The sequence below is a fragment of the Caenibius sp. WL genome (assembly GCF_019803445.1).
Lineage (GTDB): Bacteria > Pseudomonadota > Alphaproteobacteria > Sphingomonadales > Sphingomonadaceae > Caenibius.
Genome location: NZ_CP081844.1, coordinates 1,684,299 through 1,739,456 on the forward strand (window position 1 = coordinate 1,684,299; position 55,158 = coordinate 1,739,456).

Sequence of the window (55,158 nt, forward strand, 5' to 3'; positions counted from 1 at the left end):
GGCGGGCGAGCTGCTGTTGATCGGCATGGGTGCGGGCGAACAGTTTCATAGTCGGCGTTTAGGAAAACCGAGGGACTGCCTGCAAGCCGTTCCTGATGGAAGCGGGGATTTGTGCGGTGGGCAAGGAAAACCCCCGCCCGAGGGAATAGGCGGGGGTTCCTTGCCCGAATACCGACCACTCTACTCGGTACGGGCTTACCAGAAGAAATCGTTTATCACATCTACGACTTCACCGGTGTAAATATTTACCAGCAGGACATCGTCATAATAACGGACCCAGCGATAGGGGCCATCGGCCATGGGCAGACGATACTGCCACGGATCGTTGATCCAGTAGCGGTTCGAATAGAACAGCGAGTCGAGGAAGAACCCGATGCTCAACCGGCGGTACGACCAGCTGTTGTAAGGCGAATAGTACCGGCCGACGCGATAGACATGCCGGTGGGAGTCGCGATAGCTGCGCCAGTTGTAGCGGCTGTTGTCGCGCCAGCGGCGATCCCACTGGCGGCTGTCATGGCGGCCGACGCGATCGCGGTTCCAGTTGCTGTTGCGGTCCCGATTCCAGTTGTTGTTCCGGTCACGGTTCCAGTCACGGTCCCGGTCGCGGCTCCAATTGGTGTTGCGGTCACGGTTCCAGTTACGGTCCCGATCCCGATCCCGGTTCCAATTGTTGTTGCGGTCGCGGTTGACGTCGCTGTTGCGATCCCGGTTCCAATTGTTGTTGCGGTCGCGATTCCACGTGTTGTCGCGATCACGATTCACATTGTTGTCGCGGTCGCGCGCGTTGTTGATCGCCCGGTCGCGGTAGATGCTGGGCCGCTCGTTGCGCCGTTGCTCGATGGTGCGATTGTTGGTCGATTGCCGCCAATCATTGCGGCGTTCCATCCGATCGGCGGTTGCGTTAGGGACTTGCGCGTTACGGCGTTCGTTCCAGTTCTGCGTGCGCTGGGGCATGGTGGGGCGCTGTTCCATCTGACGGGCGCGGAAATCGCTCTGGCGCTGGGCCTGAGGCGCGCGTTCCATCGACCGGTTCATCGAACGGTTGGCACGGAAATCGCCACCTCCACCGCGCTGAACGCGTTCGGCACGGTTGGCGTTGCCGCGTTCGTTCTGGGCAAAGGCTTCGGCGGGTAATGCGGTCAGCGCCATCACGGCTGCCAGTGCCGTCATACCGCCCGATATCAGAAGGTGTTTTACATGCATAACGGCATCTCCATCCGTCAGCCGCCATGAGGGAATAGAGCGGCCTGCTATACCGGATGGTTTACGCGAGTCGGGATGTCACAAATGTGAACCATGATGATGGCCTTCTGTTCATCTTTCTTAATCCTGGGATGAACATTGATGGGGTGTGCGCAATTAACTTGCCAATCCTGTGTAGTCACCCTAGAGGGGCGGCCGATCCAGCGTCGGTGACGATACCGACGTTGTCCGCCGTAGCGTGAGACCCGGCCTGAGCCAGGGCGCGCGGACGTAGAGATCGCCATTTCCGCCAGACGCTTCCTTTTTCACGCAGGGTCGCATCATACGAACCCTGAAGCTGTGCCTTGTCGGGCGCGGCTCGTGAGCTTTTGAGAGAATTGCATGTCCTATTTTACCGACCTCGGCTTGGCCGAGCCCATTTTGCGCGCGTTGGGCGCCAAGGGGTACGCCGATCCGACGCCGATTCAGCAGCAGGCGATCCCCGCGCTGCTCGAAGGGCGCGACCTTCTGGGTATCGCGCAGACGGGCACCGGCAAGACCGCCGCCTTTTCACTTCCTTCGCTGCACCGGCTGGCCGCCGATCCCAAACCGCGCAAGAACGCGTCGTGCCGCATGCTGGTGCTCTCGCCGACGCGCGAACTGGCTGCCCAGATCGCCGAAAACATGCGCGGCTATGCCAAGTACCTTGCGCTGAACGTGCAGTGCATTTTCGGCGGCGTTCCCGCTGGCAAGCAGGCGCGGGCGCTGGTGCCCGGCACCGATATCCTCGTGGCGACGCCGGGCCGCCTGCTCGACCTGATCGATCAGCGCGCGCTGACTTTGCGCCATGTCGAAATCTTCGTGCTGGATGAAGCAGACCAAATGATGGACCTCGGCTTTATCCAGCCGTTGAAGCGGATTGCCGCGCTGCTGCCCAAGGAACGGCAGAGTCTGTTCTTTTCCGCCACGATGCCCAAGGCGATTGCTGACCTTGGCAAGCAGTTCATCCAAGATCCGGTGCGGGTGGAAGTCGCCCCGCAATCCACCACCGCCGAACGCGTCGAACAATACGCCACGTTCCTCAACCAGGCGGAAAAGCAGGCGCTGCTGACTTTGCGCCTGCGTGAAGGGTTGGGCGACGGTGCGATCGATCGCGCGCTCGTCTTCACCCGGACCAAACATGGCGCGGACCGGGTCGTGCGCCATCTCGCCACGGCGGGCATTTCGGGCGCCGCGATCCATGGCAACAAGAGCCAGGCCCAACGCACCGCCGCAATCAAGGGTTTCCGTTCGGGTTCCGTGCGGGTGCTGGTGGCGACGGACATCGCCGCGCGCGGGATCGATATTCCGGGCGTCAGCCACGTGTTCAATTTCGAACTGCCCAATGTGCCCGAACAGTACGTCCACCGCATCGGCCGCACCGCGCGTGCTGGGGCGGACGGGATTGCGATCAGCTTCGTGGCGCCGGACGAAAAGCCCTATCTGCGCGATATCGAACGGCTCACACGCGTGAAGCTCACGCAGCAGGCGCTGCCCGATGATTTCGAAAAGCAGGCTTCCCGCTTGCCGCTGCCCTCGCGCAAGGCGGTGCAGGAAGCGGTTTCGGAAGACGGTCGGCCGGCGCATCATCAGCCGCGCGGCCGCCGTGCGGGCGGAGAGGGGCGGCGCGAGCGCGATGGCGAACGCGGTCCCCGCCAACGGCAGGAACCGCGTCAGGAACGTGGTCCCGCGCGGATGAAGACCGATCGCAGCCATATCCGCACCGCGAAGCCGCATGGCGGTGAAGAACGGAGCGCTCGCCCGCAGCGTCAGGACGAACGTGCCGTGCAGGGGCGCGACGATCGCGCCGCACGACCCGATCGGGCTCCCCGCTCCGCCGAGCGTACTCACGCCCCGCGCGGTGACAATCCCCGCCGTGATGGCGGCCAGCGCGATGGCGCGCGGCGCGGCATGGGCCATGGTGGCCCGCGCAAGGGCGGTGAAGGCGGTCAGCGTACGATGCGCCGCCAGCGCCAGCCGCAACCCTGATGCCGTGATCGGCGGGAGGCGTGCAGCCTTCCGCCAGTCACATGCATGCGTCCTGCGACAGGCTCAGGACGAGCGGGGTTTGTGCTAGATCGCTTATCGCCCCTCCTATTTCAGGCCCTGACTCTCGGGGCCTGAACGCCCGATCTCGGTTCGTCCTGAGCCTGTCGAAGGACTCGCACTGACAGTGGCTTCGGCTCCTGGCCTTCGGCTGGTTCAGGCCGGACGGGAAGTTGGGAGCACTCCCTGTTTGCAAACGATAGAGCCCCAAAGAAAAGGGCCGCTTACCGGATGGTAGGCGGCCCTTTCTTATTCGATGCGATCCGTGATCAGCGCGTCAGCTTCTTGTAGGCCAGGCGCGTCGGGCGGTCGGCGGCGTCGCCCAGGCGGCGGCGCTTGTCTTCTTCATAAGCTTCGAAGTTGCCTTCGAACCATTCGACATGGCTGTTTCCTTCGAACGCGAGAATGTGGGTCGCCAGACGGTCGAGGAAGAAACGGTCGTGGCTGATGACCACGGCGCAGCCGGCGAAGTTTTCGATCGCGTCTTCCAGCGCGGCCAGCGTTTCCACGTCGAGGTCGTTGGTCGGTTCGTCCAGCAGCAGCACGTTGCCGCCTTCTTTCAGCATCTTGGCCATGTGCACGCGGTTGCGTTCACCGCCCGAAAGCTTGCCGACGTTCTTCTGCTGATCCGCGCCCTTGAAATTGAACGCGCCGACATAGGCACGGGTCGACATATCGTGCCCGTTGACTTTCATGTAATCGAGCCCGTCGGAGATTTCTTCCCAGACGTTCTTCGCCGGATCGAGATGATCGCGGCTCTGATCGACATAGCCGAGGCGGACGGTTTCACCGATAGCGATCTCGCCCGAATCCGGGGTTTCCTTGCCGGTGAGGATCTTGAACAGCGTGGACTTGCCCGCGCCGTTCGGCCCGATCACGCCGACGATGCCACCCGGCGGCAGCATGAACGAGAGGTCTTCGAACAGCAGCTTGTCGCCATAGGCCTTGGAAATACCCTTGGCTTCGATGACCTTGCCACCGAGCCGCTCGGGCACCTGAATGACGATCTGGGCCTTGCCGGGGCGGCGGTCGTTCTGCGCTTCCTGCAACTGTTCGAACTTGCGGATACGCGCCTTGGACTTGGTCTGGCGAGCGGCAGGCGTTTGCCGGATCCACTCCAGTTCTTCCTTGAGCGCCTTGGAACGGCCGCTTTCCTCACGCTCTTCCTGCTCAAGGCGTTTGGCCTTCTTTTCGAGATAGGTCGAGTAGTTGCCTTCGTAGGGGAAGTACTTGCCCCGGTCGAGTTCGAGAATCCAGCCCACCACGTTGTCGAGGAAGTAGCGGTCGTGGGTGATCATCAGCACCGCGCCGGCATATTCCTTGAGATGGTTTTCCAGCCATTCGACGGATTCGGCGTCGAGGTGGTTGGTCGGTTCGTCCAGCAGCAGGATGGAGGGCTTCTGGATCAGCAGACGGGTCAGCGCGATGCGGCGCTTTTCACCGCCCGAAAGGCTGTCCACCGGCCAGTCCCCCGGCGGGCAGCGCAGCGCTTCCATCGCGATTTCGAGCTGGTTGTCGAGCGTCCAGCCGTCCACCGCGTCGATCTGTTCTTGCAGCGTGCCCATTTCTTCCATCAGGGCATCGAAATCCGCGTCTTCCGGCGGATCGGCCATCAGCATGGAGATTTCGTTGAAACGGTCGACCATGTCGGCCACTTCGCGCGCGCCGTCCTTGACGTTTTCCAGCACGGTCTTGCTGGGATCGAGTTCCGGCTCCTGCGCCAGATAGCCGACAGTGATGTTCTCACCCGGCCAGGCTTCGCCGGTGAAATCGGTGTCGATCCCGGCCATGATTTTCATCAGAGTCGATTTGCCGACGCCGTTGGGGCCGACGATGCCGATCTTGGCACCCTGATAGAATTGCAGATTGATGTTGTTGAGCACCGGCTTCTGCGCGCCGGGGAAGCTCTTCGTCATGTTCTTCATGACATATGCGTATTGGGCGGCCATTGTCGTCCTTCGGGGGTAAACGGGTGTCTGTAAGGAATTGCCCGCCATGTAGCGATGGCCGGGGCCGGGGGCAAGGTTTGGGACGCGTGCCCGCGCCTATTCCGCTGCCAGCAGTTGTTCCGCTCCGCCCAGATCGACGCTGACGAGGCGGGACACGCCCTTTTCGACCATGGTCACGCCGAACAGGCGGTTCATCCGGCTCATCGTCACGGCGTTGTGGGTGACGATGAGATAGCGGGTGTCCGTTTCCTGCTGCATCGCATCCAGCAGATCGCAGAAGCGGTCGATATTGGCATCGTCGAGCGGCGCATCGACTTCGTCGAGCACGCAGATCGGCGCGGGATTGGTGAGGAACAACGCGAAAATCAGTGCGACGGCGGTCAGCGCCTGTTCCCCGCCGGACAGCAAGCTGAGCGATTGCAGCCGCTTGCCCGGCGGCTGGGCGAAGATTTCAAGGCCTGCTTGGAGCGGATCATCGGAATCGATCAGGGCCAGATGCGCCTGCCCGCCTTCAAACAGGCGGGTGAACAGGCGGCGGAAATGGGTGTCGACTTCTTCGAACGCGGCGCGCAGGCGTTCACGCCCCTCGCGGTTCAGATTGCCGATGGACCCGCGCAGGCGGTTTACCGCCTCGGCCAGCTCCGCCTGTTCGGTGGCGCTTTCGCCCTGGCGGGCTTCGATTTCCGCCAGTTCGTCCGCGGCCACCAGATTGACCGGCCCGATCCGTTCGCGATCGCTCGTCAGCCGTTCGTGCGCGGCGGATTCGGCCTCTGCTGTGCCGACACCCGGCTCGTCGAATGCAAAGCGGGAAGGGAGCAGGGGCGGGGGGCACTGGAAACGCTCGCCCGACAGGCGGTTGAATTCGCTGCGGCGGGCCTCTTCGTTTTCCGCTCGTGCACTGGCTCCGGCGCGGTCCTCGCGCGCGGTGGCGAGCGTTTCGTTGGCTTCAGCCAGCGCGGCATCGATAGCGCGCGCGGCCGTTTCCGCTTCGGCCAGCGCGGTTTCCGCTTCGGTCAGTTCCTTGCCCAGCCGCTCGCGTATCGCGTCGCCCTGTTCGATATCGCGCATCAGCGCAGGGGGCTTTGCGGCGATGATCCGGTGTTCTTCCTCGATCTCCTCGAACCGCCGCGCCATTTCGGACAGGCGGCGGGTGGCTTCGTCGGAGCGGGCCTGCCATCCCCGGATATCGGCGGCGCGGGCGGCGGTGCGTTCGCGCGCGACGGCCAGCGCCTGATCGTGCGCGGCCAATTCGGCGGTGGCGGCCTGCAAAGCGGCGCGGGCGGTTTCGTGCTTCGCCTGCGCGGTGGTGAGCGTAGCCCGACCGTGTTCGGGATCGGGCAGGGCGGCCTTCTTCGTTTCGGCGGCGGCGACTTCGCTTTCGGCCTGCTGGCGCTGGTCTTGCAGATCGCTGGCAGCGGCTTCCAGTTCGGCCATGCGGGCGGCGCGGCGTTCGCGCGCGGCTTCGGCCTGATCCTGCAGGCGCAGGGCATTGCGCTCGGTCTCCGCCGCCTGCGCGATGGCGCGTTCGGCGGCGATGAGGGTGCGTTGCAGTTCGGAAAGCTGCTCCTGCGCGGCCTGTTGGCGGGTTTCCGCTTCCTCTACCGCTGCGCGCAAGGCGGGCAGTTGCGCCGCCAGTTCGGCAAAGCGGTTTTCAGCTTCCAGCCGGGCGGCTTCCGCCGCGCCTTCGCCGCGCGCGATGAACCCATCCCAGCGCCGCAACCGGCCATCGCGGGTGACCAGCCATTCGCCGGGGGCGAGCATGCGGCGGTCGTCCACATCCACCACGTGCACCAGCGCCAGCCGCGCGGCGAGTTCCGCCGGGCAATCGGGCACATGCGCCGCCAGACTGTCCGCCACTGGCGCGGGCGCCGTGCCACCGGTCCAGAAACGGCCCTCCGCCTCGTCGCCCGGCTGGCCGAGCGGGGCCTTGGCATCGCGGCCGAGCACGGCGGCCAGTGCCCGTTCATACCCTGGCGCGGCCCGCACCCGGTCAAGCGCCACAGGCAGGCCGTGCTTGCCCGCAGCCTGTTTCGCCCGCGCCTCACGATCGCGCTGCAAGGCGTTGTATTCGCGTTCGATCCCCGCCAGTTCGCCCTTGGCAGCGGCGAGCGTGGCGCCTGCCTCATCACGTGTGGCCGTCAGCGTTTCCTTCTCGGCCTGACGCCGTGTGAGATCGTCACGCAACTGGGTCAGTTCGACCCCTGCCTGCGCGACGGCCTGCCGCGCGGCGGCCAGCGCGATTTCGGGATCGTCCTGCGCGGCGAGGGCGGCACGCATTTCGTCCTGCCGCCGGATTTCCTGCGCCAGCCGGTCCACCCGGGCCCGCGCTTGCGTCAGTTCCGCCTCAGCCACGCGCCAGTCGGCTTCTACCCCGGCATGATCCGCCGTCGCCTTGGCCAGCGCCAGTTCGGCGGTCCGGCCCGCGCGCTCCGCCTCTTCCAGTCGCGCGGCGAGAGTGGGGCGCGCCTCCTCGTCTGCCGCCAGCGTTTTCTGGCTATCGCTCAGTTCGGTTTCCAGCCGGGCGAGCGCTTCGGCGGCATCACGCGTCAACCGGTCGGCATCGCCGCGATCCTCGATCAGGCGGTTACGCTGCCGTTCCAGATCCGCCAGCCGCTGCTCCGCCGCTTCCAACTGGCTGGTGAGCGACGCCATGCGGTGTCCATGGGCATTGGCATCGTCACGTCGGTCAGCCAGCAGATCACGCGCGCGGGCGAGCGTTTCGGCGGAGGCCATCTGCCCTTTCTGCGCCGTGGCCGTGGCGGCCTGCGCGGCACTGACCCGCGCTTCGCAGGCTTGCGCTTCCTGGCGCGCGGCCTCCGCCGCCGCCGCCGCATCGCGCCAGCGGGCGAACAGCAGCCGTGCTTCCGCCACCTGAATCCGGCTGGACAGTTCCTTGTAGCGCTCGGCCTGTCTGGCCTGCCGGCGCAGCGTGGCAATCTGGGCGTTCAGCCCGGCCATCAGGTCTTCCAGCCGGGCGAGGTTGGTTTCGGTCTGGCGCAGCTTGCTTTCGGCGTCTTTGCGACGGACATGCAGGCCGGCGATCCCGGCCGCTTCCTCCAGCATCTGCCGCCGTTCGGCAGGCTTGGCGGCGATGATCGCGGCAATCTTGCCTTGGCTGACCAGCGCCGGGCTATGCGCGCCGGTGGCGGCATCGGCGAAGACCAGCGCGATATCCTTGGCCCGCACATCGCGCCCGTTGACGCGATAGGCGCTGCCCGCGCCGCGTTCGATCCGGCGGGTGACTTCCAGTTCTTCGGCATGGGCGTCCTCGCACTGGAGAACGACTTCGGCGAAATCGCGCGGGGCCCGCTGCGCCGTGCCCGCGAAGATCACATCCTCCATCCCGCCCGAGCGCATGGACTTGGGCGAATTTTCGCCCATGACCCAGCGGATCGCTTCCAGCAGGTTGGATTTGCCGCATCCGTTGGGGCCGACCACGCCGGTCAGCCCCGGTTCGATGCGCAGTTCGGTGGGCTCGACGAAGCTCTTGAAGCCCGAGAGTTTGAGCTTCCTGATCTTCATCGCGTGTGCGCCTCCTCCCTTGCCGTCAGGCGTTGCGCATCAGCGCGCGCCTGCCGCCTGCAAAGCCGGTTCCAGCCCTTCCCAGGTCTGTTCTTCGAGCTTGCGGCCGTTGAGGAAGAACGTGGGCGTGCCATCGACGCCGAGTTCCTGCGATTGCTTGTTGGAGCGTTCCGCGATGCCTTCGGCAAAGCCCGGCTTGGCCAGGCACGTGCCCGCCTGATCGCGCGAAATGCCGCGTGCGGCGAAGAATTCGGTCAGCCCGGCGGCATCGGCGATCGCCTTGTAGCGCGAGGCCTGATCGCTCTGCTTCATCGCGGCGTCCACTTTCGCGCCGTTGGTCTGCACGCCCTGGATGATGGTGGTGAGATTGCCCCAGACCTGTTCGCTCAGCGCGAAATAGTTTTCCGGCGTGCCGCAGCGCACCAGCATGGCCATCGTCAGATCGAGGCCATCGTGCACCTGATTGCGCAGCTCGTAGCTGACCACACCGCTGGTGACATATTGATCGCGCAGCTTTGCCCCGGCCTTTTCGGAGAAATCCGCGCAGTGCGGGCAGGTGAGCGAGGCATATTCGATCAGCTTGAGCGGCGCATCGGGATTGCCCATGCGATAGCCGTCTTCCGGCGTCACGGCGATGATTTCGGACCATTGCTTGCCGGCCGGGGCCGCGATGGCGGCGATCTTTTCACCCTTTTCGGCGCCGCTGCCGGTCGCGTCCTTGGAACCGCAGGCGGCAAGGCCAAGAGTCATCGGAACGATCAGTGCGGCAAAAGTGGCGCGGCGAAGGAGTTTCGTCATGGCGTGTTCCTGTTGTGAGAACGAGGGTAACCTGCAAATTGTGGTGCGCAAAGCAGGCGTGCCTCAAGATATGGTGTATTCCACAAGATTTGATGCGAATATCTGCGTGTCAGAGCCGGGATGCGATGGCCTTCTGCAGATCGTCCCACGTATGGACGCCTTCGAGCAGTTCGCCGTCAAGCGCGAAACTGGGCGTGCCCTGAACGTTGAACGCTTCCGAACTGGCGTTGCTCTGCTGGACGAGCCGCTTGGCATCGGCTTCGTCGGACAGGCATTTGTCGGCGGCCACGCGGTCGATCCCGCGCCTTTCCATAATGCCGTAGAAACCGGCATCGCTGGCAATGGCGCGCATCCGTTCGCCCATTGTCCCATGGCGCCAGCGGACCTGCGTCGCTTCCGATGCGGAAGACAACCGCTTGAGCCATTGTTCCTGCCCGCCGAGCAGGGCGTGATGGTTGCCGAAGAATTTCTGTTCGGGCCCACATTCGGCCAGCAGCGCGGCGGCCAGATCGATCGGATTGCGCAAGACATGGCGCACTTCGACCGAGGCCTTGCCCGGGGCGACATAGGCGACCTGCATCGGGCCGCTCGCCTGCTTTTCGAAATGGGCGCAATGAGGGCAGGTGTAGCTGACGAATTCGATCAGCGCGACTTTCGCTTCCGGATTGCCCATACGATGGCCGCCCGCTTCGGTGCGGGTAACGGTGGTGAGCCAGCTGGCATGTGTCGCCGCAACTGCCGTGGTGGCAATAACGGCCAGAGCCGCGAATTTCAGCGTTTTCGGCACAATGCTCACTTCGTTCCATCCTCCTTGCCGCCAAGGCTGCGGGCCAGCGATTCCAGCACGGTGCGCAGTTCCGCATCGCCGATATCGCGCAGGGAATCGCCCAGCTCCATCGGAATGGGTTTGAGCGACGGCGGCGCGGCGGGGCGCTTTTGTGCATCGGGCGCCTTAACCACGCCTTGCCGGATTTTGACACGGGCGACCGCGCTGTATCCGAAAAAACGATTCACCCGCTCGATGATTTCGGGGATGACCTGCTGAATCAGCGGGGCGTGCGCCGGTTTGACCACCAGTTGCAGGATGCCGTCGCTTTTTTCACCGGGCGGGAAGCGGATCGCTTCGGGCATGCAGGCGCGCGCATGCGTTTCGCCGACGATTTCTGGCCAGCGCGTGACCACGCTGGACTGGATGAAGCCGAACCGGCGAAAGGCCGTGCGGCCGATCTGCGGCATGAGATCGCCGATCGCGCGCGCCTGCCCGCCGCGCGGGCGCTCGTATGCCTTCGCCTGTTTGCTTTTGGCGGAGGGGTTTTTCGCTTTCGATTGATCCGGTTCCATTGCGCGGGCGACCATGCCATAGCGCGGGGATGGAGGATAGTGTCGCTGCGCGTCTGCTCGCCTGGTACGATGCCCATGCGCGCGTGTTGCCGTGGCGCAGCCCCCCAGGCACGCCGCCGCCCGATCCCTATCGCGTGTGGCTGTCCGAAGTGATGCTGCAGCAGACCACAGTGGCCGCCGTTGTCCCCTATTTCCGCAAGTTCACCGAACGCTGGCCCGGCGTCGCCGATCTCGCCGCCGCGCCGGAGGAAACGATCATGGCCGCCTGGGCCGGGCTGGGATACTATTCGCGGGCCCGCAACCTTGTGGCCTGCGCGCAGGCGGTGGCGGCGCGCGGAGGCTTTCCCGAAACGGAGGAGGAACTGCGCCAGTTGCCGGGGCTGGGCGCCTATACCGCAGCGGCCGTGGCGGCAATTGCGTTCGGACGCAGGGCGGTGGTGGTCGATGCCAATGTCGAACGGGTGGTTGCGCGTCTGTTCGCGTTGGCGGAGCCTTTGCCGGGTGTGCGCAAGGCGATCCGCCACCATGCCGATGCGATCACGCCCGATCATCGCGCGGGCGATTTCGCGCAGGCGATGATGGACCTCGGCGCGACGATCTGCACCGCGCGCGATCCCAAATGCCTGCTTTGCCCGTTGGCGGGCGATTGCCGGGCCAGAATGGAAGGCGATCCGGCACGCTTTCCGGTCAAAGCGCCGAAGAAAGTCCGGCCGGAGCGGCAGGGCGCCGCCTACTGGATCGAGCGGGATGGCCATGTCTGGCTGGTTCGCCGCCCGGGCAAGGGCATGCTCGGCGGTATGCGCGCTCTGCCCGATGATGGCTGGTCCGCCCGTAGCGATGGGCATGGGAAGCAGCCTTTGCCCGGTTCGTGGCGCGGGGCTGGGGCGGTTCAGCATGGCTTCACCCACTTTTCGCTCCATCTCGCCGTGATGTTGTACGAAGGCGACCGATGGGCCGCGCTCCAGCCTGCGGACGGCGAATGGTGGCCGCTCGACACGCTGGACGATGCCGGGTTGCCCACTGTATTCGCCAAGGCCGCGCAGCGTGCGCTGATGGAAGGGTAATGACGATGGACCGATTACCGGCAGCATTTTCGCGCAGGACCTTTATCGGCAGTGGCGCGGCGCTGGGCGCCTCGCTGGCTTTCGCGCCTGCGTTTGGCCCCGCATGGGCGGCAGACAAGCAGGAAAGCTGGGCCGGTGTCACCCGTTATGCCGACGGTTACGTGCGCAGTGGCCGGCTGGCCGGGGCCGTGGCGGCGATGGGGCTGGGGCAAGGGGCGATCCAATACATCGCGCGCGGCCAGCGGACGCTGGAAGGCGCGCCGATGGACGGGGACAGCCTGTTCCGGATCTATTCCATGACCAAGCCCATCACCGGCATGGCGGCGATGATCCTGATTGACGAAGGGAAGCTGCGGCTGGATCAGCCCTTGTCCGATATCCTGCCGAAATATGCCAAAATGGCGGTGCAGCGCGTGCCGGACGGGTCGATCACCGATCTCGTCCCGGCGAAGGCCCCGATCACGATCCGCCATTTGCTCACGCACACTGCGGGGCTGGGCTATTCGATCATTCAGAACGGTCCGCTCAAGGCCGCCTATGTGCAGGCGGGGCTGGTGCCGGGGCAGATCAGCCGCTTGCCGCTGGCCGAACTGTTCGGGGCACGCAACACCACGCTGACTCTGGCCCAGTTCGCCGACCGGCTGGCGGACATGCCGCTGGTCTATCAGCCGGGCACGAAGTGGAGCTATTCGGTTGGGCTCGACCTACTGGGGCGGGTGATCGAAGTGGTTTCCGGCAAGCCGTTCGATACCTTCCTGCAAGAACGGCTGTTCGATCCGCTGGGGATGGAGAGCACCTGGTTCCGCGTGCCGCAGAGCCAGATCGGCCGCCTCACCACCAATTATGGCGTGATGCAGGGCGTGTTGCTGCCGCTCGATCCGGGGGCTGCATCGGTCTTTGCCATGCGGCCTGCGTTCCCGTTCGGCGGGTCCGGGCTGGTCAGCAGCCCGCGCGATTACGATCGGTTCCTGCGGATGCTGCTCGGCTTCGGCATGTTCGAAGGGAAACGGGTGATGAGCGAAAACGCGGTGCGTGTGGGCACGAGCAATCTTTTGCCCGCCGGGATCAGCACCGTGGGCACGTTCGCCACCGGTGGCGGCTTCGGTGCGGGCGGGCGCGTGGGGCTCGGCCTTGAAGAAGGGACATTCGGTTGGGCGGGGGCGGCCGGCACAATCGCTTTCGCCGATCTCAAACGTGGTTGGCGGGGCGGCTTTTACGCGCAATACATGCCCGCCGCCGCTTATCCGATCCAGGGAGAGTTTCCGCAGGTGGCAATGAAAGATGCCATGGCGGCATTGGGGGGAATGCATGATTGATACGCAGATCGGTTTCGTTGGCCAGCCGCTCGACCGGGCGGACCATATCCGGAACGACAAGCAAGCGCTGGAAGCGCTGAAGGACGAGCGGGCCTTGCTGCTGCGGCTCGAAGGCCTCGACCCGGTGATGGACGATGAGAACCGCCTGCAATGGGGTTCTCTGGACGAGGCGGGCGATGCGGAACTGGTGTTTCTCGGCCTGATGGAGGGCCGGGTGTGCTTCGCGCCGATTCCCGCGGGTCCCGCTGGCGGTCCCGGCGCAATGGGCACGGCGATGCGGCGGATCATGGGCGGGATGCCGCAAGACGATCTGGCGATCTATGGGATGGCGCGCAGCGTGGTCGACTGGCACGCACGCCACCGCTTCTGCGCCCGGTGCGGCGCGCCCACCGCGCCCGCGAAAGGCGGCTGGCAACGCAATTGCGGGACCTGCAACGCGGAGCATTTCCCCCGGGTCGATCCGGTCACGATCATGCTGGTCGAACACGATGGCCGTCTGCTGCTCGGGCGCCAGCCGAATTTCCCCGAAGGATTCTATTCCGCGCTGGCCGGCTTTGTCGAACCGGGCGAAACGATCGAGGAAGCCGTCGCCCGCGAAGTGATGGAAGAAGCCGGCGTCACCGTTACAGGCGTGGATTATGTGATGAGCCAGCCCTGGCCGTTTCCCGCGCAATTGATGGTCGGCTGCCATGCGACGGCGGAAGATGACCGCCTGATCGTCGATCGGACCGAGCTGGAAGATGCCCGGTGGTTCACGCGTGACGAGGTGGCCAGCGCCATGGCCGCACCGGCCGGGGGCGGTGCATTCGTGGCCCCGCCGCCCGTGGCGGTGGCGCACCACCTGCTCAAATGGTGGCTGCGTAAGGGGGCGTGAGCCCCTCCTTCAGCGCAGGCTGCGCCGCATCAGATAGGTGCCTTCGCCATACGTGACGGCTTCCGCGCCCTCCACATAGGCGAAGCCCTGCGCTGCCCAGAATGCATCCGCGCCGTTGACGGCGATCAGCGTGATGTCGGCAAATCCGCCTTGCACGGCCTGCCGCACGGTGAAATCGACCGCTGCCTTGCCCGATCCCCCGCCGCGCCCGGCGGGCAGTAGCGCGATATCATGCAGGTAATAAGTATCCGCATCCTTGGGGATCGCGCCCAGCGGCTTGCCCAGCTTCGGCGGGGTGTCGCGGTGCCAGGGATGGGTGATGATATAGCCGACCACCGCGCTGCCCCGTTCCAGTGTCCGGCAGCCTTGTGGGTAGAGCGCGAGACGTTCGGCGAATATCCCTTCGGGTTCGGTGTAAGCGCCGTGCACCGCATCCGAAATCGCCTGCATGGCGGGGAGATCGGCGGCGGCAGTCTGGCGCCAGCCATCCCGTGATGCCTCGTTCATGTCCGTACCTTTTTCGGAGTGGGATCGTTGTGGCTGCCACGCATCAGACCAGACCGAGCTTGGCCAGTTCCTTAACGAGGTGGCCGGGTAGAACGTCACCTTCCATGACCCCGCTGCCGAGATCGGGCGGGGCGTCCTCGTCCTTGAGATAGCGCCAGCCTTGATGCGCGCGTTTGGCGCGCGGTTCGACCATGATCAGGCGCGGTTCGAGCATGATGTTCCAGCGCCCGTCATCCCGCTGGGCAAAGCCGCGGATCGGGCTGCGGCCGATCATCGCGTGATCGTAGATCCAGTAAAGCGATCCGCCGATCATCTCCTCATGCCGTTTGGGCAGATAGCGCGTGCTGGCGAAAGCTTCGGAATAGCTTTCCAGCCATTGGCGCAGGTCTTCCACGCTGGTCGCGCCATAGGCGATCTTGGTCATGTGCAGGGGCATGGCCTCAACATAGGCGCGCCCTGCGCGGGGGCAAGGGTCAGGAGACCAGTCCGCTCACTGTCGCGAGGCCGAGGAAGGCGAGGAAACCCATCGAATCCGTCGTCATGGTGACGAAGATGGAGGAGGCGATTGCCGGGTCCGCTTTCAGGCGTTCCAGCGTCAGCGGGACGAGAACACCGGCCAGCCCGGCAACAAGGATGTTGGTCATCATCGCCATGGCGATGACTATGCCCAGCAAGGGATCGTGGAACAGCAGAGTCACCACCACGCCGATAATCACGGCAACCGTGCCGCCGTTCATCAGTGCGATGCCCAGTTCGCGGCGGACCGCGCGCCAGGCGTTGCTGGCGGTCAACTGGTTGGTGGCCAGCGCGCGCACCGTCACCGCCAGCGTCTGCGTGCCTGCATTGCCGCCGATCCCGGCGACGATCGGCATCAGCGTCGCCAGCGCGACCATCTTGGCGATCGTGTCTTCGAACGTGGCGATGATGGACGAGGCGACCGCGGCGGTCAGCATATTGGCGATCAGCCAGCGGACACGCGCGCCGTAGGCTTCGCGAATCGGTTCGTTGATATCGCCATCACCGGCCCCGGACAGAAGCATGACGTCTTCGTCCGCTTCTTCCTGAATGATGTGAACGATATCGTCGACCGTGAGCTGCCCGACGAGCCGCCCCGATTCATCCACAACGGCGGCGGAAATCAGCGCGTACTTCTGGAATTGCAGCGCGACTTCTTCCTGATCCATGCTCACCGGGATCAGCGTCTGTTCGCGCTTCATCACATCGGTCAGCGGGATCGCGCGCGGGGTCCGCAGAATCCACGAAAGCTGGCAGGTGCCGACCGGCTTGTGCTGCGGATCGACAATGAACACTTCCCAGAATTCGGTCGTCAGATCGCCGTTGTCGCGCAGATAATCGATCAGGTCGCCCACGGTCATATGCTCGGGCACAGCGACCAGGTCGCGCTGCATCAGGCGGCCGGCGGTCTCTTCCGGATAGGCCAGCGCGCTTTCCACGGCGGCGCGGCCTTCGGGCTCCATCTCGGCGAGAATCGCGGCCTGCTCGGCCGGTTCGAGATCCTCGATCAGTTGCACCGCGTCGTCGGTTTCCAACTGGTCGGCGATTTCGGCCACCGCTTCGGGCGGCAGGTCCTCGACCATGTCATCGCGAACGTGATCGTTCAGTTCGGCGATGACTTCGCCCGTCATCAGGTCGGAAATGGCGCGGGCCAGCGGCGCGCGTTCATCGCGTTCGAGCAGCTCGAAAAGGTCGGCGATGTCGGCGGCGTGGAGCGGTTCCACCAGTTCGTAAACCCGCGCATCGTCGCCTTCGGTCAGCGCGTGGGCCACGGAGCGGACGAATTCCGCTCTCAACCGGTTATCCTCGTCGAACTGTTCGCGCTCTTCCTCCGCCTGCGGCGAGTCGGTGCGGTGCAGTTCGTCGAGTTCGTCCGGCGTCATGCGCCTCTCCTATTGCGCGGCGCAACAAATGCAACCGCGCGGGGTGACATTGCGTGGATGAGCCTTATATCGACCGCCGTTCAAACAGGAGTTTTTGCCCATGGCCGATGAAAAACTGACTCTTACTCTCGAAAGCGGCGATGTCGTTATCAAGCTTCGCCCGGATCTGGCACCCGGCCATGTCGCCCGCATCACCGAGCTGGTGAAGGAAGGCTTTTACGATGGTGTGACATTCCACCGCGTGATTCCCGGCTTCATGGCGCAGGGCGGTTGCCCCAACGGCACCGGCATGGGCGGCTCCGACAAGCCTGACCTGCAGGCCGAATTCAACGACCAGCCGCACGTGCGCGGTGTGTGTTCCATGGCCCGCACGTCCTATCCGCACAGCGCGAACAGCCAGTTCTTCATCTGTTTCGACGATGCGCGGTTCCTCGACAAGCAGTACACCGTGTGGGGCGAAGTCGAAAGCGGGATGGAACATGTCGACGCCTTGCCCAAGGGCGAGCCGCCCGCAAACCCGGGCAAGATTCTGAAAGCCACCGTTTCCTGAGAACGGAAGGAAAGCCGGGGAGTGATCTTCCCGGCTTTTTCTTTTTGAAGGCGCAGTACCTTTTCCCTTTGTCACCCTGAACTTGGTTCAGGGCCCATCTCTCCAGATCGCGTATTTGTCTGTGGGGAGAAATGGATGCTGAACCAAGTTCAGCATGACGGAGAGAGATTGATGTTCGCGCTCTTTGACGAGAGAGCTGTGGCTGGCCAGCCTTAAAGCCCTGCGTGCACCAGCCATTCGTAGAAGATACGCACCGGGCGGGTTTCGAGCGCTTTCGGACGGCAGACGAACCAGTAGCTGTAGGGGCTTTCCACTTCGCGTTCGGGGTAGAGCAGCGCCAGCCGCCGGTCGCCCGCACGGCGGAAGTGGTCGTCATGCATGATTGCGATGCCGAGCCCCTGCGCGGCGGCTTCCAGAAGAAGCTGGCCCGAATCGAAATGATCGACCGCTGCCGGTTCGAGACCGTTCAGCCCCATCGCGTTCCGCCATGCGCCGAAGCTTTCGGGCATTTCCTGATGCACCAGGAACGTCTGGCGCGACAGCGCCTCCATGCTCGGTTCCTCGCCGATCTCCTCGGTCAGGTCACGGGCGCAGATCGCATAGACGCGGTTGTGATCGAGCCGGAAGGAATGAAATCCCGGATCGGGTTCGCGCACCAGCAGAATGGCGCAATCCAGCGTATCGCCAACGCGGGTTTCCAGATGCGGCCCGGTGTCCATGTCGATGTGCAGGCGCGGGTGCAGCTTGCGCAATTCCGCCAGGCGGGGGAACAGCCGCTGGCTGCCGAACAGCGGCAGCACGCCCAGATGGAGGCGCCACAGCGTCAGATTCTCCGACTGGTCCTCCACCGCGGTGGCCAGCGCTTCGAGATGCGGGGACACCGCATCGTAGAAAGCGCGCCCGTCATCGGTAAGCTGCATCGCCTGATGGGCGCGCGTGAACAGCTTCTTGCCGATGAATTCCTCAAGGTTGGCGACCCGGCGGGACAGGGCGGACGGCGACAGGGCGAGTTCTTCCGCCGCCGCCCGGGCCGAGCCCAGACGAACGATGCGCACGAAAGCCTCGAGCGCGCGCAGCGGCGGTAAGCGTCGCGTTGGCACCAATGAATCCTAGTCTTGCGTCCCGTCATCGCCATTCGACGGCGGATGGAGGCGTAGCCGCGTAACATGGCGCTCGTCGCCATCGGTCACTTCGATTCGCCATCCGCTGTCATGCTCAAGCACAGCCCCGACCGGCGGAACCTGTCCCGCCAGCACGAACGCCAAGCCGCCGAGAGTATCCACGGCTTCGTCGACTTCGGCAAGCCGTGGATCGACCTTTTCCGAAATGTCGTCGAGTTCCGCGCGGGCATCGGCATCCCACATGCCGTTGCCGATGGGCACGATCAGTTCGGTCGGCGCGTCGTCATGCTCGTCTTCGATATCGCCGACGATCTCTTCGACCAGATCTTCGATCGTGATGATCCCGTCGACCCCGGAATATTCGTCGACCACCACCGCCAGATGAATCCGGCGGCTGCGCATGTCGGCCAGCACGTCGAGCGCGCTGCGCGATTGCGGGACATAGAGCGGCTGGCGCATCAGCGTGGTCCAGTCCGCCGGGGCGGGCAGGCCCTTGGCGAGATAGCTGAAGACATCCTTCACGTGGATCATGCCGATTACCGAATCGAGCGTGTCGCGATAGACGGGAATGCGCGAATGGCCGTGTTCGGCGAAGCTGGCGACCAGTTCCGGCCAGCTTGCATCCGCGGAAATGGCGATGATCTCGCTGCGCGGGATTGCGACATCGTCGGCATCGTGCTCGCTGAAATGGAGCAGGTTGCGCAGCATCTGCAATTCCACCGCGGACAGATCGCCCTTTCTGGAACGGTCCGCCGGATTGCTATGCTCTTCCACGTGTTCGTCGATCGCTTCTTCCAATTGGGCCCGCAGCGATTGATCGCTGTCCTCCCCCTCGAAGAAACGCCGAATGACGCGCCACAGGCTGCGTCTACTGTCCGGTTCTCCCGAACCGTTTTCGCCTTCCCTGTTTTCGGGCCCGGCCACTTCAATCTCCCTCAGTCATGGTGGTCTCCATATGGGTCGGCGATGCCCAGATGTGCAAGCGTCTTTATCTCCAATTCTTCCATCGCGCGGGCGTCTTCGGGCGAAGTCTCGTGATCGTGGCCCGCCAGATGCAGCAGGGCATGGACGATCAGGTGCATGGCGTGATGGTCCACGCCGATCGCTTTCTCCTCCGCCTCGCGCGCGCAGGTTTCCCAGGCCAATGCGATATCGCCCAGCATTTCGGGCGGGCCGTCGGCGGGAAGGGCCAGCAGCTCGCCCCGTTCCAGCATGGGGAAGGACAGGACATTGGTCGGCTTGTCCTTGCCGCGCCATTCGCGGTTGAGCACGTGGACTTCGGCATCGGACGTGAACAGCACGCTGGCGAGCAGGCGGGGATTGGCGAGTTCCGGGGCGCTCTCCTGCAGCGCTTCGGCGGCACGCTCGGCCAGATCGGCCCAATCCGCCGAAGCGGGCCAGGGTTCCTCGATATCGATTTCCAGATTCACTGTGCCTCCGCAAGGCGGTCATCCGCCCGGACGCTGCCAGTGTCATGGGAGTGAGGCCGGGTAAAGAGTGTTTCGGGCCGGAAGGGCGGCGAACAGGTTGACGCAGAACGGCCCGAAAGTGCGGTCGGTGCGGGCGCGCATGGCGTTCGTCCGGTCCGCTGCCGCGCGGCGTCGCTCCGTAATCGCAACCTGCTGCGAAAGCCCGGTTTCGCGCGGCTGGCGCGTGATCGCGGCGAAGCGTGCGCCGATGCATCCGGCCCCGGATCACGCCGCCGCAGGCGGGCACCGGCACCCCGGCCAGTGTGACTTTTCGGGGAGGTGTTTTTCCGCTCATGCGCCGGCTGTGGATGCGCGGCAGTACCCGCGCGGGGGCAGCCAGCGGAGAAGGGGCGGTGAAGCGTGCGGCGTCATCTGGGAGGTTAAGCCAGATTTCCCGGGTGTAGGAAAGTTTTCCGCCTTCCGCACCCGGAGGCGAAATGGATCCCGGATCAAGTCCGGGATGATGCTTTGGGGTTGGCAGTTACGGGGTGGAGGGGGACCTCTGGCTTCACTCTCCTGACCCCCAATCCGCCTTACCCCCCCATCCCGTTCGGCCTGAGCCTGTCGAAGGCCGCGCACCACGCCAGCACAGGCCAATGACCTTCTCACAGGCTGCATGATGGCAGCCATACCAACAGTGCGTCAGCGCACGACACAACATCGGCAAAGCTGATCGGGCAATTGTCAGCACGCGGCCTTCGACAGGCTCAGGCCGAGCGGCTTGGGGAGAGGGCGCGCGCACAGCAGGCATAATCCGCACCGCCGCTTCCCGCTCCCCGCGTCAGCCTAGGCGTCCTTCCCCTCGTAAGCCTCGACGATCCGGCCGACGATGGGGTGGCGGACCACATCCGCCACGCCGAAGCGGGTCACGTTGATCCCTTCGACGCCTTCCAGCCGCCCGACCGCGTCGGCCAGGCCGCTCATCCGGTCACCGCCGGGGATGTCGACCTGTTTCGGGTCGCCGCAGACCACCATGCGGCTGTTCTGGCCGAACCGGGTGAGGAACATTTTCATCTGTTCGCGTGTGGTGTTCTGCGCTTCGTCGAGAATGACGAAAGCATCGGCCAGCGTGCGCCCGCGCATGAAAGCGATGGGGGCGATTTCGATTTCGCCGCTGGCCAGCCGCCGCTCCACCTGCTCGGGCGGCATGCAATCGTACAGCGCATCGTAAAGCGGGCGGAGATAGGGGTCGACCTTCTCTTTCATGTCGCCGGGCAGGAAGCCCAGCCGTTCCCCCGCTTCCACCGCCGGGCGGGAAAGGATCAGGCGCTGCACGCTGCCGGTGATAAGCTGGCTCACAGCCTGCGCCACCGCGAGATAGGTCTTGCCGGTGCCCGCCGGGCCGAGCGCGAAAATGATATCGTCGCGGGCCAGCGCTTTCATATAGTCGATCTGCGTGGCGGAGCGCGGGACGATGGTCTTGCGCCGGGTGCGGATCATGATGCCGCCGCCCAGCGGGTCCTTGCCGGTGATAATCCCGTCCAGCGTCGGTTCGTTCGACATCGCGATCAGCGCCTCGATTGCGCCTGCATCCAGTTCCTGCCCTTCGAGCAGGCGCTTGTGCATGCCTTTCAGAACGTCACGCGCACGGGCGACCGAATCATCCGATCCTTCGATCAGGATGCGATTGCCGCGGGCGCTGATATAGACGCCGAGACGGTTTTCGAGCTGAACGAGATTGGCGTCGAATTCGCCGAACAGCGCGCCGAGCACGGTCTGTTCCTCGAATTCCACTTCGGCCCGTGCCCGCCTGTGCGCGCTACGGTCACCGGGACGGATCAGCGCCGAATCGGAGTCGGCGCGGTGTGGTTTGCGGCCCATGCGCTCCTTTCAAATGGTGCATGGGAAAGATAATGCCGCCTTGCCCGAGAGCAAGCGGGCAGCGGCAAGAGCGCGGTGGAAAAGTTTCGTTTACAGCGCGGAATCGACCAGCCGGCCCGCCAGCGAATTGGGCCCCGCTTCGATCAGGTCCACCTCCACCACATCGCCGATCGCGGCGTCACCCAGGAAATGCACCGATTGCAGCCACGGCGATTTGCCCAGCCATTGCCCCGGGTGCTTGCCTTTGCGTTCGACCAGGACGGTGCAGCGCTTGCCGACGGACGCCTGGTTGAACGCAAGCTGATGGCGGTTGATCGCGGCCTGCAGGCGTTGCAGCCGTTCGTCCATCACTTCGGGGGCAATCATCCCGTCCATTTCAGCGGCGGGGGTGCCGGGGCGGGGGGAATACTTGAAACTGAAAGCCGCGGCGTAGCCCACCGCATCCACCAGTTTCAGCGTATCGGCGAATTCGTCCTCGGTTTCGCCGGGGAAGCCGACGATGAAATCGCCCGACAGCGCGATATCCGGCCGCACAGCGCGGAACCGGTCGAGCAGCCGGAGATAGCTGTCCGCCGTGTGGCTGCGGTTCATGGCTTTCAGCACGCGGTCGGACCCGCTCTGCACCGGCAGGTGGAGATAGGGCATCAGCTTGGCGACTTCGCCATGCGCGGCGATCAGACCATCGGTCACATCGTTGGGATGGCTGGTGGTGTAGCGGATGCGCTGAAGATCGGGCATGCGGTCGAGCGCGCGGATCAGCCCGTCGAGCCCGATGGCGTGCCCCTGCGTATCTTCGCCGGTCCAGGCGTTGACGTTCTGGCCCAGCAGCGTGATCTCGCGCGCCCCGTTTTCGATCAGTTTCTCCGCTTCGGCGATCAAATCGCTGTATGGGCGGGAAATTTCCGCACCGCGCGTGTACGGAACCACGCAATAGGTGCAGAACTTGTCGCACCCTTCCTGCACGGTCAGGAAAGCGCTGGGCCCGGCGCGGCGGCGCTGGGGCAGCACGTCGAACTTCGCGTTGGCGGGCATGTCGGTATCGGTCGCCCGTTCGCCGCGCGCGGCCTTGTCGAGCAAATCGGGCAGGCGATGGTAAGCCTGCGGCCCGACGACCATGGACACCGCCGGGGCGCGGGCCATGATCTCTTCGCCTTCCGCCTGCGCCACGCACCCGGCCACGGCAATCAAGGGCTTGCTGCCATCGGCCTTTTTCAACCGGCCGATGTCCGAATAGACCTTCTCCGCCGCTTTTTCGCGGATATGGCAGGTGTTGAGCACGACCAGATCGGCGTCCTGGCCATCGGCGGCAGGGGTCATGCCCTTCTCGGCGAGGAGTTCGGCCATGCGTTCGCCGTCATAGACGTTCATCTGGCAGCCGAAGCTCTTGACGCGGTAGGTCTTGGGGGCGGGGGAGGCAGTCATGGGCGCGCGTTTACGGGAAAAGCGTGGTTTCGGGAAGGGGGTCAGCCCGCGGCCATCCGCGCGGCAATGGCATCGCGCGCGGCGGCGGCCATGGCCTTGCGATTCTGCAGAGTATCGCCCGTCAGCGGATCGAGGAAATGGAGGTCGAGCCGGATCGGGCGCCAGCGCGCCAGCATGCGGCTAAAATTGGCGGTGCCGGGATCGTCGCCGACCCAAGCGACGCCGGGCCCATCGGCATAGCGCAGCAGCACCGGCTGAATCGTCAACCCTTCGGGCAGCGGTTCCAGCGCGGAAAGCAGCGCGCTTTTGAATGGCAGCAACCGCGTGCCGTCGCTGGTGGTGCCTTCGATGAAAATAGTCAGGGCGCCATCGCCCGCCACGGCATGGCGGACTTCCGCGATCTGCGTACCGATCGTGGCGCGGCGATCGCGCGCGATGAACACGGTGTCGTTGAGATCGGCGAGGAATTTGAACAGGCGCGATCCGGTCAGCCCGTCGTGCGCGACAAAGGCGCTGCCGGTCGTGGCGAGCAGCGCGGGGATATCCATCCAGCTGACGTGGTTGGGGAGATAGAGCGCATTGCCACGCGGCGTGCCGTGAACGCGCGGCCGCAGCCCGATGATCGCGCAGAACCCCAGAAAGAAGATTCGCGGCCAGATGCGCCGGAACCCGAGCAGGCGCCACAGCGCGGCCGGTGGCGCGATAAGCACCAGCACGCCAAGCAAGAGGATGAGGCGCAAGACGAGAAGGGCCCGCCCTGACACACCGGGGGCGGGGTGCCGGGGCCGGGCCCTGTTGTCCGTTTCGTCCTGCCCTGATGGGGGCAGCATCGGATCAATCCTCGCGGTCGATCCGCACGCCGTAGAGTTCCATCCGGTGATCGACCAGGCGATAACCCAGCTTCTCCGCGATTCGGCGCTGGAGCGCTTCCAATTCGGGATCGACGAATTCGAGCACTTTGCCGGTTTCCACGTCGATCAGATGGTCATGATGGGCTTCGGGCGCCGCTTCGTAGCGGGCGCGGCCATCGCCGAAATCGTGGCGATCGAGAATGCCCGCTTCTTCGAACAGGCGCACGGTGCGGTAAACGGTGGCGATGGAAATGCCGGGATCGATCGCCGATGCCCGCTCGTGCAGCTTTTCCACGTCCGGATGGTCCCGGCTTTCCGAAAGTACGCGGGCGATCACCCGCCGCTGTTCGGTGATCCGCAAGCCGCGATCGTGGCATAGCTGTTCGATATCGATGGCTTGTTGCAATGTATCCTCGGGGTAAAAATAAAGCGCCCCGCCACCTTAGCGGGGCGGGGCGCAACTAACAAGTTTGGGGGAACGTTACTTGGCGGCGGCAGCGCGCGGCTTGCGGCCCCGTTTCTGACCCGGCTTGCGGCCAAGACCGATCTTCTTCGCCAGTTCGCGGCGCGTCTTGGCATAGTTCGGAGCGACCAGCGGGTAATCGGCATTAAGACCCCAGCGCGCGCGATAGTCTTCGGTGGTCATATCGTGATCGGTGGCAAGATGCCGCTTGAGCATCTTCATCTTCTTGCCGCATTCGAGGCAGACGATGTAATCCGGTTTCACCGATGAACGGAGCGAAACCGCGGGTTCGGGCTTCGCCTCTACTGCCGGTGCGGCTTCGCCCAGGCCCGACAGGGCCCCGTAAACATTGGCGATCAGCGAGGGGACTTCGTCCACCGCGACGTTATTGTTGGCAACATGCGCTGCGACAATATCAGACGTGAGCGTGATAAGTGTCTCTTTCATGTCGTGCTGTATGGCTTCCATATCGATGCCTCTTGAAATCTTCGGCGGACTATCTTGCGCGCAGTCGCCATTGGGTGCCCCGTGAGGGGGCCATTGCCCTTAGTGTCACCAATTTTCAAGAGGAACCGCACAGGAATAGCCCGGTATGACGAAATGTCAGGGATGATCCGGGCTCAAGTATTTTTCAAACGTCAGTGCATCCAACCGGTTGCCATCAATACTCTTGTAATATTGAACCCGCCGTCCGATTTGGCTGAATCCGAAGCCGCGATAAAGAAATTCTGCCGGATTCCCTTCTCTCATTTCCAGCAGGAGGCGGTTGTGGCCGTGATGTCTGGCATCCTCGGCAAATGATTCCAGCAGCTTTTTGCCAAGTCCACGCCCACGCATCGCGGGGCGGACGGCCAGAAGCAGAAGTTCCGCTTCATCGAATAGGCCGCGGATCATGAAAAACCCGGCGGCGACCGCATCGCCGACCGGGCGGTTTCCGTGTTCGTCGAGCAGGCCATAGCGGCAATTGCCGATTGTCAGGGCGTCCACCACCTGGCGGCGGGTCCATGCTTCACCGAAGGCCGGATCGAACGCCAGCGCCATCACGTCCATGATCCGGTCGATATCGGCGGCGGTTTCGTCGATCATGCGTTCGCACCCGGCAGTTTGGCATCGGGAGGGCGGCCGTAAAGCGGCGCGATATCCTGCAACAGGGCGGTATCGCCAAGCAAGGAGAAGCGGCGCGCATCGGGCAGGAGAGGCATTGCTTCGCCGCGCCCGCGCAGGGCGACCAGCGCTTCGGCCTGGCTGCCTGCGATGCAATCGTGCCCCACCGCCGCGGCGGCGTCGGCGGGGCGCAGGGATGCCAGCGGTGTCTGCGGGGTGCCATCGGCGGCGAAATCCTGGACGAACCATTCGCCGTGCCCGCCGGTCATCGCCACGCTCACCCCCTGAGTGCCAGCCTCATCCGATTGCGCGCGAGCCATCGCCGCGACGAGCGCCAGCGTGGGATAGCCCACCACCTGGGCATTCCATGCCAGGGCCAGCGCGCGGGCGGCGGCGAGGCCGATGCGCACGCCGGTGAAGCTGCCGGGGCCGAGCGACACCGCGATGCGCCCGGCCTTGCCCCGTTCGGGCAGGCGGGCGATCATCGGGACGAGATGTTCGGCATGGCCGCGCCCGAGCAGGCGGCATTCGCCCGCGACCGGAGCGCCGTCATCGAACAGGGCGGCCGAGCAGTTCTCCGTCGCGCAATCGATCGCGAGTGTGCGCATACGCGGCCTTGTAGATCAGAGAATGGTGTTGAAGGTATCGAATTCGGGGCGCGGGCTGCGGCCGAAAATCGAATTCCTGTCGCCATAGCCGATGGAACAGATGAAATTCACTGTCACATTCGGCTGATCGGCGAAGAATTCCGCGTTCACCCCGGCTTCGTCGAAGCCCGACATCGGGCCGCAATCGAGCCCTACCGCCCGCGCGGCAAGCATGAGGTAAGCGCCCTGGAGCGAAGCGTTGCGCGCGGCGTGGCGCTGCCGCCCGGCTGAGTCGTTGGCGAACCAGCTACGCGCATCGGTATGAGGAAACAGCCAGGGCAGCTGTTCGTGATAATCCTGATCGGTGCCGATCACGACGCAGACCGGGGCGTTCAGCACCTTGGGCTGGTTCTTTTCGGAAACGTGCCGGGCCAGCCGTTCCCGCGCGGCCTGCGAACGGCACCAGACGAACCGGGCCGGCTGCATGTTCACCGATGTGGGGCCCATCTTGAGCAGTTCGTAGATTTCGCGAATCTGCGCCTCGGTCACATCCTTGTCGAGCCAGTCGTTAAAACTGCGCGCTTCGCGGAAAAGCTGATCGAGGACTTCGGCCGAAAGAGCCTGCGACATCGGCGATACTCCAGATGACAGCGTTTTGTGTGGAGAGTGCGCGGAAATCAGGCCGCGCGGACTTCGGTGACTTCCGGCACGTAGTGCTTGAGCAGGGATTCGATCCCGTTCTTCAACGTCGCGGTGGAAGACGGGCAGCCCGAACAGGCGCCTTGCATGACGAGATAGACCACGCCATCGCGATAGCCGCGATAGATGATGTCGCCGCCATCGTTGGCCACGGCCGGGCGCACGCGCGTGTCGATCAGTTCCTTGATCTGGTCGATGATATCCGCGTCGGCGGGATCGTCATCGAAATCGCCATCCGTTTCGCCGGGCACCACGATGCCCGCGGCATTGCCGCCGTGGAACAGCGGGGCTTCGCTGATGAAGTGATCGAGCAGGATGGCCACCACCTGCGGTTTGAGCTGGCCCCAGTCCGCGCCGGGCCCCGCCGTCACCGAAATGAAGTCCGAACCGAAGAACACCCCGGTCACTTCGCCGGAATCGAACAGCGCACTGGCGAGCGGCGAAGCTTCGGCGGCTTCGGGCGAGGTGAATTCGCGCGTTCCCGCTTCCATCACTTTCCTGCCGGGCAGGAACTTGAGCGTGGCAGGATTGGGGGTGGCTTCTGTTTCTATATACATGGCTTCCGCGATGTAGGCACCAAACGCGCATGGTCAAGCCGCGATCGGCGCTGGCGTCTATTCACTGGTCCTTCATACTTGGCCTTTCTATACCAGCGGCATGACGCGCATTTCACGGCTGGTTGCAGCATTTGCCATTGTCCTCCCTCTTCCGCTGGTGGCCCAGCCGACAGCGGCTCCTGTCCGCCAGGCCCCGCAGAAAGCCGTCAAATCCGTAGAGAGATCAGACCCATGGATCTATCGCGGGACGGATATCCCGCCCGATCCGGAATGGGTGTTCGGCACGCTGGACAACGGTTTGCGTTATGCCGTGCGGCGCAACAACGTGCCGCCGGGGCAGGTGTCGATCCGTATCGCGGTCGATGCCGGTTCGCTTTACGAGACGGAGAAGGAGCGCGGCTTCGCCCACCTGCTGGAGCATCTGCTGTTCCGCCAGTCGAAATATCTCGGCGTCGCGGAAGCGATTCCCACATGGCAGCGCCTCGGTGCGACCTTCGGCAGCGACACCAACGCGCAGACCAGCGCGACGCAAACCGTGTACAAGCTCGATTTGCCCAATGCGACGGGCGCGGCGCTGAACGAAAGTTTCAAGCTGCTGTCGGGCATGGTCCGCGAACCGGTGCTGAGCCAGAGCAATATCAACAGTGAAGTGCCGATCGTGCTGGCGGAAAAGCGTGAACGGGGTGGGGCCGGATTGCGGGTGAGCGACGCCACGCGCGAAACCTTCTTTGCCGGGCAGCCGCTGGCCGAACGCGCGCCGATCGGCACCGACGAAGCGCTGAAAGGCGCCACTGCCGCCGCGGTGCAAGGGTTCCATGATCGCTGGTATCGCCCGGACAACACGGTGATCGTGGCGGCGGGCGATGCCGACCCGATGGCTTTGGCGGCGGAGATCGAACGCTGGTTCGCCGACTGGAAAGGCAAGGGCGCGCGGACCGCGCCGCCCGATTTCGGCAAGCCCAAGGCGCCGAAGGGCGTCGAACCGGCGAATCCGGTCGGCGAAACCAAAGTGCTGGTGGAGCCGGACCTGCCGCGCAATATCAGCTACGCCATCTTGCGCCCCTACACCCAGGTGGTCGACAATCTCGAATACAACCGTGGCATGATGCTGGACGGGATCGCGCAGGCGATCATCAACCGCCGCCTTGAAGAGCGCGCGCGCGCGGGCGGCAGCTATCTCTATGCGCAAGTCGGGCAGGAGAAGATCAGCCGGTCCGCCGACGGCACGTTCGTCAGCGTTACGCCCCTGGGCAACGACTGGCGCGCGGCGCTGCGCGATGTGCGCGCGGTGATCGCCGATGCGGTGGCGAATGCGCCGACGCAGCAGGAAATCGATCGCGAACTGGCCGAATACGATGTGGCTTTCGCCAGCAGCGTGGAACAGCGCACGGTGATGACCGGGGCCAAGCTTGCCGATGATGTCGTCAACGCGGTCGATATCCGCGAAGCGGTGGCGACGCCGGAAGTCGTGCTCGACGTGTTCCGCAAGATGCGCGCCCGCTTCACGCCCGAGGCGATCCGCGATCATACGCGCGGGCTGTTTTCGGGCACGGTCATTCGCGGGGTGATGAACACGCCCGTGGTGGGTGAAGCCGACGCTGAGGCTCTGCGGCAGGCGCTGGCAGCCCCGGTGGACGTGACGGCCAGCGCGCGTGAAGCGGCGGCGGCGGTGTCCTTCGCCGATCTGCCGCCGATCGGGAAACCGGGCACGGTGGCGCAAAGCGGGCCGATCGGTGCGGTGGTGCCGGTCGAATGGGTCCAACTTTCCAACGGCGTGCGCGCCCTGCTGTGGCCCAACGATGCGGAACCGGGGCGGATCAATCTACAGGTCCGCTTCGGCTCCGGCTACCGCGCGTTCACGCCGCAGGATGCCCCCTATATCCAGCTTGGCCAGATGGCGCTGGTCGGTTCGGGGCTCGGGCCGCTGGGGCAGGATGCGCTCGACCGGATTTCCACCGGGCGCAAGATGGGCTTCGATTTCCGGATCGAGGATGCCTCGTTCCAGTTCTATGCCGAAACCCGCGCCGCCGATCTGGCCGATCAGCTTTATCTCTTCGCGGCCAAGTTGGACATGCCGCGCTGGGATGCCAATCCCGTGCAGCGGGCCAAGGCGGCCGGCGCGCTGCAATACGAAAGCTTCGCCACGGCGCCGGCGGGCGTGCTGCAACGCGATCTCGACTGGCTGCTGTCCAGCCGCGACCCGCGCTTCGCCACGCCCGATCCCGCCACATTGGCCAAGACCACGCCCGAAGGCTTCCGCAAGGTGTGGGAACCGCTGCTGAAGCAGGGGCCGGTCGAAGTCATCATGTTCGGCGATTTCAAGCGGGAGGACGGTATCGCCGCGCTCGAAAAGACGTTCGGTGCATTGCCTCCGCGTCTGCCGATCCCGGCCGATGCGGCCCAGCGTACGGTCACGTTCCCCGCGCCTGCCGCCACACCGGTGATCCTGCATCATCGCGGCGATCCCAATCAGGCGGCGGCGGTGATCGCCTGGCCGAGCGGCGGCGGCGTGGCCGGGCTGTCGGAATCGCGCCAGCTCGAAATCCTCGTCCAGGTGTTCAACAACCGCCTGTTCGATGCGATGCGCGAACATGCGGGCGCCAGCTATGCGCCGCAGGCCTCCTCAGAATGGCCGATCGACATGCCCAACGGCGGGCGGATCATGGCCTTCGCTCAGCTGGAGCCGAAAACGGTGGCGACTTTCTTCACCGAAGCGGAAAGGATCGCCCGCGAGCTTGCCGCTACCCCGCCGACGACGGATGAACTGGCCCGGATCACCGAGCCGTTGCGGCAGAAGATCAGCCGCGCCTCCACCGGCAATGCGTTCTGGATGTACCAGCTGGAAGGGGCGAGCTACGATCCGCAGCGCGCGAGCAAGTTGCGCAGCCTGCTCAACGATTATACGGTGACCACGCCGGAGAAGATGCAGCAACTGGCGCAGAAATACCTCACCAGCCGCGCGGGATGGCGTCTCGCGATCCTGCCGCAGGGGCAGGATCTGGCGAAAGCGGGGAACTGATCCCATATTCCCCTCTGCCCGGCGCGGGCGGCCGATCACAGTGAGCGGTTTTCCGCGCTGGCTTTGCACGGTCCGGCCCGCTATGGGCCGCCGATGTGATCGCATCCACGGGAACGATGCGGGCTGACGGCGCCCTATTGGCGCTGTCGGGGCGAGACTTTGGAGAGTTTGAAGTGGCCAAGAACTGGAGCCCGGACGGGTGGAAAGCCTTCGAGGCAAAGCACCTGCCGCATTATGAAGACGCAGCCGCATTGCAGGCGGCCGAACAGACGCTCGCCTCCTATCCGCCGCTGGTCTTTGCGGGCGAAGCGCGCGCGCTTCAGGCGGAACTGGCCGAAGTGTGCTATGGCCGCGGTTTCCTGCTGCAGGGCGGCGATTGCGCCGAAAGCTTTGCGGAATTCCATCCCAACAACATCCGCGACACGTTCCGCGTGCTGTTGCAGATGGCGGTGGTGTTGACGTTCGCCAGCAAGCAGCCGGTGGTGAAGCTGGGCCGCATGGCGGGCCAGTTCGCCAAGCCGCGCAGCGCGCAGACCGAAACCTCGGGCGGGGTGGAACTGCCCAGCTACTTCGGCGATATCATCAACGGCATCGAATTCGATCCGGCAACGCGGACCAACGATCCGCAGCGGATGATCCGCGCCTACAGCCAGGCGGCGGCGACGCTGAATCTGCTGCGCGCGTTCGCGGGCGGCGGCTATGCCAATCTGCGCCAGGTGCACCAGTGGACGCTCGATTTCATGGGCCGCAGCCCCTGGGCCGACAAGTTCAAGGACGTGGCCGACCGGATCGGCGAGGCGCTGGACTTCATGGAAGCCTGCGGCATCGATCCCAAGACCGTGCCGCAATTGCAGGGGACGAGCTTCTACACCAGCCACGAAGCGCTGCTGCTGCCTTACGAGCAGGCGCTGACCCGGCAGGATTCGCTCACCGGCGATTGGTACGACACCAGCGCCCACATGCTGTGGATCGGCGATCGGACCCGTTTCGAAGGATCGGCCCATGTCGAATACCTGCGGGGGGTGCAGAACCCCATCGGCATGAAGTGCGGCCCCAGCCTGGAGCCGGACGCGCTGCTCAAGATGCTCGACACACTCAATCCCGGCCGCGTTCCGGGCCGGATGACGCTGATCAGCCGGTTCGGCCATGACAAGGTCGAAGCGGGCCTGCCGCGCCTTGTCCGCGCGGTGCAGCGCGAAGGGCATCCGGTGGTGTGGTCGTGCGATCCGATGCACGGCAACGTCATCAAGGCGGAAAGCGGCTACAAGACGCGTCCGTTCGACCGCATCCTGGCGGAAGTGAAGGGCTTCTTCGCTGTCCACCGCGCCGAAGGCACCCATGCCGGGGGCATCCATATCGAGATGACCGGGCAGGACGTGACCGAATGCACCGGCGGCGCCGTGGCGATCACCGACGAGCGGCTGGCGGACCGGTATCACACCCATTGCGATCCGCGTCTGAACGCGGCGCAGTCGCTCGAACTGGCCTTCCTGATGGCCGAAATGCTCAATCTCGAAGCGGAACAGCGCCGCGCTGCCGCCTGAGTGAGCCAATCGGGCTGGCGCCGAACGGATCGGCGCCAGCCCGCATTTCCCTGAAGGGCATTGCTCCGCGGGGCGGCCCCAATCGCCGCATGCGGCCACCCCGGCAAAGCTGCCTCCCTCTCTCTTGCTCTGAATGGAACGGGTCGCCCGGCCTGCGTCTTCCGCAGGGAGGGCCGCTTGTTCGCCAGCTTGTCGTTGTTGTCGGTATAGGGTAGGGGGCTACCCTATGGGACATGCAGCCACCAACAAGGACCAGCTCCTTGCCCGCGTCCGGCGGATTGCCGGACAAGTCGCCGCGATAGAGCGGGCCATCGCCGACGAAGCCGATTGCGCGGCTCTGCTGCATCAAGTGGCTGGGGTGCGCGGCGCGGTGCTCGGTCTGATGGATGGTCTGATCGAAGACCATTTGCGCGAGCACGTGATGCGCGCGGGCCTCTCCGATGCGGAGCGGGGGCAGGGCGGTGAAGAACTGCTCTCGGCCATCCGCCGCTATGCGAAGTGAGGTGCGCGATGGCTTTTGACCACGATCTCAGCGCCCTGACACACGATCACGTGTTTCTCGGGGCGAAGCACGATGAAAACGCGCGGCGCACCGTGTGGGTCGTGCTGCTGACAGCGGCGATGATGGTGGCGGAGATCGTTGCCGGTATCGCGTTCAATTCCATGGCTCTACTGGCCGATGGCTTCCACATGGCCACGCATGCCGGGGCGTTGGGGGTTGCCGCGCTGGCCTATGGCTATGCCAGACGCCACGCCCATGGGCGGCGGTTTACTTTCGGCACGGGCAAAGTGGGCGATCTGGTCGGTTTCGCCTCAGCCCTGATCCTGGGGGTGGTGGCGATGGGGATCGCGTTTGAATCAGTGACGCGGCTGTTCGACCCCAGGCCTGTCGCCTTTGCCGAAGCGACGGTGATCGCCATTGTCGGCTTGCTGGTGAATATCGCCAGCGTTCTGCTTCTGGGCGGCCATGCGCATGGCGGCGGGCATCACCATCATGACGATCATCATCATGAGCATCATCATCACGGGCATCATCACCATGGGCACGACAACAATCTGCGCGCGGCCTATATCCATGTGCTTGCCGATGCGCTGACTTCGATCCTTGCCATCGCGGCGCTTGTCGGCGGGCGTTATCTCGGGTGGGTATGGCTCGATCCGGTGATGGGGATTGTCGGGGCGATTGTCATTGCAAGCTGGTCATGGTCGCTGGTGCGCGACACCGCCTCCGTGCTTCTCGATGCTGGCGATACCGATCTGGAACAGGAAATCACCGAACTGGTCGAAGGGCCTGGCGATGCCAGAATCACCGATCTTCACGTGTGGCGGGTCGGACCGGGCGCGCACGCGGCGATCATCAGTGCTGTCGGCGTCGACCGGGAAACGATCAGCCGCCGCCTCGGCCCGGTGCACGAGATCGCCCATTTGACGATCGACGTACGGGCGGGGGCCTGAGCGCGGGCAACGGCTGGCCGCCCTGTATCATGCCAATCGCTGAACGAGGAAATCCACGAACACCCGCACGCGGGCGGGCATGTTGGGGCCACCGGCGAACACGGCATGGATCGTTTCGACATCGCCGGGATTATAATCTTCCAGAAGGGGCAGAAGCCGCCCCTGTGCGATATCCTCGGCCACGCTGAACGCACCCACACGCGTGATGCCTACGCCATCGGCGGCAAGCTGGCCCAGCGTTTCGCCGTTGTTGGCCTCGATATTGCCCCGCACGCTCAGCGCATAATCGCGCCCGTCGCGACGGAAAGGCCAGACCGGTTCGGCCCGGCGGAAATTGAAATTGAGGCAGTTGTGGCCGCGGAGGAGGTCTTCCGGCGTCTGCGGCGTGCCGTGCTTCTCCAGATAGGCGGGCGACGCGACGATAACCCGGCGGTTTTCACCGAGCTTGCGGGCGGTAAGCGTGCTGTCTGCCAGCGGCCCGAAACGGATCGCGACATCGGCCTGCCCTGCGGCGATATCCACCAGCCGGTCGCTCAGGCTGATATCGACAAGGATATGCGGATAGGCCTGTGCAAAGGCGCCCAGCAACGGCACGATACACATCCGCCCGTGCGCATGCGCCGCGCTGACCCGCAGGCGCCCGCGCGGCGTGCCATGATCGGCGATGGTCTGCTCGGCATCGTCCAGATCGCCAAGGATGCGCCGGGCCGCGGCAAGATATGCCGCGCCTTCCGCCGTAAGCGTCAGCGCGCGTGTCGAGCGGAGCAGCAGCCGGACACCGAGCCGTGCCTCGATCCGGTCGATCGCCCGGCTGACGGCCGAGGGTGTGAGATCGAGCGCGCGGCCCGCAGCCGAAAAGCTGCCTTCCGCCGCAACCATGGCGAATATCTCCAGCGAGCGTGCCCGATCGGCGTGGGGCTGCATCTTTGCATCCTATTCAAAGATCTTTCGCATCCACTCTGCCTACCGGTGCGAATTTGCGCAATCTATCTTTGCATCGATATATTGATTGACCGGAACCCCACACAATGAAGCTCAATCCCCCCTTGTTGGCGCTGGCCGCCGGCGCTTTCGGCATCGGCGTCACCGAATTCGCGCCGATGGGCCTGCTGCCGGTGATCGCGCAGGATCTCGATGTCTCGATCCCCATGGCGGGCCTGCTGATCAGCGCCTACGCCATCGGCGTGGTGCTGGGCGCGCCGCTGATGACACTGACAACCGGGCGCATGCGCCGCCGCACGCTCCTGATCGGCCTTGCGGGCATTTTTACCCTGGGCAATCTGATCGCCGCCGTGGCCGACAGCTATGGCATGTTGATGGCGGCACGGATCGTCACCTCGCTCAATCATGGCGCTTTCTTTGGCGTCGGCTCGATCGTCGCGGCCAGTCTGGTTCCTCCTCACAGGCAGGCCAGCGCGGTGGCCGCGATGTTCATGGGGCTTACCATCGCCAATGTCGTGGGTGTGCCGCTTGCCACTTGGGCGGGCGAGATCATGGGCTGGCGCGCCGCCTTCTGGGGAATTGCCGCGCTCGGCATCGTGACAATGGCGGCGCTGCGGCTGACTCTGCCGGACAGGCCGGCCCCTGTGGATGGCAACGCCGTGGCCGAACTGCGCGTGCTTTCGCGCGGCCCGGTGCTGGCAGCGCTCGGCCTCACCGTGATCGGCGCCAGCGCGATGTTCACTGTGTTCACCTATATTGCGCCGATCCTGCGTGAGGAAACGCATGCTTCCATCGGGTTTATCACAGCGATGCTGGTGACGTACGGCGTCGGGCTGACAGTCGGCAACTGGCTGGGCGGGCGCTATGCGGACCGGTCGGTGGACATGACGCTGATCGTCACGCTGGCGGGCCTTTCCGCCGTCCTCGTGCTGTTTGCGCTGCTGATGCCTTATGCGGTGCCCACGGCCATTCTCATCTTCCTGTGGGGCATTGCCAGTTTTGCGCTGGTCCCGCCTTTGCAGGTGCGGGTCATGGCCGCAGCCGCCGATGCGCCCAATCTCGCCTCAGCCATGAACATCGGGGCGTTCAATCTGGGGAATGCCATCGGCGCCGCGCTGGGCGGCGGTGTGATCGCCGCGGGATTGGACTATCCCGCCGTGGCCCTGGCCGGTGCCGCCGCATCGGCGCTGGGGCTGGCTGCGGTCCTGCTGGTCCGGCGCAAGCCTGCGCAAGAGTTGGCCCCTGGGATCTGCGGCGAGATGTGCTGACTGGCGCTCGCTTCGGCGCTGAGGCTTCCTCGATCTCTTCTGCCCAGGCGATGTATCGTTTGCTAGTACGAATGGCCCTCGCACAATTCCGCTCATCCTGAGCCTGTCGGAGCCTGTTCTGAATGGAATTGTCTGGCTGGGGCGGCAGGATTCGAACCTGCGAATGCCGGTACCAAAAACCGGTGCCTTACCACTTGGCGACGCCCCAGCAGCCGGGCGCCTCTATAGCGGGCGCTCCGGCGAAGGGAAGGGGGATATGTGCGCTTTATGCGCCTTTTAACAGTTCCGGATCGAGCGCCACGAAATCGGCGGCGGAATGGCGTTCGGCGATGCCTTTGGCCGAGTTCACGAGGCGGCCACGGATAACCCCGGGGCGTTGCCCGATTTCTTTGACCCAGCGGCCGACATGCTCGTATTCGTGGAGGGAAAGGAACTCCGCGCCGTTGTCGTAGGCATCGCCGCGATAGAGCATACCCAGCCAGGGCCATGCCGCGATATCGGCGATGGTGTAATCGTCACCGGCGAGGAAGCGGGTTCTGGCCAGTTGCTGGTTGGCGACATCGAACAGACGCTTGGCTTCCAGTGCGAAGCGGTTGATCGCATATTCGATCTTGTTCGGGGCATAAGCATAGAAATGCCCGAACCCGCCCCCGAGAAGCGGCGCGGACCCCATCTGCCACATCAGCCAGCTCAAAGTCTCGGCGCGGCGTGCGGGGCTCCGAGGGAGGAGGAAATCGAACTTCTCCGCCAGATGGAGCAGGATCGCCCCGGATTCGAACACCCGGAACGGTTCCGCCCCCGAACGATCGACCAGCGCGGGGATTTTCGAATTGGGATTGATCTCGACGAAGCCGGACCAGAACTGCTGGCTTTCCATGATGTCGATCAGCCATGCGTCGTATTCGGCATCCGCATGGCCCGCGTCCAGCAGTTCCTCGAACATGATCGTGACTTTCTGCCCGTTGGGCGTGCCGAGCGAATAAAGCTGGAAAGGATGCTCGCCGACAGGAAGCGCCCGATCTTCGCGCGCGCCGGCGGTGGGCCGGTTGATGCCGCCAAAGCGGCCGCCCAGATCGCCTTCCCAGGTCCAGACTTTGGGCGGGGTATAAGGGGTATCGGTCATGATCGTTCTCCTGCGGGGCGGTCCTGATATGGGGGCAGGATGGCGTGCCGGCCGCGGGCGGGCAAGGGAGCGCTTCTTGGCGAGCCTTTAGAACGGCTTCACTCTGGCGCAGATACGGCAACGCCGCCGTGGAAAAACCGCGGCGGCGCCGAATTGCTGCAATCGCTGAGAGTCAGGCGAGCTTCGTGACCCAGCCGTGCGTGTCTTCCACGGTGCCGCGCTGAATGCCGACAAGCCGGTTGCGGAACTTCTGCGTCAACTGGCCGGGACCGCCCGAGCCGATGATCACTTCGCCATCGTGGCTGACGATCTTGCCGACCGGGGTGACGACCGCGGCGGTGCCGCAGGCGAACACTTCGATCAGCTTGCCGCTGGTGGCGTCTTCCCGCCACTGATCGAGGCTGTAGCGTTCCTCGCGGACATCGAGGCCCGCTTCGCGCGCCAGGGTGATCAGGCTGTTGCGGGTGATGCCGGGCAGAATCGTGCCGGACAGCGGCGGGGTGAGCACGCGCCCGTCATCGAACACGAAGAACAGGTTCATGCCGCCCAGTTCCTCGATCCATTTGTGTTCTTCGGCATCGAGGAACACCACCTGATCGTGGCCGCGCGCGATCGCTTCGGCCTGGGGAACGAGGCTGGCGGCGTAGTTGCCGCCGCACTTGGCCGCGCCGGTGCCGCCGGGGGCCGCGCGCGAATAGTCGCGGCTGACCCAGATGGACACGGCGGGGGCGCCCGATTTGAAGTAATTGCCCGCCGGGCTGGCGATCACGATATAGGTGTATTTCTTGGACGGGCGAACGCCGAGGAAGGCTTCCGACGCGAACATGAACGGGCGCAGGTACAGCGAACCGCCTTCGATAGTCGGAATCCAGTCGCGATCGGTATCGACCAGCAGGCGGACCGATTCGACGAACACCTCTTCGGGCAGTTCGGGCATCGCCAGGCGCTGGGCCGAAGCGTTGAAGCGCGCGGCGTTGGCTTCCGGCCGGAACAGGGCGATGGCGCCGTCGTCCTGCTTGTAGGCTTTCAGCCCTTCGAAGATTTCCTGCGCATAATGGAGCACGGCGGTGGCCGGATCGAGGCTCAGCGGGCCGCGCGGGCCGATCCGCGCGTTGTGCCAGCCCTTGCCTTCTTCCCAGTCGATCGTGACCATGTGATCGGAAAATACCGTGCCGAAACCGGGGTTGGCGAGCGCCTGTTCCCGCTGCGCCGGATCGGTGGGCGCGGGATGGGGAAGTCGTTCAAACGTGATACCCGGATTGTCGGCCATGGGCGGAGCCACCTCTCTTTTGCGCGTTCTGCGATCGTGCGGCGCGGGTAAGCCCAAGCGCCGTTTCGTGCAAGGGGGAGAGTAGCCTATCGCGAAAGGCCGGGAAACGCCGGCCCGTGCCGGACGAAGGGATATGCCGGATATGAGAAAGGCCGCCCCGGCCCGTACCGGGAGCGGCCTTTCGCATGGTCAGCGGCCAGGAAGTGCCGCCCACGAAGCCTTTATCGCTGATGGAAGCCTAGCGATAATGCTCCGCGCGGAACTCAACCGACCTCTCTGCTGGACCATGAGACATCGGATCACCTCCTTTCGCGCTGTTGAGCCAAAGTCGCCGTTTTTTGCGGCTAAACCCGGGGTTGCTCCGGGCTTGCCACCAATGTGAGTCATGATGCGGCGCAACACAAGACTTGTATTGATTTTTTTTGGTGTCAGAATCAGCACTTCGGGCCGGTTATCCACCGGCCCGTTCTGTTTTCCGCGAAAGATTTGCTGAACGCGCCGGGCAAAGGCGCGTCAAAGCGGCCTCAGCGGCAATCTTCGATCACGCGCGAGACTTCGATCCAGCTTGGCAGATAGAGAGTCGGCAGGCCGCTCGTCTCCACGGCGAAGCGGCCTTTGGAAAAGGCCATGGCATCGAGCAGCGGATCGCGCACCGGCAGCGCGGCGGCGAGATTCGCGCCGCTGGGCGCGGCATCGAGCGTGCGCGAGGTGGTTTCGGTCAATATCCGCATGGCCGCGCGCGATGGGGCGGAGCCCGCGCGGGTGAGCGTGATACGGCCTGCCTGGCGTTCGCAGGCAAGCGTGAACAGCGGTGCGCCCCCCGGACGGCCATACGCGGCCCGGCCCTGCTGATAGGACCAGTCCCCCGGTGTGCGCGGCGCATCCATCCAGTTGGCGGGCGGCGGTGGAGGAGGCGTGGGGCGTTCGGCCGGTTTATGAGTGGGCGGCGTTGGGGGAGGGGTGGTCTGCGACACACAGGCCGCCAGGGCGAACAGTCCGAAAGGAGCAAGGCGCTTCAAGATCATGCGGCAATGATGGCACCGAAGCGGGTGCTGGCTCAAGGGGGCAGTGTCGGCTATCGGCTTCGCTTGTGGCAAAGAAACAACGGATCGACCAACTGCTCGTCTCGCGCGGATTCGCGGAAAGCCGCGCCCGGGCGCAGGCGCTCGTCATGGCGGGGCTCGTCATGGTGGGCGACAGGAAAGCGGAAAAACCCGGCCAGCAGGTGCCGGAAGACGCCGAGATCGTTCTCAAGGGGCGCGATCATCCCTGGGTATCGCGCGGCGGGATCAAGCTGGCCCATGCCCTGAAGCACTTCGCGCTCGATCCTGCCGGTGCGATTGCGATGGATATCGGCAGTTCGACCGGCGGCTTCACCGATGTCCTGCTGGCGCATGGCGCGCACCGCGTGTTCGCGGTGGACTCGGGCACGAATCAGCTCGCCTGGAAACTGCGGCAGGATCCGCGCGTGACCGTGCTGGAGCAGACCAGCGCGCGGGTGCTGACGGCGGAACAGATCGATGCGCCCTGCGATTGGGTGGTCTGCGACGCTTCGTTCATTGCGCTGCGCAAAGTGCTGGAAGTACCCTTGCGACTGGCCGCGCCGCAATGCCGGCTGGTGGCGCTGATCAAGCCGCAGTTCGAAGTGGGCAAAGGCGAAGTGGGCAAAGGCGGCGTGGTGCGCGATCCGGCGCTCCACGCACGGGTCTGTGCGGAAGTGCGCGACTGGCTGGAAAGCGCCGGCTGGGTTGTCGATGGCATTGTCGAAAGCCCGATCACGGGCCCCGAAGGCAATGTGGAATTCCTGATCGCCGCCCGCCGGGAATAAGCGCGGGCAACCGCGGCGAGTCCCGTTGAGGCACAGCCATCATCCCCCCGATTGCATGCGGCGGGTCTCCCCGCCAATATCCGGGCCGAATCAGGGGGGATTGCGAATGAGTCTTCTGGCCTCGCGCGGGCAATTGCGGGCAAGCTTGCTTCGCTGGGTTTTGCTGCTGGTGCCCGCTGTCCTGCTGGCCGGTTTCCTCTCGGGCGAACTGGCGCGCAGCGGCCCCGGCAATCCGTGGTTCGATGCTCTGGTCAAGCCGTCGCTGTTTCCGCCGCCCGCCGTCTTCGGGATTGTCTGGACCATTCTCTATGCTCTGATGGGCTTGGCCTGCGCGATTGTGTGCTCCGCCTGGGGTGCGCGGGGGCGGGGGCTGGCCATCGCGATGTTCGCGCTCCAGCTGGCGCTCAATCTCGCCTGGTCGCCGCTGTTTTTTGCCGGGCACCGGATCGCCGCCTCGCTCGTGCTGCTCGGCGTGCTGGATATCGCGGTGGCGGTGACGCTGGTGCTGTTCTGGCGAATCCGGCGGCTGGCGGGGATATTGCTGGTGCCTTATCTGGCCTGGGTCCTGTTCGCCACGCTGCTGACCTGGCAGTTTCTGGAAGCCAATCCCCAGGCCGATGGCGGGGTGGCCTCGGGCGCGGTGCAGCGTCTGGAACTGTAAGGCGCGGCCTGCATGCGGTGCGCGTCTCGCACCTGCCCTCTGGACAAGCCGCGCGGGCGCGACCACATAGCCCCTATGCAAAGCGAAAATCCCTTGATCGCCGATGTCGTCAAACTGATGAACAGCGCCGCAGGCACGTTTGCGGGCATGACCCGCGAAGCGCGCGAAGGCGCCCGTGAACGGTTGAAGGAAACGCTCGGCGGGCTCGATTTCGTCAGCCGCGAAGAGTTCGACGCCGTAAAGGATATGGCGGCCAAGGCGCGGGAAGAAAACGACAAACTAGCCGAACGGCTGGCTGCGCTGGAAGCCAGGCTGAACGGGTGATCCCAAGATTTGGCGTATCGTTTCGGCGCGGCGATCTCGCGCCGATCCGCCCTGTCAGTTACGCAAGGGGGTGATGCCCGAAATCCGAGATCGGAGCGACCCCATCGATATGCCAGTTCGTTTCTTGGGGCACGCACAGAACGTTCAGTGAAACCACATTCTCGAAATAATTGACCGGATTCTGGCCGAAGTTGTTCGGACGATACAGCGCCGGCGCGTGCCAATACATGCGATAGCCGAACGTGGACACCAGGCTGAGCAGTTCTTCCGATTTGTCCGGCCGGTCGTTTTCCAGATAGAGGATGGGCCGGTCCCGCGCGATAAGCTTGCGCGCACCGCGCAGCAGATTGGCTTCGAATCCTTCGACATCCGCCTTGATCAGGCTGATCGCGGGCAAAGTGTCCAACATCGAATCCAGCGGGATCAGATGCAGCACTTCGCCTTCGCCTTTTACCATTCCCGCGGATAGGGCGCCGAAATTCACTTCCCGTTCGATGGGAAGCGCCGCCTCTTCCAGAATATCGTCCTTCTCGCCAATCCCCAGTTGATAGGCATGCACATTGGTCACACCGTTCAGGACCATGTTCGCGCAAAGAATCTGAAAAACGATCCGGCGCGGCTCGAACGCGAATATCTTGCCTTTGGGGCAGATGTTGCGGGCAAGAAACAGCGTATGGGAACCGATGTTGGAGCCAGCCTCGATGACATTGTTGTGCGGCGCCAGCATCTGGGCCAGCAGTTCGACTTCGCTGTATGACCATTCGCCGTATTCCCGGATGGAGCGGCCGACCCAGCTATCGTTGGTCAGCGTCAGAAATTCTCCGGTGGGCGTATGAGAGCGCGAAATTGTCATAAGGCCTGTGAAGTAGCTGCCTGAGAATTGATCTCTAACATGCGGCATGGATACGCCGCAATTACTGTCTCATGGCTGTAAAAATGAATCCGCGCTGCTGGCCGGACAGGTGATTGCCGCGCCATTGCCTTTGCCGCTGGGCCGGGCCAAACGCATGCGCCATGCATATTCGCGCGCCCGCCATTCTTTGCGCCGCCCGTGCCCACGGCGAGACGGCGGTTATCGCGCGCCTGCTGACACGGGAATACGGACTGGTCGCCGGGTACGTGGCCGGTGGGCGCGGACGGGTGTTGCGCCCAGTGGTGATTCCCGGAAACCTCGTGGATGTGGAAATCCGCAGCCGTTCCGACAGCCAGTTGCCTTTCGCGAAGCTGGAATTGGTGGAAAGCCGGGGGCCATGGCTCGGCGAACCGTTGCCTGCCGCGGCGATCGTCTGGGCCTGTGCGTTGACGGCCAGCGCCTTGCCCGAACGGCAACCGTTTCCCAGTCTGTATGACGCGTTGAGCGCTGTCCTCACGGCTATCTGCCATGCGCCGTCCGCGCGGGGCTGGGCGGAAGCTCTGCTGCGTTACGAGGCACTGTTGCTGCGGGAACTGGGCTATGGCGGCGACAGTCTGGCCGCCACGGCCGAATGGAGCGATGATCTGGTCGCTTTCGACCGGATGGGCGCGCTGATCGGGCGATACTGCCTTGCCGACCGGCGCGGAATGATTATGGCGGCCCGCGCAATGCTGCGCGACCGGCTGGCCCGGATCGCCAGCGGTCCAAACCATCACAGGGCAGAAAGGTAGTCCATGAAGATCGCGGTTTTCGCCGGAGACGGCATCGGTCCGGAAATCATGCGTGAGGCACTGCGGGTGCTGGATGCGCTGAATCTGCCCGATGTGACGCTGATGGAAGGCTATGTCGGCGGCGCGGGCTATCGGCAGCTCGGCCATCCCCTCCATGCCGACACGATCAGGATCGCGCACGAAGCCGATGCCATCCTGTTCGGCGCGGTGGGCGATTTCGAATGCGACAATCTGGAACGGCACCTGCGCCCGGAACAGGCCATTCTCGGCCTGCGGCGCGAACTGACGCTGTTCGCCAATCTGCGCCCGGCCACGATGTTCGCCGGGCTGGAGGAAATGTCGGCGCTGCGCCCTGAAGTGGCCGGTGCGATCGATATGCTGATCGTGCGTGAACTCAACGGTGACGTCTATTTCGGCGAGAAGGGCATCCGCACGCTGGAAGACGGCCGCCGCCAGGGCTGGGACGTGATGTCCTATGCCGAAGACGAAGTGCGCCGCATCGCTCACGTCGCATTCCGCGCGGCGCAGGGGCGCAAGGGGCGCCTGTGCTCGGTCGACAAGTCGAACGTGCTGGAAACCTTCCAGCTCTGGCGCGACGTGGTGATCGAAGTCGGCAAGGACTATCCCGATGTCGAACTGAGCCACATGTATGTCGACAATGCCGCGATGCAGCTAGTGCGCGATCCGGGCCAGTTCGACGTGATCGTGACGGGCAACATGTTTGGCGACATCCTGTCGGATCAGGCCAGCATGTGCGTGGGCTCTATCGGCCTGCTGGCCAGCGCGGCGTTGGGCGAAACGCAGACCCAATACGGGACCAAGGGGCTGTTCGAACCGATTCATGGCAGCGCGCCGGATATCGCCGGGCAGGGCAAGGCCAATCCGATGGCGATGATCCTCAGCCTGGCGATCATGCTGCGCCACAGCTTCGGGCTGGAAGCGGAAGCCCAGCGGATCGAAGCGGCGGTGGCCAAGGCTCTGGCCGATGGCGTGCGCGGCGGCGATCTCGGCGGCAGCGCGGGTACGGTGGAAATCGGGGACGCGGTGCTCGCACGCCTCTGAGGCGGCCTCGGCCGGTGCGGGGAAGCTGTCGGGGAAACCGCCAGAGAAACCGATTCTCCATTCGTCCGTTGCTTGACCAGGTGCTCCCGCCTCTGCGGGGGCTCAGGAACAAGGAGCGGACGATATGGAATTCCTCCTCGGCATCGTTATTCTGATTCTCGATATCTGGGCGATTTACAGTGTCTTGACCAGCGGTGTGTCCACCGTGTCGAAGTTGCTCTGGACTATCGGTATTCTCGTTTTCCCGGTGGTCGGCTTCATCGTCTGGGTACTGGCGGGGCCCAAGGGCAACGCCATCGCCACCTGAAGGCAGCATCCGCCGCACGGCGGTCCTTCGGCCCGCTCCGATACCGGTCGGAGCGGGTTATCCTTCGGTTGCGATCCCTGCTTGCCCAGCGGTTGATGCGGGCTTAAACGCCCGCGCATGAAAAGAACCACCGGTCAGAACCGTTCGATTACTTCCAAGTGGCGCCCGGCAACGCGGGCCGTGCGTGGGGGCACCTGGCGGTCGGAGCAGGGTGAGACCAGCGAAGCGATCTTCCTCAACTCCGGCTATTCCTACGACGATGCGGCAACGCCCGCAGCGCGCTTCGCCGGGCAGGCGCCGGGAATGACCTATTCGCGCACGCAGAACCCTTCCGTGCAGATGCTGGAAGAACGCATCGCGCTGATGGAAGGCGCGGAAGCGTGCCGGGTGCAGGCCTCGGGCATGGCGGCCATGACGGCGGTGATGCTGTCGCAGCTTTCGGCGGGCGATCACATGGTGGTCGCGCAGGCGGCGTTCGGGCCGACTCGCTGGGTGACGGACAATCTGCTGCCGCGCTTCGCCATCGAAACCACGGCGGTGGATGGCCGCGACCTCGATGCGTGGAAAGCCGCGATCCGGCCGAACACCAGGATGTTCTTCTTCGAAACGCCAGCCAACCCGACGATGGATTTGGTGGATATCGCCGCTGTCTGCGCGCTGGCGCGGGAACACGGCATCCGCAGCGTGGTGGACAACGCGTTCGCCACCAGCGCGCTGCAACGCCCGCTCGAATTCGGCGCCGATGTGGTGGCCTATGCCGCGACCAAGCTGATGGACGGGCAGGGCCGCGTGCTGGCCGGTGCGGTGTGTGGGTCGGCGGATTTTATCAACAACGTGCTGCTGCCCTATCAGCGCAACACCGGGCCGACCCTGTCGCCTTTCAACGCCTGGGTGGTTCTCAAAGGGCTCGAAACGCTGGACCTGCGGGCCAACCGCCAGGCTGACAGCGCGCTGGAAATCGGCCGGTTCCTCGAACCGAGAGTGCCGCGCATTCTCCATCCGGGGCTCCCCAGCCATCCGCAATTCGCGCTGGCGCAGCGGCAGATGATCAAGCCGGGTTCGATCTTCTCGTTCGAAATCGATGGTGGGCGGGAGGCGGCGCATGCCATTCTCGATGCGCTCGAACTCATCGATATTTCGAACAATATCGGCGATGCCAAGACTTTGATGACTCATCCGGCGTCCACCACTCATTCCAGCCTTACGCCCGAAACGCGTGAGGGAATGGGCGTGAGTGAAAGCATGCTGCGGATCAGTGTCGGGCTGGAAGACCCGCAAGATATCATGGACGATTTGGATCAGGCATTACAGCGCGTCGGCCTTTGAGCGCAGGAACTTGATTTCACGTTGATTCCTGTTTGCTTGGCATCTACTCTGAAAAATAGCCGTCGCTCGCCGTCGGCATTTGTGGGGCAGGTCAGATGAGGTGCTATGATGCAAGCGCTCGATCATTATGCTGCCCTGGTTCAATCTTCCGACGATGCGATTGTCGCCAAGGATCTCGATAGCCGGATCATCAGCTGGAATCCTGCTGCGGAGCGGATTTTCGGGTTTGCGGCGGATGAAATGGTCGGCCAGTCTATCCGCCGCCTGATTCCCGAGGATCGGCAACAGGAAGAAGACGATATTCTCGCCCGCGTCCGTTCGGGGCAACTGGTCGGCCAGTTCTTCACCGAACGCCTGCACAAGGCTGGGCATCTCGTGCAGGTCGCCATTACCGTTTCGCCGGTGAAAGACGCGTCGGGCGCGATTATCGGGGCGAGCAAGATCGCGCGCGATGCCTCCGCGCATCTGGCGATGCTCGACCGTCTGCGAACCAGCGAACGGCGTTTCCGCCTGCTGGCGGATAACATTCCGCAATGCGTCTGGACCGCGGACCCCAGCGGACGGATCTACTGGCTCAATTCCCGGTGGGAGCAATACACGGGGCAGGCGAACGGGCAGGTCGGCGATCCCGATTACTGGTCGGTCATCCACCCCGATCACATCGATCGCCTGAGGCAAAGCTTCAGCCAATCGCTGCGCACGGGCGAGGATTGGGAGGAAATCTATCCCATCCGTGCCCGCGATGGAGAGTACAACTGGTTCCTGTCGCGGGCGATCCCCATTCGCGATGAAAACGGCGTGATAACCGACTGGTTCGGCAGCAACACCGACATCACCGAGCAGCGCGAACAGGCCGAACACATCCGCCTGCTGCTGCACGAGGTCAATCACCGCTCCAAGAACATGCTGATGAAAGTCCGCGCGATTGCGGGCCGCACCGCGGGCGCGACACCGGATTTTCTCGAACGGTTCGACCGCCGCCTCCAAAGCATGGCGATCAATCAGGACGTGGTGGTGCGGCAGGGGTGGCAGGAAGTGCCGGTGGCGGAACTGGCCACCGCGCAGCTTCGCTTTCTCGGCGAAGGGCAGCGGCAGGTGATCTGCGAAGGGCCCGATGTCGCGCTCAACAGCCGGGCCGCGGAAGTGCTGGGCATGGCGCTGTACGAACTGGCGACCAATTCGCTCAAATACGGGTCCCTGTCCGTGCCGGAAGGGAAAGTCGCGCTCGAATGGCAGGCCGATCCCCAGACCGGGCGGTTCGCCATGTCCTGGCGTGAAACCGGCGGGCCGGCACCCCGCCAGCCGGAAAAGACGGGTTTCGGCACGACATTGATTCGCGATGTTCCGCGCCGGAGCCTGCAAGCGACCGTTTCTCTCGATTACCCGCCGGATGGCGTCATCTGGAAATTGGAAAGCTTTCACGCGCTTGCCGCGCGACAATCGGGTGGACAGTCCAGAGTGAGGGACTTGTCGCGCGTGTAAATCGCATTAGTCTGCGATTCGTTATGGACCAGCTTTTCCAGCATGCAGCGACGACCGAAGGCGTGACGGTGCGCGTCGCGGTCAATTTCCTGCCCGAACAATCGCATGTTTCGGCAGGCCGGTGGTTTTGGGTTTACCACATCCGCCTCGAAAACCACTCGCACGAAACGATCCAGCTCATCTCGCGCCATTGGCGGATCACGGATGGCAACGGCATGATCAATCATGTCGATGGCGAAGGGGTGGTGGGGGAACAGCCGGTTCTCCTGCCGGGCGGCACGCACGATTATGTTTCCGGTTGCCCGCTGACGACGCCGCACGGCTCGATGGAAGGCCATTATACCTTCCGCAAGGAAGACGGTGGGCCGCTGCGTGTCGCGATTCCGTTCTTCCCGCTCGCAGCGCCGGCCACGGCGGATTGATCGGCTTGCCGCTCCGGCTGCGCTTGCCGCGCGTGCCCGCCGCGATTAAACGCCATTTCCCATGAAGCGGACGCATCTGCCCCTTAATGCCCTGCGCGTGTTCGACGCGGCGGCGCGCCATCTGTCGTTCACCCGCGCGGCGGACGAACTGGCCGTAACTCCGGCTGCGGTCGGCCAGCAGATTCGCGCGCTGGAAGAAGTGCTGGGCGTGGTGCTTTTCCGGCGCACCAGCAAAGGGCTGGAACTGACCGAAGAGGCCGTGGCAGGCCTCGATCCGCTGCGCGAAGGGTTCCTCTATTTCGAGGAATCGGTGCGCGCCATGCAGGCGGGGCAGGCCAGCCATCACTATACCATCGCTGTCCCGCGCGATTTCTTCGCCGCGTGGCTGGGGGAACGGCTGAGCGGCTTTCGCGATGCCAATCCCGAAGTCCAGTTCGCGCTGGTCGATGGTGAGGCCAGCGATTTCACCGAAGCCAATCTCGATCTTGCGGTGCGCTGGTCGGAAGGGCCGGGCGAACTGGAAGGGATCATGCTGGGCAACGCCGAACTGGTCCGCATCTGCGCGCCGGGGCAGGTGCTGCAAGGCGATGTCCCGCTGATCTACTGGCAAGGCCAGCCCGAAGCCGCCGCTGATGGTGCGATGTTGAGCGTGCCCGATGCCGGGCAGGCGCTGGCCGCCGCCGCCGCCGGGCTGGGCGTTGCCGAAGTGCCATCGCTGCTGGCGGAAAAGTGGATTGCCGAAGGGCGCGTGGCGCAATGGGGCGATCCCTTGCCCTCACGCCGGGCCTACTGGCTTGTCGCCCCCGTGCCCCAGTGGCGGCAGAAGAAAGTCAAGGCGCTGGTCGCCCATTTGGGACAGGCCTGAGCGGTTGCCTGCGGGAAATCGCCGTGCCGGATCAGCATTTCATGGATGCCGGGCCGTTCGGTCATCTGGCGTTCAGATTCGTTCCATAGATTTCGGTCTCCCTGGCAAATGAGGAGATATCCCATGCGAAAGCTTCGTACGGCCCTTGCCGCAGGCATTGTCGCTGTTGCTGTGGCGGGCGTGGCGGTAACGGCGGCCGAGCGCGTCCACGTGATGAAAGTCGACTTGCTCGATGGCGGTGTGGCGCAGATTCATTACATCGGTGACGTGGCCCCGCAAATCCAGGTTGTGCGTGGCGAGACTGTGGCGGCGCAGGCCGCCCCGCAGCGCATCGCCATACCGGTGGCATTCGCCGATCCGTTCGCCCAGATGGATTTGATGATGGCACAGATGGAACAGCGCCATCACGCGATGATGCAGCAGATTGCCCAGATGGAACGCGCCGCCGCAGCCATGCAGGCCGATACGGCGGGCGCAACGCGGGGCAACGGCCAGACGCTGCTCGTTTCCGAAGGCGCGCTGCCGTCGGGGGCGGTGGTGCAGTACAGCTTCTATTCGTCGTCCAACGGCAAGAACGGTTGCACGCAGAGCGTCGAATGGCGTTCGGACGGTTCGGGCCAGCAACCGCAGGTTACCCGTGCGAGCAGCGGCAATTGCGAGAGCATCCAGCGCTCGGACAAGCCGCAGCCGGTCGCCGATGTGGCGAAACCCGCCAAACCGGCCGCGAAGCCCGCGCCCGCGGTGGAGGAAGATCAGAGCCATTTGCTCCCCGGCCGTTCCACCTGATTCGATTGTCTGATCGCACTATTCGAAAGGCCCCGGGATGCACGGTTTCGCATCCCGGGGCCTTTGCGTTGGGCCGAGGCTTCGCGCCTGAGGCCGCAGCGTTCGTCAGTGCGCCTTGGGCTCTGCGTCAGCCGCCCGTTCCCGGCCGATCATACGGATCGCCTTGCTCAGGTATTTGTCCGCTTGCCTGCGATGCCGCCATTCTTCGCGTGAAGTGGGCGCATCGAGCGCCATCAGCACTTCGTCGTGCACATGCTGCAGGCAGCGTGAGAGTTCATTCCGCGTCTGCATCGGATCGTCTTTCCACATGGCCGTGGCGCGCAGGCGGTGATGGAGCATGGTTGCCACAGCAGCCTAACCGTCGGCATGCGGCGATCGCGCCGGCATGCCGGATCATGAGCAAATGGTATCAGCGATGGGCGAGTCGCGCCAAGCGCGCTCTTGCGGCAGCGGCGTTATACGCGCGCCGCATGGCGCAGCACGGCGGGGTCATGCGCGGTGGCGGTGCGGCATTGGTCGATCAGCCGGTCCAGCGCGGGCGTGTAGAGCGGCTCCACGAAATTGAGGCAGAGAACGCTTTTGTCCGCCAGCCGCACATTGGCATGGATCGGCGCAAAACCGCCGATTTCCAGCGTCACCGGATCGCCATTTGCAAACACGGTTTGATCCGAATTGCTGATCCGGCACCCCCTGATCGACAGTTCGATCAGCAGGCCGTTGGCATAGTGTCCGGCGCTATGCGCGATCCGTACTTTCTGACGCACCGCGAAGCGGCGATGCGGACGGAGCGACGTGACGGGCATGATCCCTCCCGAGAATCTATACGTTTCCGAAACCTTGGTTAGTCCGCAAAACTTAACCAATCCTTCCCCGCGTCCAATTCGGCCCGGCTGGCCAGCCGAAAAGAGCGCTTCAGGCTCTTTTTCGGGGTTCGGGTCAGCAGGGATGGAAAGGGTGCAGTTCGCCCCTTGTCAGCCTCAGGCCCGGGGAGCGCCCGTCCTGTGCAAACGGGCCCGGCATGGCAATGTGGACTCGCGAAATATAAGCCGGACGGGGGCAACGGCGGGCCGACTTGTGATCGGTTCGCAAAAAAGATAGGCACCCGGCAAGGAAATGGGGACCAGAATTGCATGGCTGTTGATTTCGTTGTTGTGGGTTCGGGGGCGGGTGGCCTGGTTGGGGCGATTGCGGCCAAGCTATGCGGATTGAATCCGGTCATTATCGAAAAGGCAGCGGTCTGGGGCGGCACCAGCGCGCTTTCGGGCGGCGGGGTCTGGATTCCCAACAATCCGCTTATGCAGCGCGACAAGGTGCCCGATTCAGATGCGGAGGCGCTGGCCTATCTCGAAGCGACAGTGGGCGATGTCGGCCCGGCCAGCAGCCGCGCGCGCAAACTGGCCTATCTCGCGGCGGGCCCGGCCATGGTGCTGGGCCTTGAAAAGCTGGGTTTCGAATGGATCCGCGCGCCCAAGTATCCGGACTATTACCAGAAGCAGCCGGGGGCCAAAGTCGGGCGGACGCTGGAAGCCGCGAATTTCGACGCCAACCGCCTGGGTGACAGGCTGGCGACCATGCGCCGCTCCGGCATGCGGCCGCTGGCGATCACCACCGATGCCGCGCCCAAGATTCCCACCTCTCTGCGTTCGCTGAACTCGCTCGCCGGGTTTCTGCGCGTGATCGGGCGGACGATCGCTTTCCGGCTGAAAGGGCAGGTGCCGCTTTCGATGGGGGAAACGCTCGTCGCGCAGTTGATGGCGGTGGTGCAGTCGCTGGACATTCCCCTGCGGCTCAATACACCGCTGCGCAGCCTGGTGCAGGATGAAACCGGACGGGTGACGGGGGTGAAAGTCGGCACGGCCAACGGGGAGGAAGAAATTGCCGCCCCACGCGGCGTGCTGATGGCGGCTGGCGGTTTTGCCAAGGATGCGGCCTACCGCATGCCCTTGCAGGGGGTGACCGGCGAATGGAGCCCCGCCAGCCCGGACGATACGGGCGATGGGCACAAGATCGGCGCGGCTGCGGGCGCGGAACTGGCGTTGATGGATGCGGCAACGTGGTATCCGGTTTCGATCACGCCCGCCGGACAAATCAATGTCGGCATCTGGGAACGCACGCTGCCCGGCTCGATCATCGTCGATCATTCGGGGCAGCGCTACACCAACGAGGCCGCCTCTTATGTCGATGCGGGCAAGGCGATGCTCGACCGCGACAAGACCGTGCCTGCGGTGCCGAGCTGGCTGGTGTTCGATACGCGCTATCGCAACCGCTATTTCTTCGGCCAGATTCCGCCCCGGATCACCCGGCCGATGGTGGACAGCGGCTTCTTCATCAAGGGGGAGACGCTGGAGGAACTGGCGGGCAAATGCGGCATCGATGCGGCGGGGCTGGTGCAAACGGTCGCCCGCGTCAACGCCATGGCCAGGACCGGCGTCGATACCGATTTCGACCGGGGGGATAACGTCTATGACGAATATTACGGCGATCCCACGCATCGGCCGAACCGCTCCTTCGGGCCGGTGGACAAGGCGCCGTTCTATGCGGTGCGCTATTGGCCTGGCGATCTGAGCACCAAAGGCGGGCTGATGGCCGATGAACATGCCCGCGTCTTGCGCCCAGACGGCAGCGTGATCGAAGGGCTGTTCGTCACCGGCAACAATGCGGCCCCGGTGATGGGCCGCACTTATCCCGGGGCCGGGGCGACGATTGGCCCTTCGATGGTGTTCGGCTGGATTGCGGGCCATCATGCGGCGGGCGCTGCGTCGGGCGGCTGAACGCCCGGCGCCGCACCCACCCGCGGCTGACATTACAACGGGGTGGAACGGCTTCGCATGGGCGCGGTGCCTTCCGCCAACCCTCCATGGACCGCGCCGCGCGCGTGTGCGCCAGCGGGCAAGGGCCGGGGCCGCGCGTGATTGCGCAGCAAGCGGTTCAGCAGCACTTCACCCAGCGGCCATCGCTTGTCGTGCGGATGGCCCGTTTCCTGTTCGTTGTCTTCCGGATCGATGAAATTGGCGCCCCAATCCTGCGCGAGGCTGTAGGCGGTACGATAATTGCACAGCCGGTCTTCCACGCAGGGGACGAGGAAAGCGGGGAAGGGCAGTTCCCGCCGGGGCACCGCGCCGAATTTCGCCACGCGTGGATCGATACCGGGCCGGTCGATATCGGGCGGGGCGACGAACAGTGCGCCGACCACCGGATCGTTTATGGCCGGGCGTTCGTATTCGGCCCACCACGCCACGGTCAGGCAACCCAGCCCATAAGCCACCAGCACCACCGGGCGATCCTGCCGGTTGATGGCGAGATTGAGCTTGTTGACCCAGGTGTTGCGGTGCGGATTGTCCCACAGGCCGAGATCGAGCCGTTCGCAATGCGGGCGCGTGGCCGCCCATGCCCGCTGCCAATGCTGGGCATCGTCGGCATCGTGGCCGGGAACGATAAGGATACGTGGTTCTGGCGCGATTTCCTGCGAAACCGCCGTGCGATCGGTCATGGTGTTTCTCCTTGTTTGACGCGAAAGCCGGTCGACTTGGAACACGTTCCGACCCGTGCACTATATCCCTATCAGATTGGTAGGCAATAAACGCGCGCCTGCCGGATGGAAAAACGCGCCATGCCGTTGGGGCGCGCGGCGTGGGCCCAAAGGGTGGATCGGGGACCGGCGGACGGCGCAGCGTCCTTGACCGAACCGGGCAATTCCCTTAAGGGCGCGCGATCCGAAAGGCGGGGGTTCCTGCCTTGCGGGGAGATAGAGCTGAACATTGCCGGTTATGTCCCGGGGCTTGGGTTTTGAAACCTTTGCCTTTTTCTATTGGGTTTGCTGCGGCCTCACAGGCGGGCGAACAGCGGGGCAGCCGTCAAAGTAACCCGGCGATCAGTTGGGTGGAGCGATTCGGCTTGTGTGCGCCAGGGCGGCTTTCGGGCGGCATGGCTGGTTTCCGGTTTGCGTCCTCGGGGCGCGGGGCGGGGCGGTGCGCAAGACCAGATCCTTCATCCACGGTATCGCCTAGACCAGGTGAAGGTATTCAATGCCGACAATCAACCAGCTGATCCGCAAGGGTCGCGTTCCGCAGAAGACCAAGAGCAAGGTCCCTGCCATGGATCAGAACCCGCAGAAGCGCGGTGTCTGCACCCGCGTCTATACCACGACGCCGAAGAAGCCGAACTCCGCTCTCCGCAAGGTTGCCAAGGTCCGCCTGACCAACCAGCGCGAAGTCATCTCCTACATCCCCGGCGAAGGCCACAACCTGCAGGAACACTCGGTTGTGCTGATCCGCGGCGGCCGTGTGCGCGACCTTCCCGGCGTGCGTTACCACGTGCTGCGCGGCGTGCTCGACACGCAGGGCGTGAAGGACCGCAAGCAGAGCCGTTCGAAGTACGGCGCGAAGCGGCCCAAGTAAGGCTCGCGCGCGAGTTCGTAAGGTTTCAGGCTGGCACGCTCGATTGAGCGGTGCCGCCGTGTGAAAGGAAATATCCGATGTCACGTCGTCGTCGTCCCGAGAAGCGGGAAATCCTGCCCGATCCCCAGTTTGGTGATCAGGTGCTGTCCAAGTTCATGAACAACCTCATGCTGGACGGTAAGAAGTCGGTTGCCGAACGTATCGTCTACGGTGCGCTCGCAACGGTCGAAGCGAAGGCCAAGAGCGATCCGGTCCAGGTCTTCCACGATGCGCTGAACAATGTGCGCCCGCAGATCGAAGTCCGCAGCCGCCGCGTTGGCGGTGCGACTTACCAGGTCCCGGTCGAAGTCCGCCCCGAACGCGCTCAGGCGCTGGCCATTCGCTGGCTGATCAACGCGGCCCGCGGCCGTGCGGAAACCACCATGGCTGCCCGTCTTTCGGGCGAACTGCTGGATGCGGCGAACAACCGTGGCAACGCGGTCAAGAAGCGGGAAGACACCCACCGCATGGCCGACGCCAACCGCGCGTTCAGCCACTACCGCTGGTAAGCTTCGCGCCGGAAAGACTTTCGATTGTAACAATCGTAACCATATGGGGGCTGTCCCTTCCGGGAGCCCCCATCATCCAAGGAATTCCCCATGGCACGTAGCCATCCCATCGAACGCTACCGCAATTTCGGTATCATGGCGCACATCGACGCCGGCAAGACCACCACGACCGAGCGGATTCTGTTCTACACCGGCAAGTCCTACAAGATCGGCGAAGTCCATGACGGCGCCGCCACGATGGACTGGATGGAGCAGGAACAGGAACGCGGCATCACCATCACGTCGGCCGCGACGACCTGCTTCTGGAAAGCCAATGACGGGCAGGGCGAAGAGCACCGCCTGAACATCATCGACACCCCCGGACACGTGGACTTCACCATCGAAGTGGAACGCTCGCTGCGCGTTCTCGACGGCGCGGTTGCCGCGTTCGACGGCGTTGCCGGCGTGGAGCCGCAGTCGGAAACCGTGTGGCGCCAGGCCGACAAGTACGGCGTGCCCCGCATGTGCTACATCAACAAGCTCGACCGGACCGGTGCGAACTTCTATTACTGCGTGCAGACGATCATCGACCGTCTCGGCGCGACGCCGCTGGTGCTCTATCTCCCGATCGGTGCGGAATCCGATTTCAAGGGCCTCGTCGATCTCGTCAACGATCGCGCGATCATCTGGAAGGATGAAACGCTCGGCGCCGAATTCTTCTATGAAGAAATTCCGGCCGACATGGCGGACAAGGCTGCCGAATATCGCGAAAAGCTGATCGAACTCGCCGTCGAACAGGACGACGAGGCGATGGAAGCCTACCTCGAAGGCAACATCCCCGATGCGGCGACGCTGAAGAAGCTGATCCGCAAGGGCACGCTGGGCCAGGCGTTCGTTCCGGTCCTGTGCGGTTCGTCGTTCAAGAACAAGGGCGTGCAGGCTCTGCTCGATGCCGTTGTCGACTATCTGCCGAGCCCGATCGACGTTCCGGCGATCAAGGGCGTGAAGCCCGACAGCGACGAGGAAGACAGCCGTCCGTCGAGCGACGACGCACCGTTCGCGGCGCTGGCGTTCAAGATCATGAACGACCCGTTCGTGGGTTCGCTGACTTTCACCCGCATCTATTCGGGCCGTCTCGCCAAGGGTTCGGTGCTGAATTCGGTGAAGGACAAGAAGGAAAAGATCGGCCGCATGCTGCTGATGCATTCCAACAACCGCGAAGACATCGAAGAAGCGTTCGCAGGCGACATCGTTGCCGTGGCCGGTCTCAAGGAAACCACCACCGGCGATACGCTGTGCGATCCGGCGAAGCCGATCGTTCTCGAACGGATGGAATTCCCCGAACCGGTTATCGAACTGTCGGTGGAACCCAAGACCAAGGCCGACCAGGAAAAGATGGGCGTCGCGCTCAACCGTCTGGCTGCCGAGGATCCGTCGTTCCGGGTCACGACCGACCATGAATCGGGCCAGACGATCATCAAGGGGATGGGGGAACTTCACCTCGATATTCTCGTCGATCGCATGAAGCGCGAATTCAAGGTCGAAGCCAACGTCGGCGCGCCGCAAGTGGCTTATCGCGAATCGCTGGCCAAGCCGGTCGATGTCGATTTCACGCACAAGAAGCAGTCGGGCGGCACGGGCCAGTTCGGCCGCGTGAAGGTGAAGGTGGCTCCGGGCGAACGCGGCCAGGGCATCAACTTCATTGACGAGATCAAGGGCGGTAACA

The 55,158-nt window shown here is 64.3% G+C and carries 55 protein-coding genes and 1 tRNA gene (2 of these 56 running past the window's edge); 25 read left to right on the plus strand and 31 right to left on the minus strand.

Translation table 11 applies throughout. The annotated features are described in order from the left end of the window. Both K5X80_RS07870 and K5X80_RS07875 read right to left on the minus strand, forming a co-directional pair. A protein-coding gene (locus K5X80_RS07870) for a 2OG-Fe(II) oxygenase (protein WP_222560287.1) crosses the window boundary here: on the minus strand, positions 1-49 show its 5' end (the start). Its footprint begins 626 nt before the window's first position; only the first 49 of its 675 coding nucleotides appear in the window; its start codon is at positions 47-49; its stop codon lies beyond the left edge, outside the window. A 146-nt stretch (positions 50-195) separates the two neighbouring features. Continuing rightward, positions 196-1,170, minus strand: a complete 975-nt coding sequence (locus tag K5X80_RS07875; RefSeq protein WP_222560288.1) for an RcnB family protein — start codon at positions 1,168-1,170, stop codon at positions 196-198. Positions 1,171-1,584: 414 nt separating this feature from the next. Between K5X80_RS07875 and K5X80_RS07880 the strand changes: the two genes are divergently transcribed. Then, positions 1,585-3,210, plus strand: a complete 1,626-nt coding sequence (locus K5X80_RS07880; protein ID WP_222560289.1) for a DEAD/DEAH box helicase — start codon at positions 1,585-1,587, stop codon at positions 3,208-3,210. Between the two features lie 326 nt (positions 3,211-3,536). Here the strand turns inward: K5X80_RS07880 and ettA are convergent, their stop codons facing one another. The 5 genes from ettA to K5X80_RS07905 all read right to left on the minus strand — a co-directional run bounded on the left by ettA (position 3,537) and on the right by K5X80_RS07905 (position 10,877). After that, on the minus strand, positions 3,537-5,216 hold the full coding sequence (ettA, locus tag K5X80_RS07885) for an energy-dependent translational throttle protein EttA (RefSeq protein ID WP_222560290.1): 1,680 nt from the start codon (positions 5,214-5,216) through the stop codon (positions 3,537-3,539). A 96-nt stretch (positions 5,217-5,312) separates the two neighbouring features. Continuing rightward, complete coding sequence (locus K5X80_RS07890; protein WP_222560291.1) at positions 5,313-8,738, minus strand: chromosome segregation SMC family protein; 3,426 nt, start codon at positions 8,736-8,738, stop codon at positions 5,313-5,315. A gap of 39 nt (positions 8,739-8,777) precedes the next feature. Next, complete coding sequence (locus K5X80_RS07895; protein ID WP_222560292.1) at positions 8,778-9,536, minus strand: thioredoxin domain-containing protein; 759 nt, start codon at positions 9,534-9,536, stop codon at positions 8,778-8,780. A gap of 109 nt (positions 9,537-9,645) precedes the next feature. Then, positions 9,646-10,332: a thioredoxin domain-containing protein gene (locus K5X80_RS07900; protein WP_222560293.1), complete on the minus strand. Its 687-nt coding sequence runs from the start codon at positions 10,330-10,332 to the stop codon at positions 9,646-9,648. After that, complete coding sequence (locus K5X80_RS07905; protein WP_283249293.1) at positions 10,329-10,877, minus strand: DUF721 domain-containing protein; 549 nt, start codon at positions 10,875-10,877, stop codon at positions 10,329-10,331. Before K5X80_RS07905 ends, K5X80_RS07900 begins: the two co-directional genes overlap by 4 nt. A gap of 29 nt (positions 10,878-10,906) precedes the next feature. Between K5X80_RS07905 and mutY the strand changes: the two genes are divergently transcribed. The 3 genes from mutY to nudC are packed head-to-tail and all read left to right on the plus strand — an operon-like array spanning position 10,907 to position 14,131. After that, positions 10,907-11,941, plus strand: a complete 1,035-nt coding sequence (gene mutY, locus K5X80_RS07910) for an A/G-specific adenine glycosylase (RefSeq protein ID WP_222560295.1) — start codon at positions 10,907-10,909, stop codon at positions 11,939-11,941. Next, positions 11,941-13,257, plus strand: coding sequence for a serine hydrolase domain-containing protein (locus K5X80_RS07915; RefSeq protein ID WP_222560296.1), 1,317 nt, complete (start codon positions 11,941-11,943; stop codon positions 13,255-13,257). The genes mutY and K5X80_RS07915 overlap by 1 nt, the downstream gene beginning before the upstream one ends. Beyond that, complete coding sequence (gene nudC / locus K5X80_RS07920) at positions 13,250-14,131, plus strand: NAD(+) diphosphatase (RefSeq protein WP_222560297.1); 882 nt, start codon at positions 13,250-13,252, stop codon at positions 14,129-14,131. Before K5X80_RS07915 ends, nudC begins: the two co-directional genes overlap by 8 nt. Before the next feature lie 9 nt (positions 14,132-14,140). Here the strand turns inward: nudC and K5X80_RS07925 are convergent, their stop codons facing one another. Genes K5X80_RS07925 through mgtE form a run of 3 tightly spaced genes read right to left on the minus strand, consistent with a single transcriptional unit; the run spans position 14,141 to position 16,536 of the window. Beyond that, a complete protein-coding gene (locus K5X80_RS07925; protein ID WP_222560298.1) occupies positions 14,141-14,638 on the minus strand; it encodes a GNAT family N-acetyltransferase in 498 nt (165 codons plus the stop codon). A 43-nt stretch (positions 14,639-14,681) separates the two neighbouring features. Continuing rightward, positions 14,682-15,074, minus strand: a complete 393-nt coding sequence (locus K5X80_RS07930; RefSeq protein ID WP_283249254.1) for a DUF1489 family protein — start codon at positions 15,072-15,074, stop codon at positions 14,682-14,684. A 37-nt stretch (positions 15,075-15,111) separates the two neighbouring features. After that, positions 15,112-16,536 carry a magnesium transporter gene (mgtE, locus tag K5X80_RS07935; protein WP_222560300.1) on the minus strand — a complete coding sequence of 475 codons (1,425 nt, stop codon included), beginning with the start codon at positions 16,534-16,536 and terminating at the stop codon, positions 15,112-15,114. Between the two features lie 100 nt (positions 16,537-16,636). Between mgtE and K5X80_RS07940 the strand changes: the two genes are divergently transcribed. Beyond that, positions 16,637-17,086, plus strand: a complete 450-nt coding sequence (locus tag K5X80_RS07940) for a peptidylprolyl isomerase (RefSeq protein WP_222560301.1) — start codon at positions 16,637-16,639, stop codon at positions 17,084-17,086. Positions 17,087-17,298: 212 nt separating this feature from the next. On the opposite strand, the gene K5X80_RS07945 is transcribed toward K5X80_RS07940, so the two are convergent. The 12 genes from K5X80_RS07945 to K5X80_RS08000 all read right to left on the minus strand — a co-directional run bounded on the left by K5X80_RS07945 (position 17,299) and on the right by K5X80_RS08000 (position 27,180). Then, on the minus strand, positions 17,299-18,186 hold the full coding sequence (locus tag K5X80_RS07945) for a LysR substrate-binding domain-containing protein (RefSeq protein WP_222560302.1): 888 nt from the start codon (positions 18,184-18,186) through the stop codon (positions 17,299-17,301). A 9-nt stretch (positions 18,187-18,195) separates the two neighbouring features. After that, complete coding sequence (locus K5X80_RS07950; RefSeq protein WP_222560303.1) at positions 18,196-19,131, minus strand: hemolysin family protein; 936 nt, start codon at positions 19,129-19,131, stop codon at positions 18,196-18,198. A gap of 11 nt (positions 19,132-19,142) precedes the next feature. Then, complete coding sequence (ybeY, locus tag K5X80_RS07955) at positions 19,143-19,637, minus strand: rRNA maturation RNase YbeY (protein ID WP_222560304.1); 495 nt, start codon at positions 19,635-19,637, stop codon at positions 19,143-19,145. An 825-nt stretch (positions 19,638-20,462) separates the two neighbouring features. After that, entirely contained in the window at positions 20,463-21,497 is a 1,035-nt protein-coding gene (locus K5X80_RS07960; protein WP_222560305.1) for a PhoH family protein, read from the minus strand. A gap of 90 nt (positions 21,498-21,587) precedes the next feature. Next, positions 21,588-22,919, minus strand: coding sequence for a tRNA (N6-isopentenyl adenosine(37)-C2)-methylthiotransferase MiaB (gene miaB / locus K5X80_RS07965; RefSeq protein ID WP_222560306.1), 1,332 nt, complete (start codon positions 22,917-22,919; stop codon positions 21,588-21,590). A gap of 41 nt (positions 22,920-22,960) precedes the next feature. After that, positions 22,961-23,749 (minus strand): lysophospholipid acyltransferase family protein, encoded by a 789-nt coding sequence (locus K5X80_RS07970; protein WP_222560307.1) that lies wholly within the window; start codon positions 23,747-23,749, stop codon positions 22,961-22,963. 4 nt (positions 23,750-23,753) lie between these two features. Continuing rightward, on the minus strand, positions 23,754-24,176 hold the full coding sequence (locus K5X80_RS07975; protein ID WP_222560308.1) for a Fur family transcriptional regulator: 423 nt from the start codon (positions 24,174-24,176) through the stop codon (positions 23,754-23,756). Between the two features lie 75 nt (positions 24,177-24,251). Beyond that, positions 24,252-24,701 carry a Ros/MucR family transcriptional regulator gene (locus K5X80_RS07980; RefSeq protein ID WP_222560309.1) on the minus strand — a complete coding sequence of 150 codons (450 nt, stop codon included), beginning with the start codon at positions 24,699-24,701 and terminating at the stop codon, positions 24,252-24,254. A 135-nt stretch (positions 24,702-24,836) separates the two neighbouring features. After that, the gene (locus K5X80_RS07985; protein ID WP_222560310.1) at positions 24,837-25,319 is read right to left on the minus strand and encodes a GNAT family N-acetyltransferase; all 483 of its coding nucleotides are present in this window, start codon (positions 25,317-25,319) and stop codon (positions 24,837-24,839) included. Beyond that, positions 25,316-25,945 (minus strand): tRNA (adenosine(37)-N6)-threonylcarbamoyltransferase complex dimerization subunit type 1 TsaB, encoded by a 630-nt coding sequence (gene tsaB, locus K5X80_RS07990; protein ID WP_222560311.1) that lies wholly within the window; start codon positions 25,943-25,945, stop codon positions 25,316-25,318. Before tsaB ends, K5X80_RS07985 begins: the two co-directional genes overlap by 4 nt. A gap of 15 nt (positions 25,946-25,960) precedes the next feature. Then, positions 25,961-26,554, minus strand: a complete 594-nt coding sequence (locus K5X80_RS07995; protein WP_222560312.1) for a malonic semialdehyde reductase — start codon at positions 26,552-26,554, stop codon at positions 25,961-25,963. 47 nt (positions 26,555-26,601) lie between these two features. Next, positions 26,602-27,180, minus strand: coding sequence for a NifU family protein (locus tag K5X80_RS08000; protein ID WP_222560313.1), 579 nt, complete (start codon positions 27,178-27,180; stop codon positions 26,602-26,604). 100 nt (positions 27,181-27,280) lie between these two features. Between K5X80_RS08000 and K5X80_RS08005 the strand changes: the two genes are divergently transcribed. From K5X80_RS08005 to dmeF, 4 genes are all read left to right on the plus strand, one after another. After that, a complete protein-coding gene (locus K5X80_RS08005) occupies positions 27,281-30,199 on the plus strand; it encodes a M16 family metallopeptidase (RefSeq protein ID WP_222560314.1) in 2,919 nt (972 codons plus the stop codon). A 173-nt stretch (positions 30,200-30,372) separates the two neighbouring features. Further along, positions 30,373-31,743, plus strand: a complete 1,371-nt coding sequence (locus K5X80_RS08010) for a class II 3-deoxy-7-phosphoheptulonate synthase (protein WP_222560410.1) — start codon at positions 30,373-30,375, stop codon at positions 31,741-31,743. Between the two features lie 226 nt (positions 31,744-31,969). After that, positions 31,970-32,245, plus strand: coding sequence for a metal/formaldehyde-sensitive transcriptional repressor (locus K5X80_RS08015; RefSeq protein ID WP_222560315.1), 276 nt, complete (start codon positions 31,970-31,972; stop codon positions 32,243-32,245). An 8-nt stretch (positions 32,246-32,253) separates the two neighbouring features. Continuing rightward, positions 32,254-33,198 carry a CDF family Co(II)/Ni(II) efflux transporter DmeF gene (gene dmeF / locus K5X80_RS08020; protein ID WP_222560316.1) on the plus strand — a complete coding sequence of 315 codons (945 nt, stop codon included), beginning with the start codon at positions 32,254-32,256 and terminating at the stop codon, positions 33,196-33,198. 27 nt (positions 33,199-33,225) lie between these two features. Here the strand turns inward: dmeF and K5X80_RS08025 are convergent, their stop codons facing one another. After that, complete coding sequence (locus K5X80_RS08025; RefSeq protein ID WP_222560317.1) at positions 33,226-34,122, minus strand: LysR family transcriptional regulator; 897 nt, start codon at positions 34,120-34,122, stop codon at positions 33,226-33,228. 104 nt (positions 34,123-34,226) lie between these two features. Between K5X80_RS08025 and K5X80_RS08030 the strand changes: the two genes are divergently transcribed. Continuing rightward, positions 34,227-35,408 carry an MFS transporter gene (locus tag K5X80_RS08030; protein WP_222560318.1) on the plus strand — a complete coding sequence of 394 codons (1,182 nt, stop codon included), beginning with the start codon at positions 34,227-34,229 and terminating at the stop codon, positions 35,406-35,408. A gap of 133 nt (positions 35,409-35,541) precedes the next feature. Here the strand turns inward: K5X80_RS08030 and K5X80_RS08035 are convergent. The 4 genes from K5X80_RS08035 to K5X80_RS08050 form a co-directional block, all read right to left on the minus strand. Continuing rightward, positions 35,542-35,616: transfer RNA gene (locus K5X80_RS08035), tRNA-Gln, on the minus strand. A 57-nt stretch (positions 35,617-35,673) separates the two neighbouring features. Further along, positions 35,674-36,531 (minus strand): glutathione-dependent disulfide-bond oxidoreductase, encoded by an 858-nt coding sequence (yghU, locus tag K5X80_RS08040; RefSeq protein WP_222560319.1) that lies wholly within the window; start codon positions 36,529-36,531, stop codon positions 35,674-35,676. A 172-nt stretch (positions 36,532-36,703) separates the two neighbouring features. Next, positions 36,704-37,801 (minus strand): branched-chain amino acid aminotransferase, encoded by a 1,098-nt coding sequence (locus tag K5X80_RS08045; RefSeq protein ID WP_222560320.1) that lies wholly within the window; start codon positions 37,799-37,801, stop codon positions 36,704-36,706. Between the two features lie 524 nt (positions 37,802-38,325). Then, positions 38,326-38,826 carry a hypothetical protein gene (locus tag K5X80_RS08050; RefSeq protein ID WP_222560321.1) on the minus strand — a complete coding sequence of 167 codons (501 nt, stop codon included), beginning with the start codon at positions 38,824-38,826 and terminating at the stop codon, positions 38,326-38,328. A 65-nt stretch (positions 38,827-38,891) separates the two neighbouring features. Between K5X80_RS08050 and K5X80_RS08055 the strand changes: the two genes are divergently transcribed. The 3 genes from K5X80_RS08055 to K5X80_RS08065 all read left to right on the plus strand — a co-directional run bounded on the left by K5X80_RS08055 (position 38,892) and on the right by K5X80_RS08065 (position 40,614). Next, the gene (locus K5X80_RS08055; protein ID WP_222560322.1) at positions 38,892-39,629 is read left to right on the plus strand and encodes a TlyA family RNA methyltransferase; all 738 of its coding nucleotides are present in this window, start codon (positions 38,892-38,894) and stop codon (positions 39,627-39,629) included. A 106-nt stretch (positions 39,630-39,735) separates the two neighbouring features. Beyond that, complete coding sequence (locus K5X80_RS08060; RefSeq protein WP_222560323.1) at positions 39,736-40,290, plus strand: TspO/MBR family protein; 555 nt, start codon at positions 39,736-39,738, stop codon at positions 40,288-40,290. 75 nt (positions 40,291-40,365) lie between these two features. Next, the gene (locus K5X80_RS08065; RefSeq protein ID WP_222560324.1) at positions 40,366-40,614 is read left to right on the plus strand and encodes an accessory factor UbiK family protein; all 249 of its coding nucleotides are present in this window, start codon (positions 40,366-40,368) and stop codon (positions 40,612-40,614) included. 58 nt (positions 40,615-40,672) lie between these two features. Here K5X80_RS08065 and K5X80_RS08070 read toward each other — a convergent pair whose 3' ends face one another. After that, positions 40,673-41,467 (minus strand): FkbM family methyltransferase, encoded by a 795-nt coding sequence (locus K5X80_RS08070; protein WP_222560325.1) that lies wholly within the window; start codon positions 41,465-41,467, stop codon positions 40,673-40,675. A 161-nt stretch (positions 41,468-41,628) separates the two neighbouring features. On the opposite strand from K5X80_RS08070, the gene recO reads away from it, so the two are divergent. The 8 genes from recO to K5X80_RS08110 all read left to right on the plus strand — a co-directional run bounded on the left by recO (position 41,629) and on the right by K5X80_RS08110 (position 48,508). After that, the gene (gene recO, locus K5X80_RS08075; protein ID WP_222560326.1) at positions 41,629-42,258 is read left to right on the plus strand and encodes a DNA repair protein RecO; all 630 of its coding nucleotides are present in this window, start codon (positions 41,629-41,631) and stop codon (positions 42,256-42,258) included. A gap of 3 nt (positions 42,259-42,261) precedes the next feature. Further along, complete coding sequence (gene leuB, locus K5X80_RS08080; RefSeq protein WP_222560327.1) at positions 42,262-43,320, plus strand: 3-isopropylmalate dehydrogenase; 1,059 nt, start codon at positions 42,262-42,264, stop codon at positions 43,318-43,320. Positions 43,321-43,444: 124 nt separating this feature from the next. Beyond that, the gene (locus tag K5X80_RS08085; RefSeq protein ID WP_222557244.1) at positions 43,445-43,627 is read left to right on the plus strand and encodes a PLDc N-terminal domain-containing protein; all 183 of its coding nucleotides are present in this window, start codon (positions 43,445-43,447) and stop codon (positions 43,625-43,627) included. 117 nt (positions 43,628-43,744) lie between these two features. Continuing rightward, entirely contained in the window at positions 43,745-44,953 is a 1,209-nt protein-coding gene (locus K5X80_RS08090; protein WP_222557245.1) for a trans-sulfuration enzyme family protein, read from the plus strand. Positions 44,954-45,058: 105 nt separating this feature from the next. Continuing rightward, entirely contained in the window at positions 45,059-46,435 is a 1,377-nt protein-coding gene (locus tag K5X80_RS08095; RefSeq protein WP_222557246.1) for a PAS domain-containing HWE histidine kinase family protein, read from the plus strand. A 23-nt stretch (positions 46,436-46,458) separates the two neighbouring features. Beyond that, on the plus strand, positions 46,459-46,857 hold the full coding sequence (gene apaG / locus K5X80_RS08100) for a Co2+/Mg2+ efflux facilitator ApaG/CorD (protein WP_222557247.1): 399 nt from the start codon (positions 46,459-46,461) through the stop codon (positions 46,855-46,857). Positions 46,858-46,918: 61 nt separating this feature from the next. Further along, entirely contained in the window at positions 46,919-47,722 is an 804-nt protein-coding gene (locus tag K5X80_RS08105; protein WP_222557248.1) for a LysR family transcriptional regulator, read from the plus strand. Between the two features lie 123 nt (positions 47,723-47,845). Beyond that, on the plus strand, positions 47,846-48,508 hold the full coding sequence (locus K5X80_RS08110; protein ID WP_222557249.1) for a myeloid leukemia factor: 663 nt from the start codon (positions 47,846-47,848) through the stop codon (positions 48,506-48,508). 105 nt (positions 48,509-48,613) lie between these two features. Here the strand turns inward: K5X80_RS08110 and K5X80_RS08115 are convergent, their stop codons facing one another. Next, the gene (locus K5X80_RS08115) at positions 48,614-48,847 is read right to left on the minus strand and encodes a hypothetical protein (RefSeq protein WP_222557250.1); all 234 of its coding nucleotides are present in this window, start codon (positions 48,845-48,847) and stop codon (positions 48,614-48,616) included. A gap of 116 nt (positions 48,848-48,963) precedes the next feature. After that, complete coding sequence (locus K5X80_RS08120) at positions 48,964-49,311, minus strand: PilZ domain-containing protein (protein ID WP_222557251.1); 348 nt, start codon at positions 49,309-49,311, stop codon at positions 48,964-48,966. Between the two features lie 327 nt (positions 49,312-49,638). On the opposite strand from K5X80_RS08120, the gene K5X80_RS08125 reads away from it, so the two are divergent. Then, the gene (locus tag K5X80_RS08125) at positions 49,639-51,279 is read left to right on the plus strand and encodes an FAD-binding protein (protein ID WP_222557252.1); all 1,641 of its coding nucleotides are present in this window, start codon (positions 49,639-49,641) and stop codon (positions 51,277-51,279) included. Positions 51,280-51,311: 32 nt separating this feature from the next. Here K5X80_RS08125 and K5X80_RS08130 read toward each other — a convergent pair whose 3' ends face one another. Beyond that, positions 51,312-51,998, minus strand: a complete 687-nt coding sequence (locus K5X80_RS08130) for an RBBP9/YdeN family alpha/beta hydrolase (protein WP_222557253.1) — start codon at positions 51,996-51,998, stop codon at positions 51,312-51,314. 535 nt (positions 51,999-52,533) lie between these two features. Here K5X80_RS08130 and rpsL point away from each other — a divergent pair. The 3 genes from rpsL to fusA all read left to right on the plus strand — a co-directional run. Further along, the gene (gene rpsL, locus K5X80_RS08135; RefSeq protein ID WP_222557254.1) at positions 52,534-52,905 is read left to right on the plus strand and encodes a 30S ribosomal protein S12; all 372 of its coding nucleotides are present in this window, start codon (positions 52,534-52,536) and stop codon (positions 52,903-52,905) included. Positions 52,906-52,982: 77 nt separating this feature from the next. Next, positions 52,983-53,453 (plus strand): 30S ribosomal protein S7, encoded by a 471-nt coding sequence (gene rpsG, locus K5X80_RS08140; protein WP_222557255.1) that lies wholly within the window; start codon positions 52,983-52,985, stop codon positions 53,451-53,453. Positions 53,454-53,543: 90 nt separating this feature from the next. Next, positions 53,544-55,158, plus strand: the 5' portion of a protein-coding gene (gene fusA, locus K5X80_RS08145; RefSeq protein WP_222557256.1) for an elongation factor G. It continues 479 nt past the right edge of the window; only the first 1,615 of its 2,094 coding nucleotides appear in the window; it begins with the start codon at positions 53,544-53,546; its stop codon lies off the right edge, out of view.

Excerpts from the sequence above, each read along its gene's own strand:
- K5X80_RS07875 (WP_222560288.1), bottom strand. The coding sequence starts at position 1,170 with ATGACGGCACTGGCAGCCGTGATGGCGCTGACCGCATTACCCGCCGAA.
- K5X80_RS07880 (WP_222560289.1), top strand. The coding sequence starts at position 1,585 with ATGTCCTATTTTACCGACCTCGGCTTGGCCGAGCCCATTTTGCGCGCG.
- ettA (WP_222560290.1), bottom strand. The coding sequence starts at position 5,216 with ATGGCCGCCCAATACGCATATGTCATGAAGAACATGACGAAGAGCTTC.
- K5X80_RS07890 (WP_222560291.1), bottom strand. The coding sequence starts at position 8,738 with ATGAAGATCAGGAAGCTCAAACTCTCGGGCTTCAAGAGCTTCGTCGAG.
- K5X80_RS07895 (WP_222560292.1), bottom strand. The coding sequence starts at position 9,536 with ATGACGAAACTCCTTCGCCGCGCCACTTTTGCCGCACTGATCGTTCCG.
- K5X80_RS07905 (WP_283249293.1), bottom strand. The coding sequence starts at position 10,877 with ATGGAACCGGATCAATCGAAAGCGAAAAACCCCTCCGCCAAAAGCAAA.
- mutY (WP_222560295.1), top strand. The coding sequence starts at position 10,907 with ATGGAGGATAGTGTCGCTGCGCGTCTGCTCGCCTGGTACGATGCCCAT.
- K5X80_RS07915 (WP_222560296.1), top strand. The coding sequence starts at position 11,941 with ATGACGATGGACCGATTACCGGCAGCATTTTCGCGCAGGACCTTTATC.
- nudC (WP_222560297.1), top strand. The coding sequence starts at position 13,250 with ATGATTGATACGCAGATCGGTTTCGTTGGCCAGCCGCTCGACCGGGCG.
- K5X80_RS07925 (WP_222560298.1), bottom strand. The coding sequence starts at position 14,638 with ATGAACGAGGCATCACGGGATGGCTGGCGCCAGACTGCCGCCGCCGAT.
- K5X80_RS07930 (WP_283249254.1), bottom strand. The coding sequence starts at position 15,074 with ATGCCCCTGCACATGACCAAGATCGCCTATGGCGCGACCAGCGTGGAA.
- mgtE (WP_222560300.1), bottom strand. The coding sequence starts at position 16,536 with ATGACGCCGGACGAACTCGACGAACTGCACCGCACCGACTCGCCGCAG.
- K5X80_RS07940 (WP_222560301.1), top strand. The coding sequence starts at position 16,637 with ATGGCCGATGAAAAACTGACTCTTACTCTCGAAAGCGGCGATGTCGTT.
- K5X80_RS07960 (WP_222560305.1), bottom strand. The coding sequence starts at position 21,497 with ATGGGCCGCAAACCACACCGCGCCGACTCCGATTCGGCGCTGATCCGT.
- miaB (WP_222560306.1), bottom strand. The coding sequence starts at position 22,919 with ATGACTGCCTCCCCCGCCCCCAAGACCTACCGCGTCAAGAGCTTCGGC.
- K5X80_RS07970 (WP_222560307.1), bottom strand. The coding sequence starts at position 23,749 with ATGCTGCCCCCATCAGGGCAGGACGAAACGGACAACAGGGCCCGGCCC.
- K5X80_RS07980 (WP_222560309.1), bottom strand. The coding sequence starts at position 24,701 with ATGGAAGCCATACAGCACGACATGAAAGAGACACTTATCACGCTCACG.
- K5X80_RS07985 (WP_222560310.1), bottom strand. The coding sequence starts at position 25,319 with ATGATCGACGAAACCGCCGCCGATATCGACCGGATCATGGACGTGATG.
- tsaB (WP_222560311.1), bottom strand. The coding sequence starts at position 25,945 with ATGCGCACACTCGCGATCGATTGCGCGACGGAGAACTGCTCGGCCGCC.
- K5X80_RS07995 (WP_222560312.1), bottom strand. The coding sequence starts at position 26,554 with ATGTCGCAGGCTCTTTCGGCCGAAGTCCTCGATCAGCTTTTCCGCGAA.
- K5X80_RS08000 (WP_222560313.1), bottom strand. The coding sequence starts at position 27,180 with ATGTATATAGAAACAGAAGCCACCCCCAATCCTGCCACGCTCAAGTTC.
- K5X80_RS08005 (WP_222560314.1), top strand. The coding sequence starts at position 27,281 with ATGACGCGCATTTCACGGCTGGTTGCAGCATTTGCCATTGTCCTCCCT.
- K5X80_RS08015 (WP_222560315.1), top strand. The coding sequence starts at position 31,970 with ATGGGACATGCAGCCACCAACAAGGACCAGCTCCTTGCCCGCGTCCGG.
- dmeF (WP_222560316.1), top strand. The coding sequence starts at position 32,254 with ATGGCTTTTGACCACGATCTCAGCGCCCTGACACACGATCACGTGTTT.
- K5X80_RS08025 (WP_222560317.1), bottom strand. The coding sequence starts at position 34,122 with ATGCAGCCCCACGCCGATCGGGCACGCTCGCTGGAGATATTCGCCATG.
- K5X80_RS08030 (WP_222560318.1), top strand. The coding sequence starts at position 34,227 with ATGAAGCTCAATCCCCCCTTGTTGGCGCTGGCCGCCGGCGCTTTCGGC.
- yghU (WP_222560319.1), bottom strand. The coding sequence starts at position 36,531 with ATGACCGATACCCCTTATACCCCGCCCAAAGTCTGGACCTGGGAAGGC.
- K5X80_RS08045 (WP_222560320.1), bottom strand. The coding sequence starts at position 37,801 with ATGGCCGACAATCCGGGTATCACGTTTGAACGACTTCCCCATCCCGCG.
- K5X80_RS08050 (WP_222560321.1), bottom strand. The coding sequence starts at position 38,826 with ATGATCTTGAAGCGCCTTGCTCCTTTCGGACTGTTCGCCCTGGCGGCC.
- K5X80_RS08060 (WP_222560323.1), top strand. The coding sequence starts at position 39,736 with ATGAGTCTTCTGGCCTCGCGCGGGCAATTGCGGGCAAGCTTGCTTCGC.
- K5X80_RS08065 (WP_222560324.1), top strand. The coding sequence starts at position 40,366 with ATGCAAAGCGAAAATCCCTTGATCGCCGATGTCGTCAAACTGATGAAC.
- K5X80_RS08070 (WP_222560325.1), bottom strand. The coding sequence starts at position 41,467 with ATGACAATTTCGCGCTCTCATACGCCCACCGGAGAATTTCTGACGCTG.
- recO (WP_222560326.1), top strand. The coding sequence starts at position 41,629 with ATGCATATTCGCGCGCCCGCCATTCTTTGCGCCGCCCGTGCCCACGGC.
- leuB (WP_222560327.1), top strand. The coding sequence starts at position 42,262 with ATGAAGATCGCGGTTTTCGCCGGAGACGGCATCGGTCCGGAAATCATG.
- K5X80_RS08085 (WP_222557244.1), top strand. The coding sequence starts at position 43,445 with ATGGAATTCCTCCTCGGCATCGTTATTCTGATTCTCGATATCTGGGCG.
- K5X80_RS08090 (WP_222557245.1), top strand. The coding sequence starts at position 43,745 with ATGAAAAGAACCACCGGTCAGAACCGTTCGATTACTTCCAAGTGGCGC.
- K5X80_RS08095 (WP_222557246.1), top strand. The coding sequence starts at position 45,059 with ATGATGCAAGCGCTCGATCATTATGCTGCCCTGGTTCAATCTTCCGAC.
- apaG (WP_222557247.1), top strand. The coding sequence starts at position 46,459 with ATGGACCAGCTTTTCCAGCATGCAGCGACGACCGAAGGCGTGACGGTG.
- K5X80_RS08105 (WP_222557248.1), top strand. The coding sequence starts at position 46,919 with ATGAAGCGGACGCATCTGCCCCTTAATGCCCTGCGCGTGTTCGACGCG.
- K5X80_RS08110 (WP_222557249.1), top strand. The coding sequence starts at position 47,846 with ATGCGAAAGCTTCGTACGGCCCTTGCCGCAGGCATTGTCGCTGTTGCT.
- K5X80_RS08115 (WP_222557250.1), bottom strand. The coding sequence starts at position 48,847 with ATGCTCCATCACCGCCTGCGCGCCACGGCCATGTGGAAAGACGATCCG.
- K5X80_RS08120 (WP_222557251.1), bottom strand. The coding sequence starts at position 49,311 with ATGCCCGTCACGTCGCTCCGTCCGCATCGCCGCTTCGCGGTGCGTCAG.
- K5X80_RS08125 (WP_222557252.1), top strand. The coding sequence starts at position 49,639 with ATGGCTGTTGATTTCGTTGTTGTGGGTTCGGGGGCGGGTGGCCTGGTT.
- K5X80_RS08130 (WP_222557253.1), bottom strand. The coding sequence starts at position 51,998 with ATGACCGATCGCACGGCGGTTTCGCAGGAAATCGCGCCAGAACCACGT.
- rpsL (WP_222557254.1), top strand. The coding sequence starts at position 52,534 with ATGCCGACAATCAACCAGCTGATCCGCAAGGGTCGCGTTCCGCAGAAG.
- rpsG (WP_222557255.1), top strand. The coding sequence starts at position 52,983 with ATGTCACGTCGTCGTCGTCCCGAGAAGCGGGAAATCCTGCCCGATCCC.